A 57,385-nucleotide genomic window follows, 5' to 3' on the forward strand; every position below is an offset into this window, starting at 1 on the left:
CGCCTGCGTCGCCCCCCCCGGTGGTCGTGAATAAACTACGGACTTCGACACTACCGGCCCTTTACCCACACCACCAAACCCGCCAGTTACCTCGCAAGCAGGCTCGAGGACACCTGGGCGGCCCGCCATCCACACCGCCTGATCATTGTAAACAAACCTCTTGGGGTGTGGTCCACGGGTCGCCCCAACCCCTGGTATTCAGGGTCGTCGGCCCACCGGCCCGCCAGGTGGGCCGGGTGTGGGTGTTAGAATAAACCTCCGGGCGGCCCCCCTGCCCTGCTATATAATCCTTAACTGTCGGGGGGGGGGTGGGGGGGGGGGGGGGGGTGGATGCGGGGGGGGGCGCCCGCAAAACCCCAAGGGGGGGGGGGGGGCCCCCCCCCCCGCCCCCCCCCCCCCCCCCCAACCCCCCCCCACCCCGCCTTCGACAGTTCTCCGCGATCCTTCGAATCGACACGGGGTCGGATCCCGTTGCTACGCAACGGGCTCTGACCCCGATTTTCGGTTGATGGGGTCAGAGCCGTTTTCCGTTGGAAAACGGATCCGACCCCGCGCGGCTCAGGCGCCGGTCGCCACCGGGCGGCTGCTGTCGCTCACCCAACCACTCCAGGAATCGGCATAGATGCGTGCGCCGCTCAGGCCGGCCGTTTCCATCGCCAGCAGCAGGTGGCAGGCGGTCACGCCGGAACCGCACATCAGCACCACCTGCTGCGGATCGCGGTTGCCGATCACGCCCTGCAGTTCGGCGCGCAACTCCTGTGCGTTGCGCAGGCGGCCGTCGAGCACGTTCAATGCGAACGGGCGGTTGACCGCGCCCGGCACATGCCCGGCCACCGGGTCCAGCGGCTCCACTTCACCACGGAAGCGTTCACCCGCGCGCGCGTCGACCAGCCAGCCCGGCGCATGCTTCAGCCGCGCGGTGATTTCATCGGCGTTGGCGATCTGGGTGGTGTCGAAACGGCCTGGGTAATCAGGCAGCGCGTTCACCCCAGCCTGTCCGCTTTCCAACGCGTGGCCGGCGGCCTGCCACGCGGCGATGCCGCCGTCGAGTACGGCCACCCGGGTGTGACCGATCAGGCGCAGCAGCCACCACAGGCGCGAGGCGGCCATGCTGCCGTCGCTGCCATCGTAGACCACGACCTGGGTGTCGGGGCCGATGCCCCACTGCCCCAGCTTCGCAGCAAAGGCATCGCTGTCCGGCAATGGGTGGCGACCATGGCCGACGCGGCTGAGATCGGACAGATCACGGTTGAGATCGGCATGCACCGCAGTCGGGATATGCCCTGCCAGGTACTGGCCGCCCGCAGCCTGCGGGTCGGCCAGCGAAGCACGCGCATCGACCACGCGCACGGCGGTACTGGCGGTGGCGCGCGCGTCGACCACCCGCACGCCGTCGCCCAGCGCAGCGGCAAGGGTGGCGACATCGACCAGGGTGGTCCACGGCGGATCGATCGGCTTCATTGCACTTGCTCCAGGCGGCGACGCAGGTTGTAGAGAATGGCGGCGGTCGCCCCCCAGATGCGCTGGCCCGGCCAGCCATACTCAAGGACGTGGCGAACCCGGCCGCGATGATTGATTTCGACCTGGCGCAGGCTGTCGGGCGCCATCAGGTAATCCAGCGGCACCTCGAATACCTCGGCCACTTCACTGGGCTGCGGGACCGGCACGAACTCCGGATCGACCACCGCCACCACCGGCGTGACCCGGTAGCCGGTGATCGTCACGAAGGGATCGAGATAGCCCAGCGCCTGCACCTGGCCGGGCGACAATGCGATTTCTTCCTGGCTCTCGCGCAGCGCGGCCGCCAGCGCGTCGCGGTCATCGGGTTCGGTGCGGCCACCGGGGAATCCGACCTGGCCACCATGGGTGCGCAGTGTTTCGGTGCGACGGGTGAGGATCACCTGTGCGCCGTTGGCGCGCGGCACGATGCCGGCCAGCACCGCAGCCTCCACCGGAGGCCCGGGCGGTAGCAGGTCGACCAGCTCACTGCGGTTCCAGCCGTCGCCCGCAGGTGGTTGGGCCAAGGGGTGCAGCGCCCGCATCAGTCGCTCGTGGTCGGCCAGCGAGCCACGCAGCGATTGCTGCAGTTGTTCGCGCAGGGGCTGCACGCGATGCAGGATGCGGCTGCGTTCCTCGTTGCTCATCGACGACCACCGCGCGATCTCATCGATATGCCGCCCGCAGCCGGTGCATTGCCGGTGCGGATCCAGCATGCACACTCCGATGCAGGGACTTGCGACAACACGCGCCGTTTCTTCCATTGTTTGCACCCGCCAACAGTAGCGCGATCGGGCTGAATTTGCGCGGGACGATACGACGCCCATGGCGCAGCGCTACAGGTCGCGCACTGCGCAAACAAAAACGCGCCGGTGGGGTCACCGGCGCGTTTGGTTTGCTGCTTCGATTTACTTGACGCTGACCAGCTTGATCTCGAACTGCACAGCCACGTTCGGCGGGAACGGAGTGCGCGGATCGGCACCGTAGGCCTGGTCCGGCGGCAGGGTGACTTCCCACTTCGAGCCTGCCGGCATCTGCAGCAGGGTCTCGCGCATGGCCTTCATTTCGACTTCGCTGACCTTGATCGACGGGATCTGCTGGGCCGGGCGGGCTTCGGTCGGGCGCTGGCCGTACGGGAACGGACCGGCCACTTCCAGCTGCACGGTGCTGGCCTGGGTCGGCTTGGCGCCCTTGCCGGCCTCGATCACGCGGTACTGGACGCCGCTCGGCAGGGACTGCACGCCGGCCTTGGCCTTGTTCGCCGCGATGAACTGGTCGCTCTTGGTCTTGTTTTCGGCAGCCGCCTTTTCGTACTCGGCCTTGGCGGCCTGGGCACGGCCCTGCTCGCGCTTCTGGAACGCTTCAACGGCCGGCTTCAGCTGCTCGGCGGTGATCGCCGGCTGCTTCTTGGCGTAGGCATCCTGCAGGCCCTTCACCACCGAGTTGATGTCCAGCTGCTCACCACGACCGGTCAGCTCCGCCAGGTTGTTGCCGTAGTCGTAACCGAAGTAGTAGCTCAGCTTGCCCTTTTCGGACGAGACGTCCTGGGCGAAGGCATTGCCCGTCAGGGCCAGGGCCGCGACGGCGACCGCGATAGAACGCAACTTCATCAAACAGTTCTCCAGGGGTGGTAACTCAGGGACGTTCTGCGCCGCCCTGAGGCGACGGGTTAGGATAACGGGCGCAACGTGTAACCGCTACTCACGATGCAGGCTATGACCCGTCTGCGTTTGCAGAGTTCAATATCACTTCTTTTTAACGTTCCAGGAGTTTCCCCGTGGCCGATGCCCTGATCGCTGTCGCTGACGACGGCGCCATCCGCACCGTGACCGTCCAGCGCCCGGACAAGCTCAATGCCCTCAACGCCGCGACCCTGCAGGCCCTGGCCGATGCCTTCAGGGACGCCGCCGCCGATCCGGAGGTGCGCGTCGTGGTATTGACCGGGGCGGGCCCCAAGGCGTTCGTGGCCGGTGCCGACATCGCGGAAATGAACACTCTCAGCGCCGTTCAGGGACGTGATTTCTCGCTGCTGGGCCAGGCGCTGATGCGCCAGATCGAGCGCATGCCCAAGCCGGTCATCGCACGCGTGAATGGTTTCGCACTGGGCGGTGGCCTGGAACTGGCGATGGCCTGCCACCTGCGCATCGCCGCAGATACCGCCAAGGTCGGCCAACCGGAAATCAACCTCGGCCTGATCCCCGGCTTCGGCGGCAGCCAGCGCCTGCTGCGCCTGTGCGGCCGCGCCGCCACCCTGGAGCTGTGCCTGCTGGGGGCGCCGATCAACGCCGCGCGTGCGCTGGAACTGGGCATCGTCAACGAAGTCGTGCCGGCCGACGCGCTGGACAACCGCGTGCAGGACGTCGCCCACCAGCTGGCACGCTCAGCCCCGCTGGCCCTGCGTGGCCTGCTCGACGCGGTGCACGTGGGCGGCGAATGCAGCCTGGAGGCCGGGCTGGAATACGAAAGTGCGCAGTTCGGCCTGCTGTTCGCCACCGAGGACATGCGCGAAGGCACCAGCGCCTTCCTGCAACGCCGCGCGCCGGCCTTCCAGAACCGCTGACGCCATGGCATCCCGACCCAACCCCGCGCAGTTGTTCGCCCGGGTCCAGGCAGACGATCTCGATGGTGCCCTGCAGGCCGGGCTGATGGACTACGTCGTCCGTGCCGGCGACGACCGGTTGCTGCCTGACCACCCCGACCTTCCGCAACGCCTGTGCCAGGCCCAGCAGCAACTGCGCGCGGCCTGGGCTGCACGCGAACGCTACCGCGCCCGTGCGGTGCGCCTGGCCCGCCGCGAGGCCGAGCGCGATGCACGCCGCACCCCGGCACCAGCCCCGGACGTGAAGCCCGCCCTGCCCGCTGCGGCAGCCGCGATTCTGGCCCGGGCCAAGGCCCGCGCCCGCGGCAAGGAACAGTAATGGCCACCACGAAGAAGACCGCACGCGCCCCGGCGCGGCGTGGCGGCACGATGCCGCGCGCCGACGTGGTGGAGATGTTCACCCGCCTGCGCGAACTCAACCCGCACCCGAAGACCGAACTGGAGTACAGCTCGCCGTTCGAGCTGCTGGTAGCGGTGGCGTTGTCGGCGCAGGCCACCGACGTCGGCGTCAACAAGGCCACGCGTCGACTGTTCCCGGTCGCCAACACGCCGGCGAAGATCCTTGCGCTCGGCGAGGATGGCCTGAAGCCGTACATCGCCACCATCGGGCTGTTCAACGCCAAGGCAAAGAACGTGATCGCGACCTGCGCGATCCTGCTGGAGAAGCATGGCGGTGAAGTGCCCCGCGATCGCGAAGCGCTGGAAGCGCTGCCGGGTGTCGGGCGCAAGACCGCCAACGTGGTGCTCAACACCGCGTTCGGCGAGCCGGTAATGGCGGTGGACACGCACATCTTCCGCGTCGCCAACCGCACAGGACTGGCGCCGGGCAGGAACGTGCGCGAGGTAGAAGACAAGCTGGTGAAGGTGATTCCGGCCGAGTTCCTGCTCGACGCACATCACTGGCTGATCCTGCACGGGCGTTATGTGTGCAAGGCGCGCAAGCCGGATTGCCCGGGCTGCGTGATCGCCGACCTGTGCCGGTTCAAGGATAAGACCACGGCCGAGTGACGGCAGCATCCACGCAGGGCGTGGATCTACTGCAACCGGGTCGCAATCCGGGCGTCATACGCAAGCGGTTTCAATGGCAGGCCCTGCCGTGACGGGGCCTGCGGCGGATGTCTGCCGCGCGTGAACTGTCACATTTACGCAATCTTTACCTTCTAGCCTGCGCGCATCTTCCCACCTGCCTGCAAGGCTCCTCTCCATGAAACTGCATCACCAACTCCTGACGGTGGCCGTGGCTGCTGCGCTGTATGTGCCGGCTGCACACGCCGAAGTCGCCATCGACGTGATCGGCGGTTCGGAAATCACCTTCGAAGGCCTGGTCCAGGCCGACGGCAACTGGTTCCACAACGATGTGGTCGACCTCAACGGTGGCGACGCCGGCAACGGCAAGAACAGCGAATTCGAACTGCGTCGCGCCGAGCTGGTGCTGAAGGGCAAGGGCCCGGGCAACGTGGAGTGGGTGGTCGGCTATGACGCCAAGGCCGACAAGTTCCTCGACACCAACGTGAAGTACAAGCTGCTTGGCAACGCCAACCACTTCCTGCAGCTGGGCCAGTTCAAGCAGCCCAACAGCCTGGAAGAACTGTCCAGCACCAAGAACAACGATTTCATTTCCAAGGCAGCGGTCACCAATACCTATGCCATCGCCCGCCGCCTGGGCGGCGCGTACAGCTACGGCCAGGACAACTGGTCGGTGACCGCCAGCGCCTTCGGCCGCGAGCTGACCCGCAACCTGGCCCACGGCAGCGGCTACGGCGCGCGTGGCACCTGGGCCCCGATCAATGAGAAGGGCCAGGTCCTGCACTTCGGTCTGAGCTACGTCAACTACGACGCCGACGCCGACACCCTGCGCGTGCGTGCGCGTCCGAATGCCGACCTCGCCACTGCCCGCCTGGTTGACAGCGGCAACCTGACCGACACCGACCGCGTCAGCACCATCGGTGCCGAAGCGATGTACTTCCAGGGCCCGTTCAAGGCCCAGGCCGAGTACTACACCAGCAAGGCCAAGCGCTACGACCACGACAACTACACCAGCGACGGCTACTACATCAGCGGCGTGTGGAACGTCACCGGCGAGACCTGGAGCTACAAGGGCGGCACTCCGGGCACCGGCCTGCCGAACAACCCGGCCGGCGGCCAGTGGCAGCTGGGCGTGCGCTACGACCACATGGACCTCAATGACGGCAACCTCGCCGCCAATCCGGTCGCCGGTCGCCCGCCGATCGTCGATGGCGTGCTGGGTGGCAAGATGGACATCTGGACCGTGGGCGCCAACTGGTACCTGCGTTCCAACTTCAAGCTGATGCTCAACTACGTGATGGTCGACAGCAAGAAGTACAGCTCCACGGCGCGCGGTTTCGTCAACGACGATCCCAACATCCTGGAAGCCCGCGCGCAGTTCTTCTGGTAAGTCCAGCCACCTGCATTGAACCGCGAAGGCACGGCCCCGGCCGTGCCTTCGTCGTTGCAGCGGTACCCGTGCCGCCCTGCCGGCGCAGCGGACGTGACATCCCTCATGACGCGTGTCACGCCCGCGTCATATGACAGACGCGGACGTGTCACGCAACCGTTATGGAATGTGCACCGAAACGTCGGGCAACCGCCCTTCGACCACCACCCCAGGAGTCTCCCCGTGATCCACGCCTTCAAATCGCGCGCCGCTGTCGCCATCCTGGCTGCATCGTCCGTGTTCGCCGCCAACGCCGCCGACATCACCGGCGCGGGCGCATCGTTCATCTACCCGGTCATGTCCAAGTGGTCGGCCGACTACAGCGCCGCAACCGGCAACAAGGTCAACTACCAGTCCATCGGTTCCGGCGGCGGTATTGCCCAGATCAAGGCCAAGACCGTTGATTTCGGCTCTTCCGATGCGCCGCTGAAGCCGGAAGACCTGGCTGCTGCAGGCCTGGCGCAGTTCCCGTCGGTGATCGGCGGCGTGGTGCCGGTGGTCAACGTGGCCGGCATCGCGCCGGGCGCGCTGAAGCTGGACGGCGCCGTGCTGGCCAACATCTTCCTGGGCAAGATCAAGAGCTGGAACGACCCGGCCATCGCCGCACTGAACCCGGGCGTGACCCTGCCCAACGCCAAGGTCACCGTCGTGCATCGTTCGGACGGCTCGGGCACCACCTTCAACTTCGTCAACTACCTGTCCAAGGTCAGCCCGGAGTGGAAGAGCTCGGTCGGTGAAGGCACCTCGGTGCAGTGGCCGGCCGGCATCGGCGGCAAGGGCAACGAAGGTGTTGCCGCCTATGTGAAGCAGATCAAGGGCGGCATCGGCTATGTCGAACTGTCCTACGCGCTTCAGAACAAGCTCTCCTACACCGCGATGAAGAATGCCGCCGGCAAGTTCGTGCAGCCGAGCGACACCTCGTTCGCTGCCGCCGCTGCCAGCGCCGACTGGGCCAACGCCCGCGACTTCTACCTGGTGATGACCAATGCGCCGGGCGCCGAGTCCTGGCCGATCACCGCCACCAACTTCATCCTGGTGCAGAAGACGCCGAAGAATGCTGCCAATGGCAAGGCGACCCAGGAGTTCTTCCGCTGGGTCTACAAGAACGGCGACGCCCAGGCCCGCCAGCTGGACTACGTGCCGCTGCCGGACAGCCTGGTCCGCCAGATCGAGACCTACTGGTCGCAGAACCTGAAGTAAGCGCGTTCCCCTGCAGGAACGGGGGCGGCGGGTCCTCTCTCCCCCGCCGCTCCCACCCGGGCGCGAGATCCTCGAGATCTCGCGCTCTTCTTGTTTTCGGGGATGCACCTGCCTCTGTAGAGCCGAGCCGACGCTCGGCTGCGCTCTGGAGCGTGCGGACCAACGGTCCGCACCTACCGTGGGCAGGGAGCTGTCGCGCATTGACGCTGCAAGGACCAACCCGCCGTCATATCAGTGCGCAGATCCGGGGTTTCCGGGTCCCGGCCGGATCGGCGCCAACCCTGTGAAACCCTTGTCAGAACGTGATCCAGTACACCTCTGTCATGGTCGTAATACGGCTGTAACAAAAACATCATTTCATAGCCGCATCCGCCGACCACGTCGGCTCTTCCCCGCTATGGAGTGACCATGAAACTGCACTCGGCCGGCCTTGCCGCCCTTTCCCTGGCCATCGCCCTGGGCCTGTCGGCCTGCGGTGGCGACAAGCAGGCCGCGCAGCAGCCGGCTGCCGACGGTAGCGCCGCTCCGGCCGCCGCCGGTGCCAAGGTGACCGCCGAAGTGTCCGGCGCGGGCGCGTCCTTCATCTTCCCGCTGGTCTCCAAGTGGTCGGCTGACTACAACGCCAGCACCGGCGCCAAGATCAACTACCAGTCGATCGGCTCCGGCGGCGGCATCGCCCAGATCAAGGCCGGGACCGTCGACTTCGGTTCGTCCGACAAGCCGCTGAGCAGCGAGGAGCTGGCCCAGGCCGGCCTGGCGCAGTTCCCGTCGGCCATCGGCGGCGTGGTGCCGGTGGTCAACATCGAAGGCCTGGAAGCCGGCAAGCTGCGCCTGAGCGGCGCCCTGCTGGCCGACATCTTCCTGGGCAAGGTCAAGACCTGGAACGACCCGGCGATCGTCGCCGCCAACCCGGGCGTGAAGCTGCCGGACGGCAAGATCACCCTGGTCCACCGTTCGGACGGTTCGGGCACCACCTTCAACTTCTCCAACTACCTGTCCAAGGTCAGCCCGGAGTGGAAGAGCAAGGTCGGCGAAGGCACCTCGGTGCAGTGGCCGGACGGCGTCGGTGGCAAGGGCAATGAAGGCGTTGCGTCCTACGTGAAGCAGATCAAGGGCTCGATCGGCTACGTCGAACTGGCCTATGCCCTGCAGAACGGCATGCCGTACACCGCCATGCAGAACGCCGCCGGCAACTGGGTCGAGCCGAGCGCGGAAACCTTCGCCGCTGCGGCCGCCAGCGCCGACTGGGCCAGCGCCAAGGACTTCAACCTGGTCATCACCAACGCCCCGGGCGAGCAGGCGTGGCCGATCACCGCCACCAACTTCATGCTGATGCAGAAGCAGCCGAAGGACGCCAAGCGCAACCAGGACACCCTGGCCTTCTTCAAGTGGGCCTTCGAGAACGGCCAGGCCCAGGCCAACGAGCTGCACTACGTGCCGCTGCCGGCCGAACTGGTCAAGCAGATCGAGGCCTACTGGGCGACCGACCTGAAGTGATGGACTCGACGGTGCCCGCCCCGCGCGGGCACCGCTTGTTCCACGCCGTGCCGCCCCGCCCCTTCCTGGCCCAGCCGTCCCCATGAATGCCATCGCCCAGCCTGTAGCCGCCCCGTCCACGCGTGATGCGCGTGATGCCCGCAACGACAAACTGTTCCGATGGGTGCTGGTCGGCACCGTCATCTTCGTCCTGATCGCCCTGGCCTGCGCCGCGCTGTCGATGCTGTGGGGCGGTCGCCATGCCCTGCAGATGCAGGGACTGAGCTTCTTCTTCTCCGCCGACTGGAATCCGGTCGAAAACAAGTTCGGCGCCCTGGCTCCGATCTACGGCACCCTGGTCACCGCCGTCATCGCGATGGTCATCGCCGTGCCGGTCAGCTTCGGCATCGCCTTCTTCCTCACCGAAGTCGCGCCGCGCTGGCTGCGTGGCCCGGTCGGTACCGCCATCGAACTGCTGGCCGGCATCCCCTCGATCATCTACGGCATGTGGGGCCTGTTCGTGCTGGTGCCAGTGATGACCGAGTACGTCACCCCGTTCCTCAACGAGACCCTGGGCGAATGGCCGGTCATCGGCCCGATGTTCCAGGGCCCGCCGCTGGGCATCGGCATGCTCACCGCCGGTTTCGTGCTGGCCATCATGGTCATTCCGTTCATTTCCTCGGTGATGCGCGAGGTGTTCCTGACCGTGCCCACCCGCCTGAAGGAATCGGCCTATGCGCTGGGCTCCACCAAGTGGGAAGTGAGCTGGGACATCGTCCTGCCCTACACCCGCTCGGCGGTCATCGGCGGCATCTTCCTCGGCCTGGGCCGCGCGCTGGGCGAAACGATGGCGGTGGCCTTCGTGATCGGCAACAGCGTGCGCCTGTCGCCGTCGCTGCTGGAACCGGGCACCACCATCGCCGCGCTGATCGCCAATGATTTCGGCGAAGCCACTGAAACCTACCGTTCGGCCCTGCTGCTGCTCGGCTTCGTCCTCTTCATCGTCACTTTCGTGGTGCTGGCCATCGCCCGCCTGATGCTGATGCGCCTGTCCCGCAAGGAGGGCAACTGATGTCCACCACCGCTGATTCGCTGTACCTGCGCCGCCGCATCGGCAACGTCGTTGCGATCACTGCGTCCTGCGCCACCGCCCTGTTCGGCCTGTTCTTCCTGGGCTGGATCCTGTTCACCCTGGCTGCCAAGGGCCTGGCCGGCATCAACTGGGATCTGTTCACCAAGATGACCCCGCCGCCGATGCAGGACGGCGGCCTCGCCAACGCCTTCTTCGGCAGTGCCGTGATGTGTGCACTGGCCATCGGCATCGGCACCCCGCTGGGCGTGCTGGCCGGTACCTGGCTGGCCGAGTATGGCAACGCCCGCAAGGCCGGCACCGTGGTCCGCTTCGTCAACGACATCCTGCTGTCGGCGCCGTCCATCGTGCTGGGCCTGTTCGTCTACACGCTGTACGTGATGCAGACCGGGGGCAACTTCTCGGCATTCGCCGGCGCCCTGTCGCTGGCCTTCATCGTGCTGCCGGTGGTGGTACGCACCACCGACGAAATGCTGCGCCTGGTGCCCTCGCAGATGCGCGAAGCGGCCCTGTCGCTGGGCATCCCGCAGTGGAAGGTGATCGTGCAGGTGCTGTACCGCAGTGCCTCGGCCGGCATCATCACCGGCATCCTGCTGGCGCTGGCCCGCATTTCCGGCGAGACCGCTCCGCTGCTGTTCACCGCCTTCGGCAACCAGTACTGGAACAACAACATCTTCCAGCCGATGGCTTCGGTGCCGGTGGTGATGAACCAGTTCGCCGGCAGCCCGTATGAATCCTGGCAGGTACTGGCCTGGGCCGGTGCCCTGGTGCTGACTGTCTTCGTGCTGCTGGTCAGCCTTGCCGCCCGCGGCATCCTGCTGCGCAACCGTATCTCCCATGACTGACCTTTCCGTGGATAACGCCATGAACGACCTTTCCAACGCCGTGCCGATGCAGCGCATCGCCGTGCCGTCCTCGCACGAGAGCCTGCACACCCCGGCTCCGGTCAAGCTTGCCGCGCGCGGACTGGACTTCTACTACGACAAGTTCCACGCCCTGAAGGGCATCAACCTGGAAATCCCGGAGAAGCGCGTGACCGCGCTGATCGGTCCTTCCGGTTGCGGCAAATCGACCCTGCTGCGCATCTTCAACCGCATCTACGCGCTGTACCCGAAGCTGGAAGCGCGCGGTGAAGTGCTGCTGGACGGCGAGAACATCCTGTCGCCGAAGTACCCGATGAACCGCCTGCGCAGCAAGGTCGGCATGGTGTTCCAGAAGCCGGTGCCGTTCCCGATGACCATCTTCGAGAACGTGGCCTACGGCATTCGCCACCATGAGAAGCTGAGCAAGGCCGACATGGCCGACCGCGTCGAGCAGGCGCTGCGCCAGGGCGCACTGTGGGACGAAGTGAAGGACAAGCTGGGGCAGAGCGCACTGGGCCTGTCCGGTGGCCAGCAGCAGCGCCTGTGCATCGCCCGTGCCGTGGCCCTGCGCCCGTCGGTGCTGCTGCTGGACGAGCCGACCTCGGCGCTGGATCCGATCTCGACCAGCCGCATCGAGCAGCTGGTGGAAGAGCTCAAGCACGAGTACACGATCGTGATCGTCACCCACAACATGCAGCAGGCTGCGCGCGTGTCCGACTACACCGCCTTCATGTACCTGGGCGACCTGATCGAGCACGACCGCACCGAAGTGATCTTCTCGCAGCCGTCGCAGCGGCAGACCGAGGACTACATCACCGGTCGCTTCGGCTGAAACCTCAGTCGAGCATGGCTCGACTCTACAGACAACGTCAGTCGAGCATGGCTCGACTCTACAGAGCGGAACAACCATGAACCTTCCCAACGACCACATCGTCAAGAGCTACGACGAGGAGCAGCAGCGCCTGGTGGCCGAAATCGTGCGCATGGGCGAGATGGCCGTCGCCCAGCTCGAAGCGGCGATGGACGTGATCGAGAAACGCGACGAGAACGCCGCCCATCGCATCATCGCCAACGACGAAGCGATCGACGCGCTTGAGCAGCAGATCAGCCACGACGTGATGCGCCTGGCGCTGCGTGGGCCGATGGCGCGCGACCTGCGCGAGATCCTCGCTGGCCTGCGCATCCCGGCCGACATCGAGCGCATCGGCGACTATGCAGCGAACGTGGCCAAGCGCTCGATCGCGCTGGGCAAGGTGCCGCCGCTGCCGCAGATCCAGGGCCTGCGCGCGCTGGGCCGCCTGGCCGCGCAGCAGGTGCGCCGTGCCATCGCCGCCTACCGCGACAACGATGCCGAGGCCGCATTGGCACTGCGCGAGGACGACGCCCGCCTGGACGCCCAGTACACGGCGCTGTTCCGCGAGCTGCTCACCTACATGATGGAAGACCCGCGCAACATCACCCCGTGCACCCACCTGCTGTTCATGGCCAAGAACCTGGAGCGCGTGGGCGACCACGCGACCAACATCGCCGAGAACGTGTGGTTCCTGGTGCACGGCGAGCAGCCGCTGCCACCGCGTGAGAAGCGTGACGAGACCTCCAGCACCGGCCAGCCCTGACGCTGCACTGCAACACCGGAGTCGACTCCAAGGTGGCCGCTGTCCTGTGACAGCGGCCTTCCTTTTTTGCGGTGTTCCGCCCGCGTTGTGGGCGCCGTGCTTGCCCGGCGCAGACCTTCCGGATGCTTCTGTAACAAATCTCACGAAAATTTGAGTTCTTGGCGAGGATTCGTTGAGTAGGATCGCTGCACCATCGTTTCACCCCGGGCACCTGCCCACCACCCAGGAGTAAGACCGATGAGCAGTTCCAACAAGACCCTGTCCCTGCTGACCGCTACCGCCCTGGCCGCCGGCCTGGGCATGACCGCCAGCGCCTCGGCGCTGAGCATGAGCGACCTCGCCCAGGGCTACCTTGTGGCCGGCCAGGCAGCCAAGGCCAGCACCGATGCCAAGGCCGCCGACACCAAGATGGCCGCTGACGCGACCAAGCACGCCGAAGGCAAGTGTGGTGCCGATGGCAAGAGCGGCGAAGGCAAGTGCGGTGCCGACAAGGGCAAGGCTGCCGGCGCAGCGGGCGCCAAGGCCAAGGCCGGCGACACGAAGTCGGCTGAAGGCAAGTGCGGCGAAGGCAAGTGCGGTGGCAAGCACTGACGTCCGCGCCAGCCTCGTCCACCCGCGGTCGCCGCTTCGTGCGGCGGCCGCCGGGTTGGGCCTGCGCCGGGCGCTGCTGCAGGACCTGCGTGACGCCCCGGAAGGCGACTTCGACTTCCTCGAATGCGCACCGGAGAACTGGATCCATGTCGGCGGCCCGGCCGGTGATGCCCTGGCTGATCTGGCGCAGCGCCATCCGCTGAGCTGCCACGGCCTGTCGCTGTCGCTGGGCGGCAGTGCACCGCTGGATACCCAGCTGCTGGAACAGGTCGGCCGGTTCCTGGAGAAGCACCGCGTGCCGCTGTACAGCGAGCACCTGAGCTACTGCAGCGACGACGGCCACCTGTACGACCTGCTGCCGATTCCCTTTACCGACGAAGCCGTGCGCCATACCGCCGCGCGCATCCGCACGGTGCAGGACCTGCTGGGCCGCCGTATCGCGGTGGAGAACGTGTCCTACTACCTGGCACCGGAACCGGCGATGGACGAGCTGGCGTTCACCAATGCGGTGCTCGCCGAAGCCGACTGCGACCTGCTGCTGGACGTCAACAACGTCTACGTCAACGCCTGCAACCACGGCTACGATGCCGATGCCTTCATCGCCGGCCTGCCTGCGCAGCGCATCGTCTGCCTGCATGTGGCCGGTCATCTGGATGAAGCCCCGGACCTGAAAATCGATACCCACGGCAGCGCGGTGATCGATCCGGTCTGGGCGCTGCTGGCACGTACCTATGCACGCATCGGCCCGCGCCCCACCCTGCTCGAACGCGATTTCAATTTCCCGCCTTATGCAGAACTGCAGGGCGAACTGCAGACCATCCGCCGCCTGCAGGCCACGCACGCCGGGATGGCACATGATTGATTCCGCCGACACCCTGCGCGCGCAGCAGCACGCGTTCACCGCACACCTGCGCGACCCGCAGGCGGTACCTGCGCCGGCCGGCCTGGATCCACGCCGGGTCGCGGTATACCGGCACCTGCTGTTCAACAACCTGCTCGGCCTGTTGAGCAACGGTTTCCCGGTCTGCGTGCGCCTGCTTGGCGAACCGGCCTGGAGCGCCCTGGTGCGCCACTACTTCGCCACGCATCGCTGCCAGACACCGCTGTTCACCGAATTGGCCGCTGAATTTGTGCAGTGGCTGCAGGCGCAGCCACAGCTGCCGCACCCGGCATTGGCCGAACTGGCGCACTACGAGTGGGTGGAAACCGCGCTGTACCAGCTGCAGGCCGAACCGCTTCCTGCGCCTGGCGATACTGATCCACTTCGGGTGCCGCTGCGGCGTTCGCCGCTGGCATGGCCGCTGCTGTACCAATGGCCGGTGCACCGTCTCGGTGCAGAGGATGCGCCGACCCAGCCCCTTCCAGAACCCACCGGCCTGCTGGTCCGCCGCGAAGCCGACGGTGAAGTGCGATTCGCCGCGCTCAGCCCGCTGGCGGTACACCTGCTGGCCAGCATCGGCGAACGGCCCGGCCTGGAAGGACAGACGTACCTGCAGCAGCTGGCCACCTCGCACGGCCTGGCCGAAGACGCACTGGCCGAGCCCGGTGCTGCACTGCTGCTGCAGTTCCTGCAGGCCGGCGTGATCGGCCCGCTCGCACCCCCGCCCTGACGCCTCTTCCACTGGAGATCCAACGATGAACCTGCCGCTCCTGGCCGCCGCGCGCGGCCGGCTGGACCGTCTCGCCCCTTGGGTGGCGCCGCTGGGCCTGCGCCTGCTGCTGGCCTGGGAATACTTCGAATCCGGCCGTGAGAAGCTGCACGGCCAGAACTGGTTCGCCGACCTGCAGGACGCCTTCCCGTTCCCGTTCAACCAACTGCCTGCTGCCCTGAACTGGCAGCTGGCCACCTGGTTCGAACTGGTTGGCGCGGCCTGCCTGCTGTTTGGTTTCGGTACCCGCTTCGCCGCCGCCAGCCTGCTGGTGCTGACCGTGGTGGCGACCTATGCGGTGCATTGGCCGATGCAATGGAATTCGCTGGGTGACCTCGCGATGGGGTATGCCATCAGCGACCAGGGCTACGGCAACTTCAAGCTGCCGGTGCTGTTCATGGCCATGCTGCTGCCGCTGATCTTCACTGGCGCCGGCAAGCTGAGCGTGGACGCCTGGTTGGCCCGGTGGCAGCTATCGGTCACGACGGCACGGCCTGCGGTGCGCTAGATGCCGGCCATGATCGGTGCGCCGTGTGCCAACCAAGGTTGGCACCGGAATCCTGAGCGTGCGGTGCCCGGTAGGTGTCGACCTTGGTCGACACACGCCCACGCAGGGAACCCATGCGCAGAAGGCTGGCCGGGCGCTCAGGGTCGCTCTGCTAGAATTCACGCATGACTGACTCCCCCTCCGCACCTGCCGCCGCTCCCGATTCCGCAGTACCCCAGGCGCAGCGCGCGATGTCACAACGCTTCCGCGGCTTCCTGCCGGTGGTGGTGGATGTGGAAACCGGTGGCTTCGACAGCCAGCGCAATGCGCTGCTGGAAATCGCTGCGGTGCCGATCGAGATGGACGAGAACGGCCTGCTCTACCCCGGCCAGACCGCCAGTGCCCACGTGGTCCCAGCCGAGGGCCTGGAAATCGATCCGAAGTCGCTGGAAGTGACCGGCATCATCCTCGACCACCCGTTCCGGCTGGCCAAGGAAGAAAAAGCGGCGTTGGACCACATCTTCACTCCGGTGCGTGCGGCGATGAAGAAGTACGGCTGCCAGCGCGCGATCCTGGTGGGCCACAACGCGCATTTCGACCTCGGCTTCGTCAACGCGGCCGTGGCCCGCACCGGCCACAAGCGCAACCCGTTCCATCCGTTCAGCGTGTTCGACACGGTCACCCTGGCCGGTATCGCCTACGGCCAGACCGTGCTGGCGCGTGCGGCCACCGCCGCCGGGCTGGGTTGGGATGCCAACGAGGCACACAGCGCGGTGTATGACACCGAGCAGACCGCGCGGCTGTTCTGCACCATCGCCAACGCCTGGCCGCGGTGAAGCGGCCAACGGCGGAGCCCCTCGTGGCGTGAAGCGAATCATCAGTTGGGCCGGGCGGGTGGACTGCGCAGGGGACGCTGCAAGTACGTCCATGTAAGCTCGGTCGCCGCATCCATGCGGCTCACGCCCCTGCGCAGCCCACCCGTCCGGCCACGGACACGTTGCTGGGTGCCACGGAAAGATCAGAAAGCAGGAGCAACAGCGGATCGCTGCGCTCGTTGGGGCTGCCGACGACCTCTGTGGTGGGTACTCCTTTGGTGGGTGCCGACCATTGGTCGGCACCGCCGGTTGGTGCGGCACTCCAGTAGATCCACGCCATGCGTGGATGCGATCAACCGATGCTCGTGCGATCGCGGCCGTCGCTCTTGGCGCGGTACAGCGCGCGGTCGGCGCGCTGGTACAGCAGTGCCGGGGTGCGGTCGTCGGCATCCAGCTCTACCAGGCCCGCGCTGAAGGTGACACGCAGGCCCGCCACGCCGCCCCAATCGGGATGATCATGGAACAGGCCACGCAGGCGCGCGCACAGCTGTGCGGCTTCCTCCAGGCGGGTGTCGTTGAGCAGCAGCGCGAACTCTTCGCCGCCGGTGCGCGCCGGCAGGTCGGAGTCGCGGCAGGCCGCTGCGATCAATGACGCCACCTGCACCAGCACGGCATCGCCGATGCTGTGGCTGTGGCGGTCGTTGACCTCCTTGAAGTGATCGATGTCGAGCACCACCAGGCACAACGGATGACCACTGCGCTGTGACCGGGCGAAGTCACGCGCCAGCGTTTCGTCGAAGGCGCGGCGATTGGCCAGGCCGGTCAGGGCATCCTCGCGGGCCTGCCGCTCGAAGGCTTCGGCCTGGCGCGCCAGGCGCTCGGCCAGTTCGGTCTTTTCCTGGTTCAGCGCCTGCAGGTGCACCGTCTTGGCCTGCAGGTCGAAGGTCGCTTCGTCCACCCGCCGTGCCAGGCGCAGATTGCTGGCCTTCAGCTGCTGCAGCAGCAGCCGGTACAGGGCCACAAGGCCAGCCAGCAGCAGCATCCCCGCCAGCACCTGCACGCTGCGGCGCTGCCACCAGAACGGCTCCACGGTGAAGCTCCACACCGCCTCCTGTTGGCCCCAGCTGCCGCCGGGATGGGCGGCCGCCACATGCAGGGTGTAGTCGCCCGGCGGCAGTCCGACGAACTCGACGCTGCGCTGCGGGCCGCGCTCGACCCAGCCGGCATCCAGCCCGTCCAGCCGCGTGCGATAGCGGATCCGGTCGGACATCAGGTAGCTCAGGCCGACATAGCTCACCGCCAACCGGCGCCCCCCGGGAACATGGTTGCGATCCGGCCCTTCCCAATGCACCGGCGCGCCATCCACCTGCACGCTCTCGATCGCGGCTGGCGGCGATGGCCGCTCGCGGAAACGCTGCAGGCGCTGCGGGTCGACCGTGCTCAGGCCGCCTGCGGTGACCACCCAGAACGTGCCGTCCTGGCGCAGGATCGCCGATGGGCTGGAGCTGCCGTTGGCCTGTGCATTGGCCATGCCGTCGATCTCGTTGTAACGCTCCACCGCCACCCGCGGCGTGCGGCCATCGGCCACGGCGTTGAGGGTGGCCATATCGGTGCGCAACACGCCGCGATTGCTGCTGATCCACACATTGCCAAGGCGATCCGGCACCAGCTGGAACACCGCATCCACCGGCATGCCCTGCTCCAGGCCGACCCGTGCCAGCCTGCCATTGCGCCAGCGGTAAAGGCCGCGATCACTGCTGATCCACATCGCGTCGCCCAGCTGGTGGAAGCCGAACACGCTGCGGCCACCGCCCAGCGGCGCCAGGTCGATCGACTGCACGTGGTCGCCGCGCAGCACGCGGATGCCTTCGATGGTGCCGATCCACAGGTTGCCCTGATGGTCATGCTCAAGCGCGGTGATCAGGCCGCCGGGCATGCCCGGCACGTTCGAGACCTGCACATGGTCGCCGTCGATGCGCACCACGCCCTTCTGCGTGCCGGCCCAGACCACGCCCTGGGAATCAACGCTGATCGCGCGGATGTTGCCACCCGGCATGCCGTCGGCTGCGGCGTAGTTGTGGCGCAGGTGGCCGTCGCGGCCGAGCCGGTAGACACCATCGCCGAAGGTTCCGACCCACAGGTCACCGTCCGGCCCCTGCGCCAGGCTCCGGACGGACGGTGCCTTGCCACCGCGGTTGTGCAGCGGCACGGCACGGAACCGGCCATCCGGCGTCTGCAGGTCCAAGCCACTGGCGCTGCCGACCCACAGCTGGCGATCTCGATCCTCGAATACCGTGCGCACGTAGTCGCCACTGAGCCCATCGCGCTCGGTGTAGCTGCTGAACAGTGTTTCGCGCAGGCGATAGAGCCCGCCGTTGGCGCCCACCCAGATGCTGCCTTCGGCATCCTCGCGCAGGCTGACCACGCGTCCGCCCGGCAGGTTCAGGCCGGCCGGCAGTCGCTCCAGGCCATGTGCGGAGATGCGCAGCAGGCCCTGGTTCTCGGTGCCCAGCCACAGGTCACCGTGCCGGTCCTGCAGCATCGAGGTCATGTGCAGCTGGCCCGGCAGGCGGTGCACCAGCACCAGCTGGTCGTCCTCCACCCGGTACAGGCGCTCACCGGCGACGATCCACAACGCGCCATCCGGCGCACGGTAGGGCCACGACAGGCCACTGCCGGCACCCAGCCCCCATGCGGCGGGGGCGCGCTTGAGCACGCCATCGTTGTCGCGCAGCACCAGCCCGTCCAGCGTACCGACCCAGACCCGGTCCTGCGCGTCGACCACCAGCCTGGTGAAGCTCATCGCCATCGGCAGGTCCGCCGCCGGCGCCTGGTAGACAATGCCGCTGTCCGGCGTCAGGTAGCCGATGCCCTTGCCTTCGTACAGCAGCCACAGCCGGCCCTGGCTGTCCATCTGCATGGACTGGATCAACACCTGCGGCGTATCGGCCTGGTGCTCCCAGACCCGCCATTGGCCATCACTGCCACGGTGGCTGACGTTGCCGCGTGAATCGCTGATCCACAGTCCGCCCTGGCGGTCGACGAACAGGGCGCCGATGCCGTTGTCGCGCAGGCCCGGGCGCGTGCTGCGGTCGAACACGGTGAAATCCAGGCCGTTGTAGCGCACCAGCCCTTCCCAGGTGGCGAACCACAGATGGCCTTCCGGTGTCTGCGCAATGTCGCGCAGCGAGTTGTGCGGCAGGCCATTGCGCGAGGTCCATACATCAATGGCGTAGTCGCGCAGCGGGGGCGCGCCTTCCTGCGCAGCCAACGGCAGCGCGAGGGCCAGCAGCAGCCACAACAGGCCCTGCCGCAGTGCCCGCCTGAATCCTGATGCGCGGCGCTCCACCCAGCGCCTCTTGTCCCCCTGCCCGCCCATCACCGCAGCGGCGGCGGCCAGGTGCGGCTGCAGGACGCGGCAGCGTGCGGGAACGGCCGGGCAGCGTGCAATGGCATGCCGGCAGGAACGGGCTGGCTCATCGGGGGGAGACTGGGGAGATGCGCAGATGATAGGCCAAACCGCGGCCCCGGCGTCACCGTCCGCAGCGCGCCGACTCAGCCGGCGCGGCCGGGCGCCACCACCTGGGCACTGGCCGGCCACTGCACCACCGCCTCCAGGCCACCTTCGGCCCGGTTGCGCAGCCACAGCCGGGCGCCGTCCTTCTCGGCCAGGGCGCGCGCGATGGTCAGGCCCAGGCCGGCCCCGCCGGTTTCGCGCGAACGCGAGGTCTCCACCCGCACGAACGGATCGAACACCGCCTCCAGCTGCTCTTCGGCCAGGCCCGGGCCGTCATCGGCCACCACCACGGTAATTGCACCGCCGCTCCGCTCAACCCGCACCCGTGCCCGCTGCGCGTACATCACCGCGTTGTCCACCAGGTTGGAGAACAGCCGGTGCATGGCCAACGGACGCAACATCAGCACCGAACCACTGCCCCCTTCGAAGACCACATCACCGCCGCCTTCGGCGGCGTCCTCAACAATGCTCTCCAGCAGCGAATCCAGGTCCAGTGCGGCGCGCTGCTCGGCACTCTCGGCGCTGCGCGCCAGTTCCAGGCCCTCGCGCACCAGCGCCTGCATCGCCGCCAGGTCGCCGATCAGGCGCTCACGCAGGGCCTCGTCGCTGACATTCTCCAGGCGCAGGCGCAGCCGCGTCAGCGGCGTCTGCAGGTCGTGGGTGATCGCCGCCAGCATCTGCGTGCGTTCGGCCAGGTGCCGCTGCAGGCGGTGCTGCATGGCGTTGAAGGCTTCGGCGGCACGCTGCACTTCGCGCGGCCCGCGCAGTGGCAACGGGTCGCGCTGCAGGTCATCGCCAAGGTCTTCTGCGGCTGCGGCCAGTTCCTGCAGCGGCGCGCTGGCCATGCGCGCGACGATATAGGCCAGCACGGCAATCGCCAGCACCAGCAGGGTCAGGAACCATGGGTCCACGGCGAGGATGCCGTTGTGCGCCACCGCCGGCGAGTCCAGTGCCAGCTTCAGCAGCGTGCCGTCGTTGAGGGTCACGTCCACTGCACGGCATCTGGGCGGGATGAACGCGGGGTCGCGTTCGCGCGGCGGCCGCCGGTGGCCCGGCGGCGGCGGCGGCAGCAGCTCCTGCAGTTTGGGAATGCAGGAGCGGAACGAAGCGAAGTGCACGTGCGCGCGCGACACCGGCCCGGGGCGGTCTTCCAGTACTTCCATCAGCGCCGTGTCGGCACGCCCCAGGCGTGCGCCCGGCTGCAGCGCGCGCACGCTCGGCCCGCCGATCGCCAGCAGGCGCTCGCGCAGCTCCGGATTGCCGTCCAGCAGGTTGACGTAGCCCTGCAGGCGGTCGGCGATGCGGTTCAGGTTCTGCCGCTCGAACTCCTGCTGGCGCTTGGAGGTGGCCAGCATGGTCGCGCCGATCGCAGCCACCGCCATGCCCAGCAGCAGGATCACGAACAACCGCCCGACCATCGAGGACAGGAAATGGCGCAGGCGCTTCATCGCGGATTATTCCAGGTTGACCGACGAGGCCAGCACGTAGCCTTCGTTGCGCACGGTCTTGATCAGTCCATCCGGGCCACCATCGTCGCCCAGCTTGTTGCGCAGGCGGCTGACCTGCAGGTCGATCGCGCGGTCCTGAGCCTCGTAGTTGCGGCCACTGCTGAGCGCGACCAGCTGCTCGCGCGACAGCACCTTGTTGGCGTGGGCGATGAACACCCGCAGCAGGCGGAACTCGGCGCCGGACAGCACCACCACGCGGCCATCCGGATCGACCAGGTGGCGATGCTCCAGGTCGAATACCCAGCGCGAGAAACGCGCGCGGCGTACCGCCAGCGGTTCCAGGTTGGCCGGCAGCGCCTCGGTCCGGCGCAGCACGTTGCGGATGCGCGCCAGCAGCTCGCGCGGCTCGAACGGCTTGGCCAGGTAGTCGTCGGCGCCCATTTCCAGGCCCAGCACGCGGTCGATCGGCTCGGCGCGCGCGGTCAGCATGATCACCGGCGTGTTCGAACGCGCACGCAGGTCACGGCACAGGGTCAGACCATCCTCGCGCGGCAGGTTGAGGTCCAGCACGATCAGGTCCACGTGCTCGCGGTCCAGCAGCTGGCGCATGGCGGTGCCATCGGCCGCAGTGCTCACCTGGTAGCCGGCGCGGCCGAGCTGCTCGGCCAGCAGCGTGCGGATGTCGTTGTCGTCGTCGACGATCAGCAGTCGATGCATCGGGTTTTCAGTCTCCATGTCGCGATCATCCCGTGTCGGCAGCTGAACCGCATCCGGGGCAATGCGTACCAGTGTATCCACCCGCGGGCGGGATACCTGTGGTTACGCCTGTTCACCGACAGTGTTACATACAGACATACCCCGAGGATTGAGCCGTCCATCGCCCGGTCTTCACAATGCCCACCAACGCCGCCTTCGCGGCCTCGAGAGTGAAGCCACGACGTGACGTTCCGCCTGCTGCCAGCGACCCGCCGGAGTCGCCTGATGCTGATCGCCCTGCTCGCCCTGATCGTCGCCGCGACCGCCTGGTGGCTGCTGCGCAAGCCCGCCGCCCCGGCGGTGGCAACCTCGCCGGTCAGCCGCGGTGACATTGAACAAACGGTGGATGCCACCGGCGTGATCGACGCCTACAAGCTGGTCAGCGTCGGCGCGCAGGCCTCGGGCCAGATCAAATCGCTGAAGGTACAGCTGGGCGACAGCGTGAAGGAAGGCGACCTGATCGCCGAGATCGATGCCACCACCCAGCAGAACCAGGTGCTCAACGCGCAGGCCTCGCTGGACCAGGTCATCGCCCAGCGCGCGGTGCAGCAAGCCACCCTGCGCCAGGCCGAACTGGAGTTCGCGCGCCAGCAGCAGATGCTGGCCGCCGAGGCCACCTCGCGCCAGGAATACGATGCCGCCGAAGCACAGCTGAAGACCGCCCGCGCCCAGCTGCAGTCCTACGAGGCGCAGATCAAGGGCCGCGAAACCGAGCTGGGCACCGCCCGCGCCAACCTGGCCTACACCCGCATCACCGCGCCGATGGACGGCACCGTGGTCGCGGTGGTGGCCGAGGAAGGCCGTACCGTGAACGCCAACCAGACCGCACCGACCATCGTCATGCTGGCGCGGCTGGACGTGGTCACCGTCAATGCCGAGATCTCCGAGGCCGACGTGGTCAAGATCAAGCCCGGCATGCCGGTGTACTTCACCACCCTGGGCGACCCGGACCGCAAGTATCACGCCACGCTGCGCCAGATCAATCCGGCGCCCGCCTCGATCGCCAACGAGAATTCGTCCAGCTCCAGCAGCTCCTCCAGCTCCAGCTCCAGCAGCGCGGTCTACTACAACGCGCTGTTTGATGTGGAAAACCCGGACGGCACGCTGCGCATCGACATGACCGCGCAGGTCTCGGTACTGCTCAAGCAGGCCAAGGGCGTGCTGATGGTGCCGGCGGTGGCACTGGGACCGAAGCGCCGTGGCGATGAGCGGATGGTGCGGGTGCTGGACGACGAGGGCCAACCGCAGCCGCGCAAGGTCACCGTGGGCATCAACAACGGCGCCTCGGCCGAGATCCTGTCCGGCTTGAAGGAAGGCGAGCGCGTGGTGGTCGGCGAAGCCGGTGCGGCCGGTGCCAGCACCGGCGGCAACCGCGGCGGCATGCAGATGCGGGTCGGTGGCCCGGGCATGGGGCGCCGATGAGCACGACGGCGCCGCTGCTGCGCCTGCGCGACCTGCGACGCGAATTCCCGGCCGGCGACGATGTGATCGCCGTACTGCGCGACGTCCATCTCGACATCCACGCCGGCGAGATGGTCGCCATCGTCGGCCAGTCCGGCTCGGGCAAGTCGACGCTGATGAACATCCTCGGCTGCCTTGACCGTCCCACTCGCGGCAGCTACCAGGTGGCCGGCCGCGAAACCGGAAAGATGGAGCCGGACGAACTGGCCGAACTGCGCCGCGAGCATTTTGGTTTCATCTTCCAGCGCTACCACCTGCTCGGCGACCTCGACGCGCGCGGCAATGTGGAAGTGCCGGCCGTTTACGCCGGCAGTCCCGGGCCGGTGCGCAACGCGCGTGCCGAGCAACTGCTGCGGCGGCTGGGGCTGGGCGACCGCATGCATCACAAGCCAGGCCAGCTTTCCGGTGGCCAGCAGCAGCGCGTGTCGATCGCACGCGCCCTGATGAACGGCGGCGAGGTGATCCTGGCCGACGAACCAACAGGCGCGCTCGATACGAAATCCGGTGAGGAAGTGATGGCGATCCTCGGCGAACTGCATGCCGAAGGCCACACCATCATCATCGTCACCCACGACATGAGCGTGGCCCAGCACGCGCAGCGCATCATCGAGATCCGCGATGGCGAGATCATTGCCGACCGCGCCAATCCGGATGCGCCGAGTTACCGCGCCCAGCGCGAAGCCAGTACCGGCGTCGCCCACGGCAACAGCTGGCGGGCGGCCCGCGACCGCTTCACCGAAGCGTTCCGCATGGCGCTGCTGGCGATGAACGCCCATCGCCTGCGCACCTTCCTGACCATGCTCGGCATCATCATCGGCATCGCCTCGGTGGTCTCGGTGGTGGCCTTGGGCAACGGCTCGCAGCAGCAGATCCTGCAGAACATCAGCGCGCTCGGCACCAATACCATCGACGTCTACCCCGGCCGCGGTTTTGGCGACATGCGCTCGGCGCGGGTGCAGACGCTCAAGGCCAGCGATGCCGATGCACTGGCAAAGCAGAGCTATGTGGACAGCGCCACCCCCAGCGTATCGACCTCGGTCACCGCGCGTTATCGCAACCAGTCGTCTACCGCCCAGGTCAGCGGCGTCGGCGAGCAGTTCTTCCGGGTCAAGGGCGTGACTCTGCTCAGTGGCAGCTTCTTCGATGCCGATGCAGTCAAGGGCTTGGGCCAGGTGGCGGTGATCGACGAGAACACCCAGACCCAGTTCTTCCCCGATGTCGACCCGGTCGGACAGGTGATCCTGCTCGGCAACGTGCCGGCACGCGTGGTCGGCGTGGCCAAGCGCCAGAGTTTCGGCTTCGGTGGCAGCACCAGCCTCAGCGTGTGGGTGCCGTACACCACGGTGATGTCGCGCATGCTCGGCCAGAGCCATGTCTCCAGCATCACCGTGCGCGTGGACGACAACACACCGATGGATGCCGCTCAGGAAGCGATCACCCGCCTGCTGACGATGCGCCACGGCACCGAGGATTTCTTCCTCAGCAACAGCGCGGAGATCCGCGACACCATCGAACAGACCACGCGCACGATGACCCTGCTGATCGGCGCCATCGCCGCCATCGCGCTGCTGGTCGGCGGCATCGGCGTGATGAACATCATGCTGGTGTCGGTGACCGAGCGCACCCGAGAGATCGGGGTGCGCATGGCCGTCGGTGCACGACAAAGTGATATCCGCCAGCAGTTCCTGATCGAAGCGGTGCTGGTGTGCCTGCTCGGTGGCGTGCTCGGCATCGGCCTGGCCCTGCTGCTGGGCTCGATGATCGGCCGCTTCGCCAGCGACTTCCAGGTGCTGTTCTCCACCGCCTCGATTGTTGCCGCCTTCGCCTGCTCGACCCTGATCGGCGTGGCGTTCGGCTTCCTGCCCGCGCGCAATGCCGCGCAGCTTGACCCGGTAGAGGCCCTGGCACGCGAATGAAGATGATGACCCGACTGCCGTTCCCTGCCCCCTCGCGCCGGCTGCTGGCGGGTGCCGTTCTGCTCGCCCTGTCTGGCTGCGCCTCTGTCGGCCGCTATCCGGTGGCCGATCCCGACGTGGCGGCCCAGTATGGGCGTGGCGATGCCACCCTCAACGCACCGGCCGGCGACCCGCGCAGCAGCCTGGACACACCGGGCCACGACGTCCGCCAGGACACCTGGTGGAGCGGCTTCGGCGACGAGCGCCTGGACCGCCTGGTGGCGCAGGCGCTGGCCGCCAACAGCGACCTGGCCGCCGCCGGCCTGGCCGTGCAGCGTTCACGCCTGCAGGCCGGCTTGGCCAGCAACGCGCTGTGGCCGCAGCCTTCGTCATCGGGCGTCAGCGCCAATGCCAGCCGCGCCACCGACCAGGCCGACGAATGGCGCCGCAGCTACTCCACCGGCGTATCGCTGGGCTGGGAGGTGGATCTGTGGGGACGCCTGCGCACCCAGCGCGACATCGCCCGCTGGGAAGCCGAAGCCAGCGAGGAAGACCGGCAGAATACCGCCCTGCTGGTGATCAGCGACACCATCACCCAGTACTGGAACCTGGCCTACCTGAACCAGTCGATCGCCACCGGCCAGGCCAACCTGGAGCGGCTGGAGCGCACCCGCGAACTGGTACAGGCCCGCTTCGACGCCGGTGCGGTATCGCGCCTGGAAGTGCGCCAGGCGCTGCAGAACCTGCAATCGCAGCGCGCCTCGCAGAGCGCGCTGGAACAGCAGCGGGTGGAGGTGCGCAACGCACTGACCGTGCTGCTGGACGGCACGCCCTGGCCCCAGCAGGACGAACCGCAGGACCTGCTGGGCGCACACAGCCCGCGCATTGTCGAGGGGCTGCCGGCCGACCTGCTCGGCCGCCGCCCCGACCTGCGTGCGGCAGAACTCCGCCTGCGCAACAGCCTGAAGACCATCAGGGTCACCGCCACCCAGTACTACCCGGCGCTGAGCCTGACCGGCAGCCTCGGTTCCAGTGCGGCCTCGCTGGGCGATGTACTGCGCAATCCGGTGGCCACGCTGGGTGCCGGCCTTTCGCTGCCATTCCTCAACCTGCAGCGCGCGCAGCTGGATACCGATATCGCCGGCACCAGCTATCAGATCGCCGCGACCAATTTCCGCAAGACGCTGTACACCGCGCTCTCGGAAGTGGACAACGCCCTGTCCGCGCGCGAGCAGCTGGCGCGCCAGGTCGCTGCCTCGCAGGCTTCGTACGAGGAAGCGGTGGAAGTGGAGCGCGCGCAGGAAGTGCGTTATCGCGTGGGTGCTACCGATCTGCGCACCTGGCTGGAAGCGCAGCAGACCCGGCGCGATGCCGAGCTGTCGCTGGCGCGCGTGCGCCAGGGCCAGCTGAACAACGACGTGACCCTGTTCAAGGCACTGGGTGGCAGCGCGGGGTAGCGGCTTCTTAGAGCCGAGCCCATGCTCGGCTGCTTTCCTGATCGGGTATGCGATAGCCGAGCGTGGGCTCGGCTCAACAGATCAACCGCGCTGGCGCACGGCCTCGAACAGGCTGACGCCGGCCGCGACGGAAACATTCAGACTCTCGATCTCGCCCGGCATCGGGATCTTGACCAGGCCATCGCAGTTCTCGCGGGTCAGGCGGCGCAGGCCATCGGCCTCGCCGCCCAGCACCAGCGCGATGTTGCCCTTCAGGTCCAGCTGGTACAGCGACACGGTGGCCTCACCGGCCAGACCGTAGATCCACACGCCCTGCTTCTGCAGGTCCTTCAGGCAGCGCGACAGGTTGGTTACCGCCACCACCGGGATGAGGTCGGCGGCGCCGGCCGAGGTCTTGCGCACGGTGGCGTTGACCGTGGCCGACTTGTCCTTGGGGATGATCACTGCAGTCGCACCGGCCGCAGCGGCCGAGCGCAGGCAGGCACCCAGATTGTGCGGGTCCTGCACCTCGTCCAGCACCAGCAGCAGCGCCTTGCCCTCGGCCGCAGTGACAAGGCCTTCCAGCTCGTTCTCGCTGTAGGTGCGGGCGGCGGCATAGCGCGCGGCCACGCCCTGGTGGCGCACCGAGCCCCCCACACCGTCCAGCGCCTGGCTGTTCACCTTGCGCACGTCGATGCCCTTGCGGCGGGCGTTTTCCTCGATCTCGGTCAGGCGCGGGTTCTTCGCTCCGGCCTCGACCAGCACTTCGCGGACGTTCTCGGCGTCGTTCTCGATGGAGGAGGCGACGGCGTTGACGCCGACGATCCACTGGCTGTTCTTGCTCATGCGGGCGGGGACCGGAAAGGGGGTGGCTATGGTAGAGCATCGGCGGCGGCCGCGCTTCAAGGCCGCCGAGCATGGGCTCGGCTCTACACAAACCTCACCGGCTGCGCGGTGGCCAGTGCGGCGTGTCGTGGTCGGGGTGCTGGTGGGACACGATCGTGGCCAGGAAGTCCAGGGCCGCGATGTCCTGCTCGGTACGCCGTACCGGCAGGCTGGCCAGGCTGTCGACGAAGGGCAGCTTGCGTTCGACCCCGTACTGGATCGTCGGTGGCAGGCGTTCGGGTTCGTCGAACGCGCCGGCAGCCACCGCCACGCCATCGGGCGCTTCGTAGGTCAATGGCGTGCCGCAGTCGGCGCAGAAGCCACGCCGCACCACGTTGGACGACTGGAAATAGCGCGGCTGGCCACGGGTCCAGCTGAACTGCACACCGCGTACCGACACCAGCGGCGCGTAGTAGGCGCCGAAGGCCTTCTGGCACATGCGGCAGTGGCAGATCGAGCTGTCGGTCAGCGCGCCACGCACGTGGAAGCGGATCGCGCCGCACTGGCAGCCGCCGCTGTATTCGGGTTGGCCTTGCATTGCTGCTTTCCTCCGGAAGATTGTGTCGACCAAGGTCGACACCTACCTGACGAGCGGTGCGTGCCAACCAACGGTTGGCACCTACCGGGTGAGGTGGGTGCCGACCGTTGGTCGGCACGCCTTTCAATATTGCTTCTTGGTCCGCTTGGCCGGCTTGCCCCGCTCAGGCAGCGGCGGCAGGCCATCACCCTCGTCCTCACCCTTGTGTTCCACCAGGCGGAAGTCGATCTTGCGTTCTTCCATGCTGGCCTTCAGCACCAGGATGCGCACGCTGTCACCCAGCCGGTAGCTGCCGCCGCGGCGCTCGCCGGTCAGCGTCTTGCGGGTCGCGTCGAACTTGTAATAGTCCTGCGGCAGCTGGGTCACGTGGACCAAGCCCTGCACCTTCGACTCGTCCAGTTCCACGAACAGGCCGAAGCTGGTCACGCCGCTGATCACGCCGTCGAACTGGCCGCCCACGTGCTTTTCCATCCACGCCGCGCGGTAACGCTCGTCGACCTCGCGCTCGGCCTCATCGGCACGGCGCTCACGCTCGGAACACTGCAGCGCCAGCGCGGCCATCTCGCGGGCATTGTAGGTGAACTTGTCCAGCGGCTTGCCGGACAGCGCATGCTTGATCGCGCGGTGCACCAGCAGGTCGGGATAGCGACGGATCGGCGACGTGAAGTGCGCGTAGGCCTCCAGCGCCAGGCCGAAGTGGCCGTGGTTCTCCGGGCTGTAGATCGCCAGGCTCTGGCTGCGCAGCAACACCGACTCCAGCAGCGTCGCATCGGGGCGGTCGCGGATCTTCTTCAGCAGCTTGGTGTAGTCACCCGGGCGCACCTTCGACCACGGTGGCAGGCTCAGCTTGAACTCCTTGAGGAATTCCAGCAGGTCGGCGTACTTGGTTTCCGGCGGCTTCTCGTGGATGCGGTACGGGGCCGGCACATGGCGCGACAGCAGGTACTTCGCCGCCTCCACATTGGCCGCGATCATGCATTCCTCGATCAGCTTGTGCGCGTCGTTGCGCACCAGCATGCCGGCCTGGGTGACTTCACCACGGTTGTCCAGCACGAAGCGTACCTCGCTGCTTTCGAACTCGATGGCACCGCGCTTGGCACGTGCCTTTGACAGCACCTTGTACAGCTGGTGCAGGCGCTGCACCTGCGGCAGCAGGTCACCCATCCAGGCCTTGGTATCGGCATCGTCCTCGCCCACCGCCTTCCACACCTGGGTGTAGGTCAGGCGCGCGTGCGAATTCATCACGGCCTCGTAGAAGCGCGAATGCGTGACCAGGCCGTCACGATCGATCTGCATGTCGCAGACGAAGCACATGCGGTCGACCTTGGGCATCAGCGAGCAGATGCCGTTGGACAGGGTCTCCGGCAGCATCGGCACCACGAAGCCGGGGAAGTAGACCGAAGTCGCACGCTTCTGCGCTTCCTCGTCCAGCGGCGTGCCGGGGCGGACGTAGTTCGAAACATCGGCAATGGCCACCACCAGGCGGAAACCGTCGGCATTCGGCTCGCAGTACACCGCGTCGTCGAAGTCCTTGGCATCCTCGCCGTCAATGGTGACCAGCGGCGTGCTGCGCAGGTCGACACGGTCGCCGATCATTGCCGGCTCGACCACCATCGGCACCGAGGCGGCTTCGTCCAGCACCTCCTGCGGGAACTCGAACGGCAGCTCGTGGCCGTGGATGGCGGTCTCCACCACCAGCGATGCGGTCAGCTTGTCGCCCAGCACGGCGATGATGCGGCCGATCGGCGGGCGGCGGCTGTCCGGGGCCTGGGTCAGTTCGCAGACCACCAGCTGGCCATCACGCGCGCCCCCGGTCTGGTCCGGCGGTACCTGCACGTTGCGCTGCACGCGCTTGTCGTCAGGTACCACGTAATTGATCCCCATCTCGACGCTGAAGCGGCCGATCAGGCGGGTCATGCCGCGTTCGAGCACGCGCGCAATGCTGCCTTCGCGACGGCCACGGTGGTCGATGCCGGTCACGCGGGCCAGCACCTTGTCGCCGTGCATGACCTTGCGCATTTCATACGGCGGCAGGAACAGGTCGTCGCCGCCCTCGACCGGGCGCAGGAAGCCGAACCCCTCCGGGTTGGCGATCACCACGCCGGTGACCAGGTTCAGGGTCTGGATCGGGGCGAAGCCGCCGCGGCGGTTCTGCACCAGTTGGCCATCACGGACCATGGCACCAAGCCGGCGCGACAGCGCCTCGGCCCGATCCGGTGCGGTCAGGCCCAGGCGTGCCCCCAGTTCCTCGGCGGTCTGCGGCCCTTCGCAACGCTCCAGCAGGGCCAGGATGGCCTCGCGGCTGGCGATGGGCTGTTCGTATTTCTCTGCTTCGCGGGCGGCATAGGGATCGTCGATCACCTTGCCGGTCGGCGGCAGCTTGCGGCCCGGGGCCGGGCCGGGTGCTGCCGCATCAGCGGTGCGGACCTTGCGGCCGCGTGGCGGCGCACCGCCTTCATTCAATTCGGGGAACCAGCCCGGCAACGGCTTGCCCGGCTTGGTGGTGCGGGCTGCGCCCGCCTTCGGGCCCTTCTTCGGGCCTTGGCTGCGGGACTTGCTCCCGCCCTTGCTTGGTTTTTTGGTAGTCATCGCCCTACATGGTAGCCGTTGACGGCGTGCAGAACGGGTCAGCGCCCGCCTTGGAGGCGTTGGATGAAATAATTTCAGGAAGTCGTTGACAGCTCCCGGATTCATCTTCACAATTGCGCCTCTGGAACGCCCAGGTGGCGGAATTGGTAGACGCACTAGTTTCAGGTACTAGCGGGTAAAACCGTGGAGGTTCGAGTCCTCTCCTGGGCACCAACGAAAAAACTCCTCGCTTCGGCGGGGATTTTTTTTGCCTGCGATCCGGTAGCGGGGTCGGATCCCTTTCCGAAGGAAAGGGCTCTGACCCCAAGCGAGTGAGATGGGGTCGTAGCCCATCTCGCAGGCGAAACCGGATCCACCCCCAGGCCCACAAAAATTGTTGACACCCCCGTAACAACACCCCATAATCTCGCTCCTCGACGCCCAGGTGGCGGAATTGGTAGACGCACTAGTTTCAGGTACTAGCGGGTAAAACCGTGGAGGTTCGAGTCCTCTCCTGGGCACCACGTCGAGAATGAGAAAGACCCGCGAAAGCGGGTTTTTTCATGCCCGGATTTGGCATCAGAACAACGGCCGCAGCACCAGCTCCAGGCCGAGCAGCAGCAGGAAACCCAGAAAGCAGGCGCGGAACAGCCGCGCACTGATGCGCTGCCGGATCACCTGCCCCAGCCACATGCCCAGCAGTGCCGGCACCACCGCCAGTGCACTCAAGCCCAGCTGCTGGATGCCGAACGCACCGTGCAGCACCAGGCCCGTGGTCAGTGCAATCGTCGATACGGTGAACGCCAGCCCGAGCGCCTGCACCAGTTCTTCGCGCTGCAACCCCAGTGATTGCAGGTACGGCACCGCCGGCATCACGAACACGCCGGTGGCGCCGGTCACTACGCCGGACAGCGCGCCCACCAGCGGCCCCAGCCAGCGCTCGCGCCGCTGCGGCACGCGGAACACCGGCGCAAGCAACGCATAGGCGGCATAGACCATCAGGGCCACGCCCAGCGCAACGCGCGACCCGCTGCGATCGACCCGTACCAGCCACGCTGCCGAACCTAGGGTCACCACCACCACGGCCAGCATCATCGGCCACAGGCGCCGCACGATGTGGCCCAGTGACGGCCCGGACAGCAGCTGCCACGCATTGGTGACGAAGGTCGGGATGAACAGCATCGACGCCGCCGCCACCGGCGACAGCGCGCCACCGAGCAGGCCCATCGCCACCGTCGGCAGCCCCATGCCCGTCACGCCCTTGACCACGCCGGCCAGCACGAACACCACCACCAGCAGCCCATAGAAGTACATCGATTCATTCATGCCTTCATTGGATCGGGCCGTCGCCCGGCGCACAATGCGGTCTTCCCGGCCCTGCCTTCGGCTGATCCGAAGGCTCAGCCGTTGCGACGAGGGCATCACATGCGGATGGACATCGCCGACCTGCGCCTGTTCCTGGCAATCGCCGAGGCGGGCAGCATCACTGCCGGCGCAACGCAGGCGAACCTGGCCCTGGGTTCGGCCAGCGAGCGGCTGCGCACGATCGAAGCCGATGCCGGCACCCCGCTGCTGAACCGGCATCCACGTGGCGTCAGCCTGACTGAAGCCGGCGCCGCCCTCGCCCACCATGCACGCCTGATCCTGCAACAGCAGGCGCAGCTGCGCGGCGAACTGCAGGCATTCGCGCAGGGGGCGCGCGGCACCCTGCATCTGTATGCCAACACCGCAGCACTGACCAGCTACCTGCCCTCGCGGCTCGCACCGTGGTTGGCCGAACGCCCCCGCCTGCACGTCGAACTGCTGGAACGCACCAGCCCCGAAGTCGTGCGTGCAATCAGCGCTGGCCAGGCCGAGGCCGGCATCATCAGTGATGCGGTCGACGCCACCGGCCTGCAGCAGCATGTGGTGGCCGAAGATCCGCTGGTGATGCTGCTGCCTGCCGATCACCGGTTTGCATCACTGCGCAGCGTGACCTTCGCCGATGCCGCCGGCGAGACCTTCGTTGCCCTGGCCGATGGCAATGCACTGCAGACCTACATCGAAGACCAGGCGCGCGACATCGGTCGCCGACTGGACGTGCGCATCCGCATGAAGACCTTCGAGGGCGTCTGCATCATGGTCGGCCACGGCATCGGTGTCGGCATCGTGCCGCGGAGCATCGCGCGCCAGCATCGACGCAGTACGCATACCGTTGCGGTGCCGCTTGCCGATGCGTGGGCACAACGCCGCCTGTGCGCCTGTTTCGTCGGGTGGGCGCAGCTGTCACCGGCGATGCGCAGCCTGCTGCACCACCTGGGCGTGCAAGCGCAGAAAAAAGTGTGAAATGTTGTTGACACACTCTCTGCCGTGCCGCACAATTCTTCTCCTGAGTCGCCCAGGTGGCGGAATTGGTAGACGCACTAGTTTCAGGTACTAGCGGGTAAAACCGTGGAGGTTCGAGTCCTCTCCTGGGCACCACGACTCAAGATGATCAAACCCGCGAAAGCGGGTTTTTTCGTTTCTGGGATTCGGGAACCCACACGACCCCGGGATCCATCCACGCATGGCGTGGATCTACCAAAAGAAAAACCCCGCCTTGCGGCGGGGTTTTCTGCGTTTCAACGCCAATGGTCGATCAATGCCCACCGCCCGCGGACGCCGCACCCGCGCCTGCGCCGAACGGCGGCTTGGCCAGCCACAGGAAGGTGATGATCGCCAGGAAGATCCAACCCAGCAGGAAGAAGATGTCGTTGAAGCCCATCTGCGATGCCTGGTGGTTGATCATGTTGTTCAGTACCGCCGCGCCATGTTGCAGGTCGCCCTGCCCCATTGCAGTGACCTGCTCCTGCATGCCCGGCTGATAGGCCGAGATGTGCTCGGTCAGGTCGGCATGGTGCACCTGGGTACGCCGCGCCCACAGCCACGTCGTCAGCGAGGCCGCGAAGCTGCCGCCCAGCGTGCGCAGGAACGTCGCCAGGCCGGAACCCGCCGCGATCTCGCGCCCATCCAGGTCCGACAGCAGGATCTGCAGCACCGGCATGAAGAACAGCGCCACGCCAATGCCCATGATCAGCTGCACGCCGGCCACGTGCATGTAGTCCACCTGCAGGTTGAAGTTCGAGCGCAGGAAGCTGGTCATCGACAGCACGATGAAGGCCACGGTGGCCAGCATCCGCATGTCGAAGCGCGACGCATACTTGCCCACGAACGGCGTCATGATCACCGGCAGGATGCCGATCGGTGCGGTCGCCAGGCCTGCCCAGATCGCGGTATAGCCCATGTCACGCTGCAGCCACTGCGGAATCAGCAGCGCCACGCTGAAGAACGCCGCGTAGGCCACCACCATTGCCAGCGTGCCGGCACGGAAGTTGCGGTGCCGGAACAGCTTCAGGTCGACGATCGGATCCTTGTCGGTCAGTTCCCAGATCAGGAACACCGTCAGCGTCACCACCGCCACGCAGGCCAGCACCACGATCTTCATCGACGAGAACCAGTCCTCGTCGTTGCCCAGGTCGAGCACCAGCTGCAGCGCGCCGACACCAATCACCAGCGTGATCAGGCCGACGTAGTCCATCTTCGGCTTCTCGATCTGCTCCGGGCGTCCCTTCAGCTGGCTGCCCACCACCAGCGCGGCGAAGATGCCCAGTGGCACGTTGATCAGGAAGATCCATTCCCAGCTGTAGTTGTCGGTGATCCAGCCACCGAGGATCGGGCCGCAGATCGGCGCCACCACCGTGATCATCGCCAGCAGTGCCAATGCCTGCCCGCGCTTCTCACGTGGATAGATCGAGACCAGCAGCGACTGCGTGATCGGGTACATCGGGCCGGCCACGAAGCCCTGCAGCGCACGCGACACCACCAGCATGCCCATGCTCTGCGCAAGGCCGCACAGCAGCGAGGTGATGACGAAGGCCAGGGTCGCCCAGACGAACAGTTTGCGTTCGCCGAAGCGGCGGCTGAGCCAGCCGGTCAGCGGCAGCGCGATGGCCGTGCTGACCGCGAACGAAGTGATGACCCAGGTCGCCTGCTGCGAACTGGCACCGAGGTTACCGGCGATGGTCGGCAGCGAGACGTTGGCGATGGTGGTGTCGAGCACCTGCATGAACGACGCCATCGCCAGGCCTACGGTGCACAGGGCGACGCTGGGCGGCAGGAACCCGGAGGCCGCAGCCGGCGCCGCCGGTGCGCCCGGAGCGCCGGGCGCGGCTGGAGCTTGTGCGGACATGGCGACCTCAGCCCACCTTCGCCTGCTGCTGCGGCAGGTTGCCCTGGATGATCGTGTGGATCACCTCGTCGGCATCATGCAGCTGCTTGGCATACACGTCGGTGTCGAACACCGTACCCTTGGCCGGGGTGCTCGGCAGCACTTCGCCCTTCTGGTCGCGCAGGCTCACTTCGGCCTTCATCGACAGGCCGATGCGCAGCGGGTGCTCGGCCAGCTGCTTGGCATCGATGGCGATGCGCACCGGTACGCGCTGCACGATCTTGATCCAGTTGCCGCTGGCGTTCTGTGCCGGCAGCAGCGAGAACGCCGAGCCGGTGCCCAGGCCCAGGCTCTGGATGCGCCCCTTGTACTTCACGTCGCCGGCGTACAGGTCCGACTTCAGCTCCACTTCCTGGCCCAGGCGCATGTGGCGCAGCTGGGTTTCCTTGAAGTTGGCCTCGACCCACATCTGCTCGGTCGGCACCACGGCCATCAGGGCATTGCCCGGCTGCACGCGCTGGCCGACCTGCACCGAACGACGGGCGACGTAGCCGGAGACCGGTGCAACGATGCCGGCGCGGGCGTTGTTGAGGAAGGCCTGGCGCAGCTGCGCAGCGGCGGCCTGCACATCCGGCTGGGTGGCGATCACGGTGTCGTCGACCAGCGCGCGGTTGCGCTCGACGGTCTCGCGCGAACCGGCCACGGCCGCTTCGGCCGCGGCCAGCTCGTCGCGGGCGTGGGCCAGTTCTTCGTTGGAGATGGCGCCGGTGGCGGCCAGGTCCTTGCGGCGGGCGTAGTCTTCGCGCACGCGCTTCAGGGTCACCTGGCGGGCGTTCAGGTCCGCCTGCGCGCCTTCTACGCTGCGGTACAGGCCGCGGGTCTGGCGCACGGTCTTGGCCAGGTTGGCTTCGGCCTGCTGCAGCGCCACTGCGGTGTCGGACGGGTCCAGCTGCACCAGCAGCTGGCCGCGCTCCACGCGCATGCCGTCATCGGCATTGATGGCGACCACGGTGCCGGCCACCAGCGGGGTGATCTGCACCTGGTTGCCCTGCACGTAGGCATCGTCGGTCTCTTCGAACCAACGGCCGAACATGAAGTACCACAGCGCCAAAGCGGCAAGCAGCAGCACGACGATCACGAACAGGCCGCGCAGCAGGTGGCCGCGGCGGTTGGGGGCGGCCGGGGCCGCGGTGTCTTGGGTCTGGCTCATGTCGGAGATCTTCAGGAATGCGAGGAATCGGAATGGGAGGCGATCGGTGCGCGGTCGGCGTCAGTGGGCTGGAAACCACCGCCCAGCGCCTTGCTCAGGCGCACCGAGGACTGCACCTGCTGCGACTGCAGGCCGGCCAGCTGCTGCTGCGACTGCAGCAGGGTGGACTGCGCGGTCAGCACGTCCAGGTAGCTGCCGATGCCGGCGCGGTAGCGCTGCTGGGCCAGGTCGAAGGCAGCGCGTGCGGTGTCCACCGCCTGCTGCTGCGACTGCGCCTGCTGTGCCAGCGAGCGCACCGCGTTGACCTGGTCGGCCACATCACGCAGCGCATCGAGCACGGTCTGGTTGTAGTTGGCCACCGCCAGGTCGTACTGCGCATCGGTATTGGCCAGGTTGGCGCGCAGCTTCCCGCCCTCGAAGATCGGCAGGCTCAGCGCGGGGCCGATATAGGCAAAGGTGGAGCTGCTCTTCAGCAGGTCGCCCACGTTCGGGGCGACCACGCCGGCCAGCGCGGTCAGGTTGAAGCTCGGGTAGAACTTGGTCTTGGCAACCTTGATCTGCTTGTCGGCCGCTTCAACGCGCCAGCGTGCGGCGACGATGTCGGGGCGGCGGCCAAGCAGCTCGCTGGGCAGCACGCCCGGCAGCTGCAGTGCCACCGGATTCAGCGGCCGCGGGCGCTGGATCGACAGGCCACGGTCCGGGCCCTTGCCGACCAGCGCGGCCAGCGCGGTGCGGGCGGCGTCGATACGCTGCTGGGCGGCCTGCACCTGCTGCTGCGCGGCCGGCACACGGGCCTCGGCCTGGCGCACCTGCAGATCACTGTCGATGCCGGCGCTGCGGCGCTGGCGGGTCAGTTCAAGTGACTTCTGCGAACGGGTCAGCTCTTCCTCGGCCACGTCGTTGAGCTGCCACGCGTAGCCCAGGTCGGCATAGGCCTGGGTGATGCCAGTGGACAGGTTCAGGCGTGCAGCCTGCGCTTCAACGGTGGCGGCGTGCGCACCGTCCACGGCGGCTTCCCAGGCGGCGCGCTTGCCGCCCCACAGGTCCACGCCGTAGCTGAAGTCGAAGGCGACCTGGCTGCTGCCGCCGTAACGGCCCCCCATCTCGCTGCCGACCATCGATTCGGGCAGGCGCAGGCCGGTGTAGCCACCGGACACCGACAGGCTCGGCAGTTCGTCGGCACGTGCGGTGCCGACCTGGGCCTGGGCCTGGCGCAGGCGGGCATCGGCGGCGTCGAGGCTCGGGTGGCCGGCCAGGCCCTCTGCGACCAGCGCGTCCAGCTGCGCATCACCCAGTGCCTTCCACCAGTCCTGCGCCGGGAAGCCAGTGGCGCTCAGGTCGGTGTCGGCCAGGGTGCGTTCGCTGTGCAGGCTGTCCAGGTCAAGCACGTGGCCCTGCGGGTTGAGGCCACGACTGCTGGCACAGGCGGCCAGGGCCAGGGCCAGCGCTGACACCAGCAGCGCGCGCCCGGACCGGCGGAAAGTGGAATGCGGGATCGGGTTCATGGGGTCGTCAGTGAATCGCGGATTCGGGTAAGGAGGGACAGCAGCAGCGTGCGCTCGTCGGCGGAAAGATCACGCAGGGCGTAATCCATCACCGCGTCGCCACGCAGCTTCAAGCGCGCCCACAGCGCGCGGCCTTCGTCGGTCAGCACGATCTGCAATGCCCGCCGGTCCTGCGCATGCGGTTCGCGGCGGACGCAGCCCAGCGCTTCGAGCTTGTCCAGCAGCCGGGTCACCGCGCTGGGCACCTGATCGATGGCCTGGGCCAGTTCGTTGGCGGTGCACGGCGCCATGTTCGAAAGCACCTTCAACCCGATGTAGTGGGTGAAGCCGATGCCCAGATCTTCTTCAGCCATGGACGCGTCGAGTTGGCGGACCAGGCCGTCGCGCACCTGGCGCAGCAGCAGGCCGAAGCCGGGGGGAGTGGTTGCAGGACAGATCATGGGGGAGCATTCTCTTCCAAAAAAAATATTTCTCAATGGAAATATTTGATCTGGCATCGAATGCTGTGTTGCAGCAGTGGGCTGGATCGGTGAAGGCGCCTACCTTAATGACCTGGTCAGGTGGCCCGGTAGTACAATCCAGCCAATGGATGACACATTTCAGCCAGCAGACATGATGAACAAGGCAGAAATCCCTACTCCCAAACGCCTGCTCAGGGACGAAGCACTGGACTGGTTCGAGCGCAACGACGGTCCCCCGGTGGTCGGTTTCCGTTTCGACAGCCCGCAAGGGCTGGTCCGTGAAGTGGATTGGCATCATCACCAGCGCGCGCAGCTGATTTGCGTCGAGCGCGGCCTTCTGACCACCCGTACCTCGCACGGCACCTGGTCGCTGGCGCCGGGCTCGGCCGGCTGGATGCCACTGCTGGAGCCGCACACGGTCACCCTCGACGGCCCCCTGCGTGGCTGGGGCATGGCGCTGGCGGCTCCGGTCTGTGCCACCCTGCCCTCCGATCCCTGCGTGCTGGGCCTGTCCAAGCTGGCGCAGGCGCTCGCCGAGCGCATCTGTGACTGGCCACCGGGCTACGACACCACCTCCGAACGCCAGCACATCATCGAGGTGCTGGTGGACGAGATCCGCACAGCGCCACGCCAGCGCATGCACTTGCCGATGCCGCATGACCGGCGCCTGCTGAAGATCGCCTCGCAGCTGCTGGCCGACCCGTCCGACGAACGCAGCCTGGCGGAATGGGCGCACTGGGCCGGCCTGTCACCGCGCAGCCTGACCCGCCACTTCCGCGACGAGACCACGCTCAGCTTCGCTCAGTGGCGGCAGCAGGCCCGGCTCTCCGAAGCCCTGCGCCAGTTGACCGATGGCCGCAGCGTCGCCGACATCGCCCATGCACTGGGCTTCAGCAGCGCCAGCGCCTTCGTCACCGTGTTCCGCCGCCACTTCGGGCTGCCACCGGGGCGCTACCTGGCGCGGGCCGGCCACGGCCTGGAAACCGGGCTGGACCCTGCACGCGGCTTGGCATCCCCCGCCGCATCCGGATAATCACAGGATTGCGAGCGGCGACCGCCGTCGCCGCCTCCCGACATAGGTAACAACGCCGCATGACCGAACTTGCCCGCCCCGTGTTCCACGGATTCGAACAACTGCCGCTGCGCGAGTACGCCGAACGCGCCTACCTCGACTACTCGATGTACGTGGTCCTGGACCGTGCCCTGCCTTTCATCGGCGACGGCCTGAAGCCGGTGCAGCGCCGCATCATCTATTCGATGAGCGAGCTGGGCCTGAATGCCGCGTCCAAGCCGAAGAAGTCCGCGCGCACCGTCGGTGACGTCATCGGTAAGTACCACCCGCACGGCGACAGTGCATGCTACGAAGCACTCGTGCTGATGGCGCAGCCGTTCTCGTACCGCTACCCGCTGATCGAGGGCCAGGGCAACTTCGGCTCCAGTGACGACCCGAAGTCGTTCGCGGCGATGCGTTACACCGAATCCAAGCTGACCCCGATCGCCGAAGTGCTGCTGGGCGAACTGGGCCAGGGCACCACCGACTGGGCACCGAACTTCGACGGCACCCTGCAGGAGCCGACCTGGATGCCGGCGCGGCTGCCGCACCTGCTGCTCAACGGCACCACCGGCATCGCCGTGGGCATGGCCACCGACGTGCCGCCGCACAATCTCAACGAGATCGTCAGCGCGCTGCTGCACCTGCTGGACAATCCCGACGCCAGCGTGCGCGACCTGTGCGAACACGTGCAGGGCCCGGACTACCCGTCCAGCGCCGAGATCATCACTGCGGCCAATGACCTGCGCAACATCTACGAGACTGGCAACGGCAGCGTGCGTGCACGCGCGACCTTCACCAAGGAAGCCAGCAACATCGTGATCACGGCGCTGCCGTTCCAGGTGTCGCCGTCGAAGGTGATCGAGCAGATCGCCGCACAGATGCGCGCCAAGAAGCTGCCGTGGCTGGAAGACATCCGCGATGAATCCGACCACGCCAACCCGGTGCGCGTGGTGCTGGTGCCGCGTTCGAACCGCGTCGACGCCGACCAGCTGATGGGCCACCTGTTCGCCACCACGGACCTGGAGCGCAGCTACCGCGTCAACCTCAACGTGATCGGGCTGGACGGCCGTCCTCAGGTGAAGAACCTGAAGATGCTGCTCAGCGAATGGCTGACCTTCCGCAGCAACACCGTCACCCGCCGCCTGCAGCACCGCCTGCAGAAGGTCGAGCGCCGCCTGCACCTGCTGGAAGGCCTGCTGGTCGCCTTCCTCAACCTGGACGAGGTGATCCACATCATCCGTACCGAGGACGAACCGAAGGCGGCGCTGATCGCGCGCTTCGGCCTGTCCGAGGAACAGGCCGAGTACATCCTGGAAACCAAGCTGAAGCAGCTGGCCCGCCTGGAAGAGATGAAGATCCGCGGCGAGCAGGACGAGCTGGCCAAGGAACGCGAGAAGATCCTCGGCATCCTCGACAGCAAGGCCAAGCTGAAGAAGCTGATCCGCGACGAACTGACTGCCGACGCCAGGAAGTTCGGCGACGCACGCCGTTCGCCGCTGGTGCAGCGTCAGGCGGCGCAGGCCATCGACGAGACCGAGCTGGTGCCGAGCGAGCCGATGACCGTGGTGCTGTCGGAGAAGGGCTGGATCCGTGCCGCCAAGGGCCACGACGTCGATGCATCTGCCCTGTCCTACCGTGAAGGCGACGGACTGCAGGGCGCGGTGCGCGCACGCAGCACCCAGCAGGTCGCGTTCCTCGACAGCGAGGGCCGCGCCTACTCGACGCCGGTGCACACCCTGCCCTCCGCGCGTGGCAATGGTGAACCGCTGACCGGCCGCTTCTCGCCGGCACCGGGCACCAGCTTCGTGACCCTGGCCAGCGCCGAGCCGGACACCCGCTTCGTGCTGGCCTCCAGCCACGGTTATGGCTTCGTCACCCGCTTCGAGAACCTGATCGGCCGCAACAAGGCCGGCAAGGCGATGCTGAACCTGTCGGCCGGTTCGTCGGTGCTGACCCCGTCGATGGTCGCCAACGTGGCCACCGACCGCATCGTGGCGGTGACCAGTTCCGGCAACCTGCTGGCGATCGCCGCCAACGACCTGCCAGAACTGGACAAGGGCAAGGGCAACAAGATCATCGAGATCCCGAAGGCCAAGCTCGCCACTGAACGCGTGGTCGCCATCGTGGCGATCAGCCCGGGGCAGACCCTGCAGGTGCGCAGCGGTCAGCGCACGATGGGGCTGAAGTTCAACGAGCTCGACGCCTACCTCGGCGCCCGCGCCACCCGCGGCCACCTTCTGCCGCGCGGCTGGCAGAAGGTGGAAGGGTTGTCGGTGGAGTGAGGAGCACGGGGGTCGGATCCCTTTCCACCGGAAAGGGCTCTGACCCCGGACACGAAAAAGCCGGGGCATTCCCCGGCTTTTTCGTTGTCGGCTGGCAGGCGGTGGAGCGGCTGGCGGGCGAAGGCTGGCTGGCGGTGCTCCGGTGCTGGCGGGCGACAGAACGCTGTACTTCTTCTGGTACAGCCGACCGCTGGTCGGCTGCATTTCGCAGAGCAGCCGACCAGCGGTCGGCTCTACCGGAACGCAGCCGAGCATTGGCTCGGCTCTACAAAAAGCGGTGCCGGCTCAGTGCGCCGGGGCGCCGGTGCCGTCGATCTTGCTCAGCTGGTACAGCTCCAGGCCGATGCGCTTGATCAGGCCCAGCTGCTGTTCCAGCCACCAGGCATGGTCTTCCTCAGTGTCCTTCAGCTGCGCCAGCAGGATGTCGCGGCTCACGTAGTCGCCCTTCTCCTCGCACAGCTTCATGCCGGCGGCCAGATTGTTCCGAACCGCGTATTCAGTGTCGAGATCCTTCTGCAGCATCTCCTCCACGGTCTTGCCCGGCTCGGTGGCATGCGGGCGCATGTCCGGGTCGCCCCCCAGGAACAGGATCCGGCGCAGCAGCGCATCGGCATGCTGGGTTTCCTCTTCCATCTCGTGGTTCAGGCGTTCGTACAGCGCGAACAGGCCCTGGTCCTCGTAGCGGCGGGAATGGATGAAGTACTGGTCGCGGGCAGCGAGCTCGCCGCGCAGCAGTTCCTTCAGGCAGGCGATGACGTCCGGGTTGCCTTTCATGGGGGGCTCCTGTGAATCGATGCGGCATAGGGTGCCGCATTTCAAAATACGGTGATCTAATCGGAATCAGTCGCAGTTGCGCCTGCGGCTACAATCGGCCCACGAGTTCGGAAAGGACGTGCGATGCGACGTACATGGCGTTGGGTGCTGGGCGTGTTGGTCGCCATCGTGCTGGTCACCGCACTGGTCCTGTGGCTGCTGCTGCGCGGCAGCCTGGCCGACCTGGACGGCGAGCATGCGCTGCCCGGCCTGGCCAGGCCGGTCACCATCGAGCGCGATGCGCTGGGCGTGGTCACCATCACCGCCACCAGCCAGGCCGACGCGATGCGCGCATTGGGCCGCGTGCATGCGCAGGAACGCTATTTCGAGATGGACCTGATGCGCCGTAGCGCCGCCGGCGAACTGTCCGCACTGTTTGGCCCGAAGGCGATCGATGCCGACAAGCGCATGCGCGTGCATCGGCTGCGCGCGCGCACCGAGGCGAACATGCAGGCTGCGCTGGGCGACAACGTCGACGCCGTGAGCGCCTATGTCGGTGGGGTCAATGAGGGCCTGGCCGGCCTCTCCGTGCGGCCATGGGCCTACCTGCTGCTGCGGCAGTCGCCGCAACCGTGGCAGGCCAGCGACAGCGTGCTGACCGGGCTGGCCATGTACGCCGACCTGCAGGACCCCGGCAACCAGACCGAGCTTGCACTGAGCCGCATCCGCGCAGTGGTGCCGCCGGCGCTGTACGCATTGATCGCCCACGACGGCACGGAATGGGATGCGCCGCTGTTCGGCGAACCCACCGGCAACGCCACGCTGCCCGATGCCAGCCAGCTGGACCTGCGCACGCTGAAGGGAAAGCCGGGCACCGGGCAGGAAGAGGCCGATGTCATCGGCAGCAACAACTTCGCCGTGGCCGGCGCGCTCACCGCCGACGGTCGCGCGATCGTCGCCGACGACATGCATCTCGGCCTGCGCGCGCCGGGTCTGTGGTTCCGCGTGCGCCTGCGCTACCCCGACCCGCAGGCCGCGGGCGGACAGGTCGACGTCACCGGCTTCTCGCTGCCTGGCCTGCCGGCGGTGATCGTCGGCAGCAACGGCCACGTCGCCTGGGGCTTCACCAACAGTTACATAGACACTGCCGATTACCGCACTGAACCAGCCAACGCCGCAGTGACCGTGCATGAAGAGCGGATTGCGGTGGCCGGCCAGGCCGACGTGCTGTTCCCGGTGCGCGAATCCGCCTGGGGGCCGATCCTGCACACGCATGCCGATGGCAGCGGCGACGCGCTGCGCTGGGTCGCCCACCTGCCCGGCGCGGTGCGCCTGGACTTCGGTGACCTGGCCCGCGCCGGTGACCTGGACGCGGCCCTGCAGTTCGCCGACCACGCCGGCATCCCCGCACAGAACCTGGTGGTCGGCGACCGCAGCGGACGCATCGCCTGGCGCCTGATCGGCGCCCGCCCGGATCGCGGTCCGGGCTGCGCGCCGGCCGGCTTCAACGCCGCCCACAACCAGGACTGCGCCCCCTGGCCGATCCGCAGCGACGCCTCGCCGGCATTGATCGACCCACCGAACCATCGCCTGTGGACCGCCAACGGCCGCGTCCTCGACGGCGAGGCACTGGCCAATGTCGGCAACGGTGGTTATGACCTTGGCGCCCGTGCGCGGCAGATCCGCGACCTGCTGGCGATCCAGGAGCGCTTCGACGAACACGACCTGCTGGCGATCCAGCTCGACGATCGTGCGGTGTTCCTGCAGCGCTGGTGGGCGCTGCTGCACGACGTCATCGAACGCAGTGACGACCCTGCACTGAAGCGCTTGAAGGAGGCCAGCCATCAATGGGGCGGCCGTGCCTCGGCCAGCTCTGTCAGCTACCGGGTGGTGCGTGAGTTCCGTACGCAGGTGATGAAGACACTGTCCGATGCACTGCTGGCACCGGCCAATGCGCAGCTGGGCGATGACTATCTGGAGCCGCGCCTGGCGCAGCTGGAAGGGGTGGCCTGGCCGATGCTGCAGCAGCGGCCGGCCAATCTTCTGCCACCGGCCTTCGACAGCTGGGATGCACTGCTGATCGACGCCGCACGCCGTACCGAAAGTGAGCTGACCAGGCAGGGACCGCTGGCCAAACGCAGCTGGGGCGAACGCAATACCGCGGCGATCTGCCATCCCATCGCACGGGCGCTGCCGGACATCGCCAAACGCTGGCTGTGCATGCCGGCCGACCACCTGCCCGGCGACCGCGACATGCCGCGCGTGCAGACGCCGAACTTCGGCGCTTCCGAGCGCATGGTGGTTTCGCCGGGCCACGAGGCCGACGGCATCGTGCACATGCCCGGCGGCCAGAGTGGGCATCCACTGTCGCCCTACTGGGGTGCCGGCCACGAAGACTGGGTGCATGGCCGGCCGACGCCGTTCCTGCCGGGCAAGGCGCAGCACACCATGACGCTGGTGCCAGCGCGGTAGTGGGGGGGGGGGGGGGGGGGGCCCCGCCCCCCCCCCCCCCCCCCCACCACGAGGTCGTGGCCGTCTATACCCAGCCTGACCGGCCGGCCGGCCGTGGCCGTGGCCTGGCACCGTCGCCGGTCAAGCTCGAGGCCGTGGCCCGTGGCATTCCGGTCTACCAGCCCGAATCACTGAAGGACGAGGCTGCACAGCAGCAGCTGCGCGACCTGCAGCCGGACCTGATGGTGGTGGTGGCCTACGGCCTGCTCCTGCCCAAGGCGGTACTGGCGATCCCGACCCACGGCTGCTGGAACGTGCATGCCTCGCTGCTGCCACGCTGGCGCGGTGCTGCGCCGATCCAGCGCGCGATCCAGGCCGGTGACGCAAAGACCGGTGTGTGCCTGATGCAGATGGAAGCGGGCCTGGATACCGGCCCGGTGCTGCTGCACCAGGAACTGCCGATCGCTGCCACCGATACCGGTGGTCAGCTGCATGACAAGCTGGCCGAGCTGGGTGCACAGGTCCTGTCCGACGGCCTGGGCCTGCTGCGGGCCGGCATCAAGCCGATCGCGCGGCCGCAGCCGGAGCAGGGCGTGACCTATGCGCACAAGCTGGACAAGGCCGAAGCCCGTCTGGACTGGGCGCAGGGCGCCGATGTGCTGGCGCGTACCGTGCGTGCCTTCAATCCGTGGCCGATCGCCGAAGCGACGCTGGCTGGCGAACGCGTGCGCATCCATGGCGCGGTGGCACTGGATGAGGCCCACGGCCAAGCGCCGGGCACGGTGCTGGCGGCCAGCCGCGATGGCATCGACATCGCCTGTGGCCAGGGCGCACTGCGCTTGCGTACGCTGCAGCGCGAAGGCGGCAAGGCGATCACCGCCGCCGACTACCTCAACGCCCGCCGTGATCTGCGCGTGGGAGCATAAGCGGTGTCGAAGCAGAACGATTTCTCCGTGGCCAAGGCGGCGCCGGGCGCGGCCACGCGCATGCTGGCCGCGCGTGTGCTGGCACAGGTGTTCACCCGTGGCCGTTCATTGAAGGCCGAACTGGCCTGGGCGCTGCCGAAGCTGGCCGACAGCCGCGATCGTGCCTTGCTGGAAGCGCTGTGCTTTGCGGTCCTGCGTCGCCGCAGCACCTATGACGCTGCCTTGCAGTCGTGGATGCAGAAGCCGCTGTCGGCGCGCGACGCCGACCTGCGCACCCTGTTGATGGTGGGCTTTGCCCAGCTGGACGTGCTGGAACTGCCGGCGCATGCGGCGCTGTCGGCCACGGTCGATGCCGCGCGTGCGCTGGGCCGTGAGCGCCAGGCCGGCCTGGTCAATGCGATCCTGCGCCGCGCGCAGCGCGAAGGTTTCCCGGAGCAGCCGGCGCGCGATGCCTTCCCGGAATGGCTGGCCGATGCGGTGGAGCGCGATTGGCCGGCACAGGCCGACGCGATCTTCAGCGCCAGCCTGCAACCGGCACCGTTGTGGCTGCGTGCCAACCGCCAGCACGGTGGCCGTGACAAGGCACTGGCGGCACTGGCCGAGGCGGGCATTGCCGCCGAACCCAGCGCGCTCTGCGCCGATGCATTGCGCCTGGCAGCCCCCGTTGCGGTGAACCAGCTGCCGGGTTTTGCCGACGGTGCACTGTCGGTACAGGACCTGTCGGCGCAATGCGCAGCCGACGCGCTGGCGCCCGCGACCGGCGCCCGCGTGCTGGACGCCTGTGCGGCGCCCGGTGGCAAGTCGGCGCACCTGCTGGAACGTGACCCCAGTCTGCGCCTGCTGGCGCTCGATATCGATGCGCGTCGCCTCGCGCGCGCCCGCGATACCTACACCCGCACCGGTGTGGGCGAGGGCGCGCAGACCCGGGTGGCCGATGCCAGCGATCCCGGGGCCTGGTGGGACGGCACGCCGTTCGACGCCATCCTGCTGGATGCCCCGTGCTCGGCCACCGGCGTGATCCGCCGCCAGCCGGACGTGATGTTCCACCGCCGCGCCGAGGACATCGATGCGCTGGTCGGCGTGCAGGCCCGCCTGCTGGAGGCCTGCTGGTCGATGCTGCGCCCGGGAGGCGTGCTGCTGTACGCCACCTGTTCGATCCTGCGCGCCGAGAACGTCGATCAGGTGCGAGCCTTCCTGAAGTGGCATCCGGACGCAGCGGCACAGCCTCTGGATGACACATTCGGCCTCGATTGCGAGGGGATTGCGCGCCAGCGCCTGCCGGGTGACAACGATGCTGACGGTTTCTTTTACGCGCGTCTGCTAAAAACAGCCTGACCCCGCTGACGTTCCGAGTCCCATGCTGAAATCCCGCGCGTCGCGCGAGACGTGGTTGTTCGTGGTGATGGCCCTGCTGGTGCTGGGGGCCGGGCTGGGCCTTCGTGATCCGTGGCCGTCGGACGAACCGCGCTTCGCGCTGGTGGCCAAGCAGATGTTCGACAGCGGGCAGTGGCTGTTCCCGCATCGCGGCACCGAGCTGTACTCGGACAAGCCGCCGATGCTGATGTGGTGGCAGGCCACGCTGTACAGCCTGGTCGGGCAGTGGCGCGTGGCCTTCCTGCTGCCGTCGCTGCTGGCGGCCCTGGGCACGCTGTGGTGCGTGGTCGACCTGGGGCGGCGCCTGTGGACGCGGCGGGTGGGGCTGTACGCCGGCTGGGCGCTGCTGTTCGCGCTGCAGTTCACCTTCCAGGCGAAGAAGGCGCAGATCGACCCACTGCTGCTGCTGTTCATCACCCTGGCCAACTACGGCCTGCTGCGCCACCTTCTGCTGGGACCCAGCTGGCGCTGGTGGTGGCTGGGCTGGTTCTTTGCTGGCATCGGCGTGATCACCAAGGGCGTGGGGATGCTGGCGCTGCTGATGCTCGTGCCTGCGGCGATCGCCGCGGCGCTGCAGTGGCCACGGGTGGGACTGCATGCGCGCGACGCGCGTTTCTGGCTGGCGCCGCTGGCCTTCCTGCTGGCGGTGTCGTTGTGGCTGGCGCCGATGCTGCTGGCCGGCTTTGCCACCGGCTCGGACGAGTACCGGGCCTACATGGACGACATCCTGTTCCAGCAGACGGCGCGGCGCTACGCCCATTCCTGGGACCACCACCAGCCCGCCTGGTACTTCCTGGCGACGATGCCGCTGATGTGGATCCCGGCGTTCCTGGCCCTGCCCTGGGCGATTCCGGCGTGGCGCCGCCGGCTGCGCCGTCGCGACCCGCGCTACCTGCTGCCGCTGGCCTGGTGGCTGATGGTGGTGCTGTTCTTCTCGATTCCGGCCGGCAAGCGCGATGTGTACATCCTGCCGGCGCTGCCGATGTTCTGCCTGGTGCTGGCGCCGCTGTTGCCTGGATTGCTGAGGCGGCGCGACGTTCAGGCCGTGGTGGGGGTGTTCACCGGCCTGCTGTCACTGGGCCTGGCCCTGGCCGGTGCGATGGCGGTGCTGGGCGAGCCGGCCTTCGAGCTGCGCCTGACCCACAGCCGCGGGCTGGCGCCCGGCGCTGTCGACGCACTGGCCTGGACGATCCTGGCGATGGGCGTGTGGGGCGGATTGAGCCTGCTGGCCTGCGGCCGTCGCCGGCATCTGGCGCTGGTGTCGACCCTGGGGATGGTCTGGGTGCTGTACAGCCTGGTCGGCTATCCGCTGCTGAACGATTCCAGTTCCGCCCGCGGCCTGATGCGCACGGTTGGTAGCCGTCTGGGCCCGGATGCCGAATTGGGGCTGGTGGCCTGGAAGGAGCAGCATCTGCTGCTGGCCGACCGTCCTGCAGCGACCTTCGGTTTCGAGACGGACTGGGACGAGCAGCTGATTGCGGCCACGCGCTGGCAGCGGCTGGCGCCCGGACGCCGCTGGTTGCTGGTGCACGAATACGCGATGCTGTCGTGCGTCGACCGCAACCGTTCTGAACTGGCCGGCGTGGCCAACCGGCGGCGCTGGTGGCTGGTGCCGGCAGCAGCGGTGAAGGTGCCCTGCGTGGTCACTGCAGAGGAGCGCGAACGTGAACGGCGTTTGCAGGAACATGACTAGCCACCACGATTCCGGCTTGTCCAGTCTGCCCAAGCGGGCCCAAAGGCAGTAAAACAGCAGGCTGGGACGGCCCCCGTTGGTCCTTCCCGTTCTTCCCGCAGATTGCAGCGATACTTCCCGACGTGCCAGCTTCACCGGACAACCTGAACCCCTTGGCCGGCGACCCGCTGGGCGTTCCCGCCGGCGGGCGTCACGGGGTGGCCCGCGGCCTGGCCCAGCTGGGCCTGTTCTGCCTGCCGGCACTGGTGCTGACCGTGCCGATCAACCTGCTGCCGTATGGCCTGCTGCTGCTGCTCAGCACGCTGCTGGCGCCGGAGCTGCTGTGGCGCGCGCGCGGCATGGCCGGTCAGCCGGTGAAAGTGCTGGCCTGGCTGATGCTGGCGGTGCTGGCGCTCGGCGTACTGTCGGTGGTGTTGTTCGAGCAGGGCCTGCGTGACGTCGACAACCGCTCGCGATTCGTGGTGATCCCGTGGATCGCGCTCTGGGTCTGCGCGCTGCGTCCCAACCTGCGGTGGCTCTGGTACGGATCATTGACAGGCCTGCTCGCCACCTTCGCGATGTCGCTGTGGCAGGTGCTGGGTGGCGCCGCGCGCGCAGAGTTGTTCACCAACGCCATCGTGCTGGCCGACATCGTGATGGTGTTGATGGTGCTGCTGGTGTTCTGTCGCCCGTCGCGGCGCTGGTCGCTGGTGATCCTCGGCATGGCCGCCGGCTGCGGCACCATCGTGCTGACCGGCAGCCGCGGCGTGTTCGCCGCCCTGCTGGCGCTGCTGGTGGTGCTGGCACTGAGCCTGCGCTGGCGCACCGGTGCGGCGCGCCTGTCGGTGCTGGCCGGCATGCTGGCGATCGGTGCGACCCTGCTGCTGTCGGTACCGGAGCTGCGTCACCAGGTGCGCCTGAGCGAGCTTCACAGTGACGTGCAGCGGATGGAACTGGGCGACAGTGATTCTTCCGCCGGTGCCCGCGTGGAACGCCTGCAGGTGGCCTGGGAGACCTTCCTCGATCACCCGCTGGTGGGCGTTGGCATCGGGCATTTCGACAGCGCGATGCTGCGCGTGCCGGTCTGCCGTGAGAATCCGGAAGAGTTGCGTTGCCACCTGGGGCATGCACACAACGATGTTGCCGAATGGGCAGCGACCCAGGGCGTACCGGGCCTGCTGCTGTTGCTGGCGGTGTATGGCATCCCGCTAGGGGTGTTCGTGCGGCTTCATCGCCGCAGCGGACGGACGACCTTCCGGGGGCCGGCCGCAGCCGGCATCATGCTGGTGATCACCTATGCGCTGTGCGGCCTGACCCAGTCGATGTTCGCGCACCAGATGACGGCCAGTTTCTATGTGACCCTGGTCGGCCTGCTGACCGGCCTGTCGATCGTCGAAGGCGCGCGCCACCGGGCAGTCACCGGGGCGTGACGCATCGGCGCGCCGGGCAGGGCCCGGCGATCAGGGGTTCGGCGGGTCGGCCACGGCCTGGCCGTTGCCCAGCATCCACAGCATGATGGTCTTCTGGCGCACGTAGTTGGCGCGCACATAAGCGTAGACCAGGCCATGCCAGCCGTCGCGGAAGCCGCCACGGAACACGAAGCCGCGCCAGAACCGCCAGGCCGGTGCCAGCACCAGCTTGCCCAGCGTGGCCCGTTTACCGCGCGCGAACTCGTGCTCGGCCATCATCCGCGCGTACTTCTCGGTCTTGGCCAGCTGCTGCTGCAAGGAGCGGTAGGGATAGTGGACCAGGTCGCCGCGCAGGGTACCCACACTGCCATCGACGCTGGCGGCCTCGTGGATCTCGCGCTTGCCGCGCCAGCCGCCACGGCGGCGGTCGAACAGGCGCATCACCCGGTCCGGGTAGGCATTGCCATGGCGCAGGAACTTGCCGAAGTACTCCGACAGGCGTGCGAAGCGATAGCCGGCATGGCCGGCGAAGCCACCGTCGCGGGCCTGTTCGATGGCCGCACGCAGTTCCGGGCTGATCCGCTCATCGGCGTCCAGGCACAGTACCCAGTCGTGGCCGGCCTGCTCGACGCAGTACGCCTTCTGGCTGCGGAAGCCGTCGAACGGGCGCTGCAGCACGCGGGCGCCTGCGGCCTCGGCGATGGCCACGGTGGCATCGGTGGAGTAGGAGTCCACGATGACGATCTCATCGCAGAAGGCCAGCGAGGCCAGGCAGTCGCCGATGCGGCCGGCCTCGTTGAACGCGATAATGCAGGCCGAGATGCGAGGCCGTTCGATGGGAGCGGTCGTGGAGGACATGATGGCCGGGTACCTGTTGTTTGCGACGGAGCGCTATGCGCTGCCTATTCTCGCCCCGTTGGCGCAGGCCTTGCACGTCTCCGGGCAGGAGGTGGGGGCCTGGTTCGAGGGCGGCGCGGCCGGCAGCCAGCTGCCGGGCGTGCCCAACATCGGCCTCAAGCAGGCGCTGGCAATGCGGCCGCGAGCGGTGTTCAGCGCCGCCAACTGGGTGCCGACCTTCCTTTCGGGAGCCAAGGTGCAGCTGTTCCATGGCTTCAACGTGGAGAAGCGGGACAGTGCGCGCGGCCACTTCCGGGTGCGCGGCATGTTCGACCTGTACTGCACGCAGGGGCCGGCCACCACCGGGCCGTTCCGTGAGATCGCGGCCCTGCAGGGCCACTTCGCGGTGGCCGAGACCGGCTGGCCGAAGCTGGATCCGCTGTTCCGCGACGATGGTGGCGAGAGCGCCGCGCTGCGCGCCGCCGCTGGAGGACGCCCGGTGATCCTGTTCGGTTCGACCTTCACCGAACGCCTGAGCGCAGCCCCGCACCTGCATGCGCAGATTGCTGCCGACATCGCCGAGGGCAACCGCTACTGGCTGCTGACCCTGCACCCGAAGTGCCCACCGGAATTGTTCGAACGCTACCGCGCGCTGGCCGGTGCCAATGCACGCTTCATCGAGCCGGAGCAGGTGATGGCCGCACAGCGCGCCGCCGATGTGCTGGTGTCCGATACGTCCTCGATCGTTTCGGAGTTCATCGTCCAGCACAAGCCGGTGGTGACCTTCCGCAACCGGGTGCCCAAGCCGCACATGATCGACTTCGACGACCCGGTGCAGCTGCCGGCGATGCTGCAGCGCGCGCTGCATCCCGACGCCGCGCTGCAGGCGGAGATCGTGCGCTACGCCGATGCCATCCATCCGTACCGCGATGGCCTGTCCAGCGAGCGCGTGATTGCGGCTACCGAGGATTTCCTGTCCGGTGAAATGGGCGTGCTGCGGCGCAAGCCGTTCGGCAGCTGGGTGCGCGACCTGCAGATCCGCAAGGACCTGGGGTATTGGGGGCCGTCGCAGCGGTAAGCCGAGCGTGGGCTCGGCTCTACAGTAGATCCACGCCATGCGTGGATGCGCGGCCCCCGGCCGCGGTAGTGCCGGCCGCCAGTTGATCCATCACCTGTTGCGCCTGCGCCTGCGGCAGGTAGTGCAGGATCAATGCCACATCACCATGCGCGCCGGCGGTATCCAGCTGCAGGCTGCTGGTGCCCAGCAGCTTGTCCAGTGGCGAGCGCAGCAGGCGCAGGCCCTGCACCTTGTCCAGCTCGGCCCAGCGCCACCAGCGCTTCCACCAGCCGCCGCGCACGGCGACGTAGTGGTCATCCAGATACCAGCCCATGCGCGCCATCTGCCGGTGGGCCACCAGCAGCGCCAGCGGCAGCCAGGCCAGCACGATCAGGCCCCATGATCCCCAGCGCCAGTACGCGGCGGCGGCCAGCAGGGGAACCAGCAGCAGCGCGCCCAGGCACAGCCGCCACCAGCCACGCTGCGGAATGGACTGCCATTGCGCCGGCGGCCACTGCAGTTGAGGCAACAGGTGCTGCACCAGCTGCTCGCAGCGCATTGCCGGGGCCAGCGGTGCCAGCTCGCGCAGAGCGCGGTCCTGATCCCGCGAAGGGCCGCCGGCGGCGCTGTCGACGCGCAGCTGGCGCAGGCCGAACCAGCGATGCAGGGTGGTCTCGTACAGCGTCCAGGCCTGGATGCGGCGACGCGCGACACTGCTGCGGGTTCGGCTGACCAGGCCAGCCGAGACGGTCAGCCGGCGATCCTGCTCGCTGAGAGTGAAGCCGTGATAGCGCAGCAGGGTCAGCACCACCGACAACGCCCGCAGCGCCAGCCAGCCCAGCAGCAGGGCTGCGGCCAGCAGCAGGAAGGCGCCGGCCACGCCGGGATGCAGGTGGCTTGCGTAGCCGAAGGCCTCCCTGCCGCCACGCTGGATGGCCGCGTCCATCACCGGCCGCGGCACGGTCTGGAACAGCACGCCGAAGGCGGCGATCGCCAGTGCCCATCCGCGGTTGGAGAGCAGGCCCATGCGCACCACGTCCCAGCTCGACAGGCGCAGCAGCACCTGTTCGGTGTCGGTCCCGGTGATCGAGGGCGTGGCGACGACGCCGGCGGGCTGCGGTGCCTGCCCACGCTGGCGCACCAGCCGTTCCAGCGCCAGCGCCTGGTCCAGCCTCAGTACCCGCATCTCGGCTTCCGGCCGCACGCCGCCGGCCGATTCCAGGCGCAGCTCGGCCACACCGAACAGCCGGTGCAACGGGTTCTGCCGCACTTCCACGTTGTGGATGCGGGCGAACGGGATCTCACGGCGGTTGCGCGCCAGCAGCCCGCTGCGCACGGTGATGGCATCGCTGCCGATGCGGTAGCGGTAGCTGAGGTACTGCAGCACCGAGACCAGCACCAGTGCCGCGATCGCCGACAGTGGAATCAACTGCGCCCACATCGGGTCGCGCTCGCCACGCTGGCCGAACACCAGCAGCGCGACCAGCGGCAGGAAGTAGTGTCGCAGCTGCATCAGCAGCACGAACAACCACGACCACGGGTGCAGGCGATGGTCCTCGCCACCGGCAGGCAGCGATGCGGGCAGGGGCGGCGGCAGGCTCACAGGGCGTCGGCGTCCTGGTCGAGCTGGTGCGAGAGGGTGTCGCGCAGGCGCTCGGCGTCGGCTTCATCCAGGCCGTTGACGGTGACCGCGCTCATGCGGGTGCCGGCAGTGTGCACGATCAGCGTGGCCAGGCCGGCACGGCGCTCCAACGGGCCCCGGCGCAGGTCCAGGTGCTGTACGCGCGAAATGGGAATCCGGGTTTCCAGCTGCCACATCAGGTCGCGGCGCAGGCCCAGGCCCTGGTCATCCAGGCGCCAGCGGGTGCGGGTCAGTCGCCGGCGGCCGAGCCAGGCGCCGAAGAGGATGCCGATCAGCAGCCCCAGGGCGGCAGTCCACAGGCCGCCGGGCAGATCGAAGAACCAGGCAGCTGCGGCCAGTGGCAGACCCGGTACGAACAGTCCGCCGAAGGCGCCTTCCAGTGCGGCCAGGCGGGCGGCACGTTGCGGCAGCGATTGCCAGGCTTCGGTGGTCGGGGCGATAGGGGCGACGTCGGTCACTCGGGCTCCGTCAGGTGGCAGGGCGAGCGGCGGCGGCGGTGGCCGCACCGCGCAGACGGTAGCAGGTCGGCTGTGTTACTGGGCAGCCTGGATCAGCGCATCGACATCCAGCAGGTGACCAGCACGATCGGCCTTGGTGCGCAGGTAGTGTTCGTTTTCGGCGGTGATCTCGCCGGTGACCGGAATGCAGTCCAGCACCTCGATGCCGGCATTGCGCAGGCGCTGTGCCTTGGTCGGGTTGTTGCTGAGCAGAGCCACGCGCGAAATGCCCAGGCCATGCAGCATCGCCACCGCACTGCCGTAGCGGCGTTCGTCGGCACCGAAGCCCAGCTGCGCATCGGCGTCGATGGTGTCCAGGCCGTCGTGCTGGTAGCCATAGGCGCGCATCTTGGCGGCGATGCCGGTGCCGCGGCCTTCCTGGTCCAGGTACAGCAGCACGCCACCGCCCAGTTCCTTCAGCTTGCGCAGCCCGCGCCGCAGCTGGTCGCCGCAGTCGCACTTGAGCGAGCCGAACAGGTCGCCGGTCAGGCACGAGGAGTGCACGCGTACCGGTACCACCGACGACAGGTCCGGTTCGCCGACGATGATCGCGACCTGGTCGCGCTGGGCCACGCCGCCGCGGAACACCGCGAAGGTGGTCATGCCGACGTCGCGCAGCGGTACCGGCGAACGCGCCACCAGTTCGTAGTCGTGGGCCGCATGTGCTGCGCCTTCGGCCAGGTCGCACAGGGCCACCTCGGCGGCACCGTCGAATGTGTGGTCATCCACGTCCAGGCGCACCGCGACCATCGCCGGCAGCAGCAGGCCCAGGCGGGCCAGCTCCACCGCGCCGGCATCGAAGGCGTCGCCGGCCGCCCAGTCGTCGGGCATGGGGCCGGGCTCGCGCAGGTAACCCAGCGAGGGCAGGGTATCGAAGGCAATGCCGGCCAGCGGCAGGCGCGCGCCTTCCGGTGCTTCCACGCCGAGCACGCGGGCGCGGGTGGCGGTCAGGAACAGGTAGTGGCGCTCGCGCGCGGCAGCGGCGAACGTGGCAAAGCTGCTGGCAGTGGCGCTGTCCAGTGCAATCACCGCCAGGCGCTGGCCCTGGCCATCGTGGAGCAGTACCGGGCGACCGGCACGCAGTTCGGCCACCGCGCGTTCGCAGCGGATCGCGGCGGGGTCGCCGAACAGGGAAGAGGCAGCAGGCATGGCAGGACCGGGGGAGGCGGACATCGCAGTCTCTATGGGGGCGACGGCGTCGTATTCAACGTGGTGCGGCCGCCGGTCGCAGGGGCCGGACGGGCCCGCGTGGTGCGACCGTCAGTGCGGATGCTCTTCGGTCGCGTACGGGTCTTCCTCGCCGCTGCCCGGTGGCCGCAGCGTATAGCGCTTGTAGGTCCACTGGTACTGCGTCGGGTCGCGGCGGGCGATGCGCTCGATGCCGGCGTTGAGCGCGGTGGCCGCCACCTGCGGGTCCGGGTCGGCCACGGCCGGGTCGGTCGGCTCGATGTGCAGGGCGAATTCCATGTCCGGCCCGATGCGCTCGCACCAGCCATACAGCACGGTGGCGCCGGTGCGCTCGGCCAGCCGGTTGACCAGGGTCATGGTCAGTGCCTGCACGCCGAAGAACGGCACGAACACGCCGTCGCCGGCCTTGGGTTGCTGGTCGGGCAGGATGCCGGTGGCACCGCCGTCCTTGAGCACCTTGAACAGCTGGCGCACGGCGGGGCCCTCGGCGCGCACCTGCTGCACGTTCTGGCCGCCCCGCACCAGCTGCAGGAAGGCGTCGCTGGCCTCGTCCTCCGGTGGCTTGTAGACGATGGCGATGTGCCCGCGCGAGGCCAGCCACTGGTTCAGCAGCTCCCAGTTGCCGAAGTGGGGTGCGGCCACGATCACGCCCTTGCCGCTGGCCAGCGCCGCGTCGTACAGGGCTTCGCCGTGGCGCTGCTTCAGGTGCAGGCGCAGGTTGTCGGCGGGCCTCTGGCTCCACAGCCGCAGCGTCTCGATGGCCTGCAGGGCGGTGGAGCGCAGCAGCTCGCGGTGCAGGCGGTCGCGCGCCGGACCGTCCAGTTCCGGGTAGGCCAGTTCCAGGTTGCGCCGGGTGACGCGGCTCTCGCGAGCGTTGAGACGGACCCACGTCCACGCCAGGGCATGCGCGAATCCCCGCAGCACTGGCCAGGGCAGGCGGGCGAACAGGGTGGTGGCGCGGTAGACCAGCCGGGCTTTGCGTTGCGGATTCATCGGCGCCAGTTTAGCCAAGGGCGCTGCTATCGTGGCCGGCCCTGTTCATTGGAAGCCCACGATGCTCGTCCTGATCCAGCGCGTCAGCCAGGCCGCCGTCCACGTCGACCAGGAAGTGGTGGGGCAGATCGGCCCCGGCCTGCTGGCCCTGGTCGGCATGGAACCGGGCGATACCGAGGCCCAGCTGCGACGGATGGCCGAGCGCCTGCTGGGCTACCGGGTGTTCGCCGACGAGGCCGGGAAGATGAACCGGTCGCTGCGCGACACCGGCGGCGGCCTGCTGCTGGTCAGCCAGTTCACCCTGGCCGCCGATACCCGTTCAGGCATGCGCCCCAGTTTCACGACCGCCGCACCGCCGGACGAGGCTGAACGCGGGTTCAATCGATTTGTCGAGATCTGTCGTGAAAATCACGCGCCCGGGGTGGAAACGGGCCGATTTGGTGCCCATATGGTCGTCAGCCTGGTCAATGACGGTCCCGTGACCTTCCTTCTCAGGCCCTGAGCCTGCGGGACCACCGCCCGGCAGGCGGGGCCCCGGGCTGGTATAATGCTACGTTCCCTATTTCTCCCTAGCCGGTGGCGCGAGCACTACATGGCCAACGAACGTCCTGCCCAATCCGAAATCAAGCAACTGATCAGCAAGGGCCTGGAACAGGGCTACCTGACCTACGCCGAAGTCAATGACCATCTGCCGGACGACATGGTCGACCCGGAACAGATCGAAGACATCATCGGCATGATCAACGGCATGGGCATTGATGTCCATGAAGTTGCGCCGGATGTGGAAACCCTGCTTCTCAACGATGGCAACACCGGCAACCGCGAAGTCGATGACACTGCGGCTGAAGAAGCTGCCGCCGCGCTGAGCGCGCTCGACACCGAAGGTGGCCGTACCACCGACCCGGTGCGCATGTACATGCGCGAAATGGGCACCGTCGAGCTGCTGACCCGCGAAGGCGAAATCGCCATCGCCAAGCGCATCGAGGAAGGCCTTTCGCAGGTCCAGGCGGCCCTGGGCCAGTTCCCGGTTTCGGTCGAGTCGCTGC

At 67.8% G+C, this 57,385-nt stretch carries 49 protein-coding genes and 3 tRNA genes (1 of these 52 cut by a window edge); 32 read left to right on the plus strand and 20 right to left on the minus strand.

The genetic code is table 11. From position 1 onward, the window contains the following. Window positions 1-558 precede the first annotated feature (558 nt). From WDC87_RS11905 to WDC87_RS11915, 3 genes are all read right to left on the minus strand, one after another. The gene (locus WDC87_RS11905; protein ID WP_252744659.1) at window positions 559-1,461 is read right to left on the minus strand and encodes a sulfurtransferase; all 903 of its coding nucleotides are present in this window, start codon (window positions 1,459-1,461) and stop codon (window positions 559-561) included. Then, a complete protein-coding gene (locus tag WDC87_RS11910) occupies window positions 1,458-2,261 on the minus strand; it encodes a CoA pyrophosphatase (protein WP_252744660.1) in 804 nt (267 codons plus the stop codon). The genes WDC87_RS11905 and WDC87_RS11910 overlap by 4 nt, the downstream gene beginning before the upstream one ends. A gap of 144 nt (window positions 2,262-2,405) precedes the next feature. Further along, complete coding sequence (locus WDC87_RS11915) at window positions 2,406-3,107, minus strand: FKBP-type peptidyl-prolyl cis-trans isomerase N-terminal domain-containing protein (RefSeq protein WP_005408797.1); 702 nt, start codon at window positions 3,105-3,107, stop codon at window positions 2,406-2,408. A 167-nt stretch (window positions 3,108-3,274) separates the two neighbouring features. Here WDC87_RS11915 and WDC87_RS11920 point away from each other — a divergent pair, with 167 nt between their 5' ends. The 15 genes from WDC87_RS11920 to rnt all read left to right on the plus strand — a co-directional run bounded on the left by WDC87_RS11920 (window position 3,275) and on the right by rnt (window position 16,359). Beyond that, complete coding sequence (locus tag WDC87_RS11920; RefSeq protein WP_134972739.1) at window positions 3,275-4,057, plus strand: enoyl-CoA hydratase-related protein; 783 nt, start codon at window positions 3,275-3,277, stop codon at window positions 4,055-4,057. 4 nt (window positions 4,058-4,061) lie between these two features. Next, window positions 4,062-4,415 carry a hypothetical protein gene (locus WDC87_RS11925; RefSeq protein ID WP_111202186.1) on the plus strand — a complete coding sequence of 118 codons (354 nt, stop codon included), beginning with the start codon at window positions 4,062-4,064 and terminating at the stop codon, window positions 4,413-4,415. Further along, window positions 4,415-5,104, plus strand: coding sequence for an endonuclease III (nth, locus tag WDC87_RS11930; protein WP_049411262.1), 690 nt, complete (start codon window positions 4,415-4,417; stop codon window positions 5,102-5,104). The genes WDC87_RS11925 and nth overlap by 1 nt, the downstream gene beginning before the upstream one ends. Before the next feature lie 196 nt (window positions 5,105-5,300). Further along, entirely contained in the window at window positions 5,301-6,512 is a 1,212-nt protein-coding gene (locus tag WDC87_RS11935; RefSeq protein ID WP_049411264.1) for an OprO/OprP family phosphate-selective porin, read from the plus strand. A gap of 222 nt (window positions 6,513-6,734) precedes the next feature. Then, window positions 6,735-7,751 (plus strand): phosphate ABC transporter substrate-binding protein PstS, encoded by a 1,017-nt coding sequence (gene pstS, locus WDC87_RS11940; protein ID WP_072166779.1) that lies wholly within the window; start codon window positions 6,735-6,737, stop codon window positions 7,749-7,751. Between the two features lie 408 nt (window positions 7,752-8,159). Next, the gene (gene pstS, locus WDC87_RS11945; RefSeq protein WP_227837396.1) at window positions 8,160-9,248 is read left to right on the plus strand and encodes a phosphate ABC transporter substrate-binding protein PstS; all 1,089 of its coding nucleotides are present in this window, start codon (window positions 8,160-8,162) and stop codon (window positions 9,246-9,248) included. An 82-nt stretch (window positions 9,249-9,330) separates the two neighbouring features. Then, window positions 9,331-10,299: a phosphate ABC transporter permease subunit PstC gene (pstC, locus tag WDC87_RS11950; protein ID WP_012479635.1), complete on the plus strand. Its 969-nt coding sequence runs from the start codon at window positions 9,331-9,333 to the stop codon at window positions 10,297-10,299. Next, window positions 10,299-11,162 carry a phosphate ABC transporter permease PstA gene (gene pstA / locus WDC87_RS11955; RefSeq protein WP_005415894.1) on the plus strand — a complete coding sequence of 288 codons (864 nt, stop codon included), beginning with the start codon at window positions 10,299-10,301 and terminating at the stop codon, window positions 11,160-11,162. The genes pstC and pstA overlap by 1 nt, the downstream gene beginning before the upstream one ends. A gap of 19 nt (window positions 11,163-11,181) precedes the next feature. Next, a complete protein-coding gene (gene pstB / locus WDC87_RS11960) occupies window positions 11,182-12,012 on the plus strand; it encodes a phosphate ABC transporter ATP-binding protein PstB (protein WP_049411272.1) in 831 nt (276 codons plus the stop codon). 76 nt (window positions 12,013-12,088) lie between these two features. After that, the gene (gene phoU, locus WDC87_RS11965; protein ID WP_005415893.1) at window positions 12,089-12,796 is read left to right on the plus strand and encodes a phosphate signaling complex protein PhoU; all 708 of its coding nucleotides are present in this window, start codon (window positions 12,089-12,091) and stop codon (window positions 12,794-12,796) included. A gap of 237 nt (window positions 12,797-13,033) precedes the next feature. Next, window positions 13,034-13,387: a hypothetical protein gene (locus tag WDC87_RS11970; protein WP_069137970.1), complete on the plus strand. Its 354-nt coding sequence runs from the start codon at window positions 13,034-13,036 to the stop codon at window positions 13,385-13,387. Beyond that, window positions 13,374-14,249: a DUF692 domain-containing protein gene (locus tag WDC87_RS11975; protein ID WP_252744661.1), complete on the plus strand. Its 876-nt coding sequence runs from the start codon at window positions 13,374-13,376 to the stop codon at window positions 14,247-14,249. The genes WDC87_RS11970 and WDC87_RS11975 overlap by 14 nt, the downstream gene beginning before the upstream one ends. Next, window positions 14,242-14,997, plus strand: a complete 756-nt coding sequence (locus WDC87_RS11980; RefSeq protein WP_072166782.1) for a putative DNA-binding domain-containing protein — start codon at window positions 14,242-14,244, stop codon at window positions 14,995-14,997. The genes WDC87_RS11975 and WDC87_RS11980 overlap by 8 nt, the downstream gene beginning before the upstream one ends. 25 nt (window positions 14,998-15,022) lie before the next feature. Beyond that, entirely contained in the window at window positions 15,023-15,544 is a 522-nt protein-coding gene (locus tag WDC87_RS11985; RefSeq protein WP_072166783.1) for a DoxX family protein, read from the plus strand. 230 nt (window positions 15,545-15,774) lie between these two features. Continuing rightward, window positions 15,775-16,359 carry a ribonuclease T gene (rnt, locus tag WDC87_RS11990; RefSeq protein WP_005408782.1) on the plus strand — a complete coding sequence of 195 codons (585 nt, stop codon included), beginning with the start codon at window positions 15,775-15,777 and terminating at the stop codon, window positions 16,357-16,359. Between the two features lie 331 nt (window positions 16,360-16,690). Here the strand turns inward: rnt and WDC87_RS11995 are convergent, their stop codons facing one another. From WDC87_RS11995 to WDC87_RS12005, 3 genes are all read right to left on the minus strand, one after another. Next, window positions 16,691-19,717: a ligand-binding sensor domain-containing diguanylate cyclase gene (locus tag WDC87_RS11995; protein ID WP_252744662.1), complete on the minus strand. Its 3,027-nt coding sequence runs from the start codon at window positions 19,715-19,717 to the stop codon at window positions 16,691-16,693. Between the two features lie 176 nt (window positions 19,718-19,893). Next, window positions 19,894-21,303 (minus strand): ATP-binding protein, encoded by a 1,410-nt coding sequence (locus WDC87_RS12000; RefSeq protein WP_072166784.1) that lies wholly within the window; start codon window positions 21,301-21,303, stop codon window positions 19,894-19,896. A gap of 6 nt (window positions 21,304-21,309) precedes the next feature. After that, a complete protein-coding gene (locus WDC87_RS12005) occupies window positions 21,310-22,038 on the minus strand; it encodes a response regulator (protein WP_005415886.1) in 729 nt (242 codons plus the stop codon). Window positions 22,039-22,242: 204 nt separating this feature from the next. On the opposite strand from WDC87_RS12005, the gene WDC87_RS12010 reads away from it, so the two are divergent. From WDC87_RS12010 to WDC87_RS12020, 3 genes are read left to right on the plus strand one after another with little or no spacing between them, the layout of a single operon-like run. Next, complete coding sequence (locus tag WDC87_RS12010) at window positions 22,243-23,481, plus strand: efflux RND transporter periplasmic adaptor subunit (protein WP_252744663.1); 1,239 nt, start codon at window positions 22,243-22,245, stop codon at window positions 23,479-23,481. Next, the gene (locus WDC87_RS12015; protein WP_088497686.1) at window positions 23,478-25,436 is read left to right on the plus strand and encodes a MacB family efflux pump subunit; all 1,959 of its coding nucleotides are present in this window, start codon (window positions 23,478-23,480) and stop codon (window positions 25,434-25,436) included. Before WDC87_RS12010 ends, WDC87_RS12015 begins: the two co-directional genes overlap by 4 nt. After that, window positions 25,433-26,872, plus strand: a complete 1,440-nt coding sequence (locus tag WDC87_RS12020; RefSeq protein ID WP_072166787.1) for a TolC family protein — start codon at window positions 25,433-25,435, stop codon at window positions 26,870-26,872. Before WDC87_RS12015 ends, WDC87_RS12020 begins: the two co-directional genes overlap by 4 nt. Window positions 26,873-26,953: 81 nt before the next feature. On the opposite strand, the gene rlmB is transcribed toward WDC87_RS12020, so the two are convergent. From rlmB to rnr, 3 genes are all read right to left on the minus strand, one after another. Then, window positions 26,954-27,697, minus strand: a complete 744-nt coding sequence (gene rlmB / locus WDC87_RS12025) for a 23S rRNA (guanosine(2251)-2'-O)-methyltransferase RlmB (protein WP_252744664.1) — start codon at window positions 27,695-27,697, stop codon at window positions 26,954-26,956. 94 nt (window positions 27,698-27,791) lie between these two features. Then, on the minus strand, window positions 27,792-28,274 hold the full coding sequence (locus tag WDC87_RS12030) for a GFA family protein (RefSeq protein ID WP_111176176.1): 483 nt from the start codon (window positions 28,272-28,274) through the stop codon (window positions 27,792-27,794). 123 nt (window positions 28,275-28,397) lie between these two features. Beyond that, window positions 28,398-30,863, minus strand: a complete 2,466-nt coding sequence (gene rnr / locus WDC87_RS12035; protein ID WP_252744665.1) for a ribonuclease R — start codon at window positions 30,861-30,863, stop codon at window positions 28,398-28,400. A 128-nt stretch (window positions 30,864-30,991) separates the two neighbouring features. Between rnr and WDC87_RS12040 the strand changes: the two genes are divergently transcribed. After that, window positions 30,992-31,076: transfer RNA gene (locus tag WDC87_RS12040), tRNA-Leu, on the plus strand. A gap of 205 nt (window positions 31,077-31,281) precedes the next feature. Next, window positions 31,282-31,366, plus strand: a tRNA-Leu gene (locus tag WDC87_RS12045). A gap of 55 nt (window positions 31,367-31,421) precedes the next feature. Here the strand turns inward: WDC87_RS12045 and WDC87_RS12050 are convergent. Next, a complete protein-coding gene (locus WDC87_RS12050; RefSeq protein WP_072166791.1) occupies window positions 31,422-32,168 on the minus strand; it encodes a sulfite exporter TauE/SafE family protein in 747 nt (248 codons plus the stop codon). 99 nt (window positions 32,169-32,267) lie between these two features. On the opposite strand from WDC87_RS12050, the gene WDC87_RS12055 reads away from it, so the two are divergent. After that, a complete protein-coding gene (locus WDC87_RS12055; protein WP_252744666.1) occupies window positions 32,268-33,167 on the plus strand; it encodes a LysR family transcriptional regulator in 900 nt (299 codons plus the stop codon). 50 nt (window positions 33,168-33,217) lie between these two features. Further along, window positions 33,218-33,302, plus strand: a tRNA-Leu gene (locus WDC87_RS12060). Window positions 33,303-33,459: 157 nt separating this feature from the next. Here the strand turns inward: WDC87_RS12060 and emrB are convergent. Genes emrB through emrR form a run of 4 tightly spaced genes read right to left on the minus strand, consistent with a single transcriptional unit; the run spans window position 33,460 to window position 38,183 of the window. Then, window positions 33,460-35,049 carry a multidrug efflux MFS transporter permease subunit EmrB gene (gene emrB / locus WDC87_RS12065; RefSeq protein ID WP_188241135.1) on the minus strand — a complete coding sequence of 530 codons (1,590 nt, stop codon included), beginning with the start codon at window positions 35,047-35,049 and terminating at the stop codon, window positions 33,460-33,462. A 7-nt stretch (window positions 35,050-35,056) separates the two neighbouring features. After that, complete coding sequence (gene emrA / locus WDC87_RS12070; RefSeq protein WP_061480663.1) at window positions 35,057-36,238, minus strand: multidrug efflux MFS transporter periplasmic adaptor subunit EmrA; 1,182 nt, start codon at window positions 36,236-36,238, stop codon at window positions 35,057-35,059. An 11-nt stretch (window positions 36,239-36,249) separates the two neighbouring features. Continuing rightward, complete coding sequence (gene emrC / locus WDC87_RS12075) at window positions 36,250-37,743, minus strand: multidrug efflux transporter outer membrane subunit EmrC (protein WP_252744667.1); 1,494 nt, start codon at window positions 37,741-37,743, stop codon at window positions 36,250-36,252. Next, window positions 37,740-38,183 (minus strand): multidrug efflux system transcriptional regulator EmrR, encoded by a 444-nt coding sequence (gene emrR / locus WDC87_RS12080; RefSeq protein WP_252744668.1) that lies wholly within the window; start codon window positions 38,181-38,183, stop codon window positions 37,740-37,742. Before emrR ends, emrC begins: the two co-directional genes overlap by 4 nt. Before the next feature lie 172 nt (window positions 38,184-38,355). Here emrR and WDC87_RS12085 point away from each other — a divergent pair, with 172 nt between their 5' ends. Next, window positions 38,356-39,237 (plus strand): helix-turn-helix transcriptional regulator, encoded by an 882-nt coding sequence (locus tag WDC87_RS12085; RefSeq protein WP_252744669.1) that lies wholly within the window; start codon window positions 38,356-38,358, stop codon window positions 39,235-39,237. A 59-nt stretch (window positions 39,238-39,296) separates the two neighbouring features. Continuing rightward, window positions 39,297-41,540 (plus strand): DNA topoisomerase IV subunit A, encoded by a 2,244-nt coding sequence (parC, locus tag WDC87_RS12090; RefSeq protein WP_088496946.1) that lies wholly within the window; start codon window positions 39,297-39,299, stop codon window positions 41,538-41,540. Between the two features lie 285 nt (window positions 41,541-41,825). Here the strand turns inward: parC and bfr are convergent, their stop codons facing one another. Beyond that, the gene (gene bfr, locus WDC87_RS12095) at window positions 41,826-42,314 is read right to left on the minus strand and encodes a bacterioferritin (RefSeq protein WP_072166798.1); all 489 of its coding nucleotides are present in this window, start codon (window positions 42,312-42,314) and stop codon (window positions 41,826-41,828) included. A 123-nt stretch (window positions 42,315-42,437) separates the two neighbouring features. On the opposite strand from bfr, the gene WDC87_RS12100 reads away from it, so the two are divergent. From WDC87_RS12100 to WDC87_RS12120, 5 genes are all read left to right on the plus strand, one after another. Further along, window positions 42,438-44,765, plus strand: coding sequence for a penicillin acylase family protein (locus WDC87_RS12100; protein WP_252744670.1), 2,328 nt, complete (start codon window positions 42,438-42,440; stop codon window positions 44,763-44,765). Then, the gene (fmt, locus tag WDC87_RS12105) at window positions 44,765-45,670 is read left to right on the plus strand and encodes a methionyl-tRNA formyltransferase (RefSeq protein ID WP_336331302.1); all 906 of its coding nucleotides are present in this window, start codon (window positions 44,765-44,767) and stop codon (window positions 45,668-45,670) included. Before WDC87_RS12100 ends, fmt begins: the two co-directional genes overlap by 1 nt. Window positions 45,671-45,673: 3 nt before the next feature. Then, window positions 45,674-47,005 (plus strand): 16S rRNA (cytosine(967)-C(5))-methyltransferase RsmB, encoded by a 1,332-nt coding sequence (gene rsmB / locus WDC87_RS12110; protein WP_065196856.1) that lies wholly within the window; start codon window positions 45,674-45,676, stop codon window positions 47,003-47,005. Between the two features lie 22 nt (window positions 47,006-47,027). Continuing rightward, window positions 47,028-48,737, plus strand: coding sequence for a glycosyltransferase family 39 protein (locus tag WDC87_RS12115; RefSeq protein WP_072167255.1), 1,710 nt, complete (start codon window positions 47,028-47,030; stop codon window positions 48,735-48,737). Between the two features lie 152 nt (window positions 48,738-48,889). Then, on the plus strand, window positions 48,890-50,146 hold the full coding sequence (locus WDC87_RS12120) for an O-antigen ligase (protein ID WP_072167254.1): 1,257 nt from the start codon (window positions 48,890-48,892) through the stop codon (window positions 50,144-50,146). A gap of 30 nt (window positions 50,147-50,176) precedes the next feature. Here the strand turns inward: WDC87_RS12120 and WDC87_RS12125 are convergent, their stop codons facing one another. Beyond that, window positions 50,177-50,983, minus strand: a complete 807-nt coding sequence (locus WDC87_RS12125) for a glycosyltransferase family 2 protein (protein WP_188240583.1) — start codon at window positions 50,981-50,983, stop codon at window positions 50,177-50,179. On the opposite strand from WDC87_RS12125, the gene WDC87_RS12130 reads away from it, so the two are divergent. Then, window positions 50,982-52,040 carry a CDP-glycerol glycerophosphotransferase family protein gene (locus tag WDC87_RS12130; RefSeq protein ID WP_252744773.1) on the plus strand — a complete coding sequence of 353 codons (1,059 nt, stop codon included), beginning with the start codon at window positions 50,982-50,984 and terminating at the stop codon, window positions 52,038-52,040. The two genes, WDC87_RS12125 and WDC87_RS12130, sit on opposite strands and share 2 nt — an antisense overlap. A 19-nt stretch (window positions 52,041-52,059) precedes the next feature. Here the strand turns inward: WDC87_RS12130 and WDC87_RS12135 are convergent, their stop codons facing one another. From WDC87_RS12135 to WDC87_RS12150, 4 genes are all read right to left on the minus strand, one after another. After that, window positions 52,060-53,622, minus strand: coding sequence for a PH domain-containing protein (locus WDC87_RS12135; protein WP_336331303.1), 1,563 nt, complete (start codon window positions 53,620-53,622; stop codon window positions 52,060-52,062). Beyond that, the gene (locus WDC87_RS12140; RefSeq protein ID WP_005419594.1) at window positions 53,619-54,119 is read right to left on the minus strand and encodes a PH domain-containing protein; all 501 of its coding nucleotides are present in this window, start codon (window positions 54,117-54,119) and stop codon (window positions 53,619-53,621) included. Before WDC87_RS12140 ends, WDC87_RS12135 begins: the two co-directional genes overlap by 4 nt. A 75-nt stretch (window positions 54,120-54,194) precedes the next feature. Beyond that, window positions 54,195-55,331, minus strand: coding sequence for a GTP cyclohydrolase II RibA (gene ribA / locus WDC87_RS12145; RefSeq protein ID WP_252744772.1), 1,137 nt, complete (start codon window positions 55,329-55,331; stop codon window positions 54,195-54,197). A gap of 87 nt (window positions 55,332-55,418) precedes the next feature. Beyond that, entirely contained in the window at window positions 55,419-56,339 is a 921-nt protein-coding gene (locus tag WDC87_RS12150) for a lauroyl acyltransferase (protein WP_005419590.1), read from the minus strand. Window positions 56,340-56,400: 61 nt separating this feature from the next. Here WDC87_RS12150 and dtd point away from each other — a divergent pair, with 61 nt between their 5' ends. Further along, window positions 56,401-56,841 (plus strand): D-aminoacyl-tRNA deacylase, encoded by a 441-nt coding sequence (gene dtd / locus WDC87_RS12155; RefSeq protein ID WP_005419588.1) that lies wholly within the window; start codon window positions 56,401-56,403, stop codon window positions 56,839-56,841. A gap of 90 nt (window positions 56,842-56,931) precedes the next feature. After that, a protein-coding gene (rpoD, locus tag WDC87_RS12160; RefSeq protein ID WP_005419586.1) for an RNA polymerase sigma factor RpoD crosses the window boundary here: on the plus strand, window positions 56,932-57,385 show its 5' portion. It continues 1,400 nt past the right edge of the window; the window shows 454 of its 1,854 coding nt (coding positions 1-454); its start codon is at window positions 56,932-56,934; the stop codon falls past the right edge of the window.

It is taken from the genome of Stenotrophomonas maltophilia group sp. Smal12 (assembly GCF_037079935.1).
Taxonomy (GTDB): Bacteria; Pseudomonadota; Gammaproteobacteria; order Xanthomonadales; family Xanthomonadaceae; genus Stenotrophomonas; species Stenotrophomonas sepilia.

Coding starts and splice junctions, on each gene's coding strand:
- WDC87_RS11905 (WP_252744659.1), bottom strand. CDS start 1,461: ATGAAGCCGATCGATCCGCCGTGGACCACCCTGGTCGATGTCGCCACC.
- WDC87_RS11910 (WP_252744660.1), bottom strand. CDS start 2,261: ATGGAAGAAACGGCGCGTGTTGTCGCAAGTCCCTGCATCGGAGTGTGC.
- WDC87_RS11915 (WP_005408797.1), bottom strand. CDS start 3,107: ATGAAGTTGCGTTCTATCGCGGTCGCCGTCGCGGCCCTGGCCCTGACG.
- WDC87_RS11925 (WP_111202186.1), top strand. CDS start 4,062: ATGGCATCCCGACCCAACCCCGCGCAGTTGTTCGCCCGGGTCCAGGCA.
- nth (WP_049411262.1), top strand. CDS start 4,415: ATGGCCACCACGAAGAAGACCGCACGCGCCCCGGCGCGGCGTGGCGGC.
- WDC87_RS11935 (WP_049411264.1), top strand. CDS start 5,301: ATGAAACTGCATCACCAACTCCTGACGGTGGCCGTGGCTGCTGCGCTG.
- pstS (WP_227837396.1), top strand. CDS start 8,160: ATGAAACTGCACTCGGCCGGCCTTGCCGCCCTTTCCCTGGCCATCGCC.
- pstC (WP_012479635.1), top strand. CDS start 9,331: ATGAATGCCATCGCCCAGCCTGTAGCCGCCCCGTCCACGCGTGATGCG.
- pstA (WP_005415894.1), top strand. CDS start 10,299: ATGTCCACCACCGCTGATTCGCTGTACCTGCGCCGCCGCATCGGCAAC.
- pstB (WP_049411272.1), top strand. CDS start 11,182: ATGAACGACCTTTCCAACGCCGTGCCGATGCAGCGCATCGCCGTGCCG.
- phoU (WP_005415893.1), top strand. CDS start 12,089: ATGAACCTTCCCAACGACCACATCGTCAAGAGCTACGACGAGGAGCAG.
- WDC87_RS11970 (WP_069137970.1), top strand. CDS start 13,034: ATGAGCAGTTCCAACAAGACCCTGTCCCTGCTGACCGCTACCGCCCTG.
- WDC87_RS11980 (WP_072166782.1), top strand. CDS start 14,242: ATGATTGATTCCGCCGACACCCTGCGCGCGCAGCAGCACGCGTTCACC.
- WDC87_RS11985 (WP_072166783.1), top strand. CDS start 15,023: ATGAACCTGCCGCTCCTGGCCGCCGCGCGCGGCCGGCTGGACCGTCTC.
- rnt (WP_005408782.1), top strand. CDS start 15,775: ATGTCACAACGCTTCCGCGGCTTCCTGCCGGTGGTGGTGGATGTGGAA.
- WDC87_RS11995 (WP_252744662.1), bottom strand. CDS start 19,717: ATGGGCGGGCAGGGGGACAAGAGGCGCTGGGTGGAGCGCCGCGCATCA.
- WDC87_RS12000 (WP_072166784.1), bottom strand. CDS start 21,303: ATGAAGCGCCTGCGCCATTTCCTGTCCTCGATGGTCGGGCGGTTGTTC.
- WDC87_RS12005 (WP_005415886.1), bottom strand. CDS start 22,038: ATGGAGACTGAAAACCCGATGCATCGACTGCTGATCGTCGACGACGAC.
- WDC87_RS12015 (WP_088497686.1), top strand. CDS start 23,478: ATGAGCACGACGGCGCCGCTGCTGCGCCTGCGCGACCTGCGACGCGAA.
- WDC87_RS12020 (WP_072166787.1), top strand. CDS start 25,433: ATGAAGATGATGACCCGACTGCCGTTCCCTGCCCCCTCGCGCCGGCTG.
- rlmB (WP_252744664.1), bottom strand. CDS start 27,697: ATGAGCAAGAACAGCCAGTGGATCGTCGGCGTCAACGCCGTCGCCTCC.
- WDC87_RS12030 (WP_111176176.1), bottom strand. CDS start 28,274: ATGCAAGGCCAACCCGAATACAGCGGCGGCTGCCAGTGCGGCGCGATC.
- rnr (WP_252744665.1), bottom strand. CDS start 30,863: ATGACTACCAAAAAACCAAGCAAGGGCGGGAGCAAGTCCCGCAGCCAA.
- WDC87_RS12050 (WP_072166791.1), bottom strand. CDS start 32,168: ATGAATGAATCGATGTACTTCTATGGGCTGCTGGTGGTGGTGTTCGTG.
- WDC87_RS12055 (WP_252744666.1), top strand. CDS start 32,268: ATGCGGATGGACATCGCCGACCTGCGCCTGTTCCTGGCAATCGCCGAG.
- emrB (WP_188241135.1), bottom strand. CDS start 35,049: ATGTCCGCACAAGCTCCAGCCGCGCCCGGCGCTCCGGGCGCACCGGCG.
- emrA (WP_061480663.1), bottom strand. CDS start 36,238: ATGAGCCAGACCCAAGACACCGCGGCCCCGGCCGCCCCCAACCGCCGC.
- emrC (WP_252744667.1), bottom strand. CDS start 37,743: ATGAACCCGATCCCGCATTCCACTTTCCGCCGGTCCGGGCGCGCGCTG.
- emrR (WP_252744668.1), bottom strand. CDS start 38,183: ATGATCTGTCCTGCAACCACTCCCCCCGGCTTCGGCCTGCTGCTGCGC.
- WDC87_RS12085 (WP_252744669.1), top strand. CDS start 38,356: ATGATGAACAAGGCAGAAATCCCTACTCCCAAACGCCTGCTCAGGGAC.
- parC (WP_088496946.1), top strand. CDS start 39,297: ATGACCGAACTTGCCCGCCCCGTGTTCCACGGATTCGAACAACTGCCG.
- bfr (WP_072166798.1), bottom strand. CDS start 42,314: ATGAAAGGCAACCCGGACGTCATCGCCTGCCTGAAGGAACTGCTGCGC.
- WDC87_RS12100 (WP_252744670.1), top strand. CDS start 42,438: ATGCGACGTACATGGCGTTGGGTGCTGGGCGTGTTGGTCGCCATCGTG.
- WDC87_RS12115 (WP_072167255.1), top strand. CDS start 47,028: ATGCTGAAATCCCGCGCGTCGCGCGAGACGTGGTTGTTCGTGGTGATG.
- WDC87_RS12130 (WP_252744773.1), top strand. CDS start 50,982: ATGATGGCCGGGTACCTGTTGTTTGCGACGGAGCGCTATGCGCTGCCT.
- WDC87_RS12125 (WP_188240583.1), bottom strand. CDS start 50,983: ATGTCCTCCACGACCGCTCCCATCGAACGGCCTCGCATCTCGGCCTGC.
- ribA (WP_252744772.1), bottom strand. CDS start 55,331: ATGTCCGCCTCCCCCGGTCCTGCCATGCCTGCTGCCTCTTCCCTGTTC.
- WDC87_RS12150 (WP_005419590.1), bottom strand. CDS start 56,339: ATGAATCCGCAACGCAAAGCCCGGCTGGTCTACCGCGCCACCACCCTG.
- dtd (WP_005419588.1), top strand. CDS start 56,401: ATGCTCGTCCTGATCCAGCGCGTCAGCCAGGCCGCCGTCCACGTCGAC.